The organism is Bacteroides sp. AM32-11AC (genome assembly GCF_003603515.1).
In the GTDB taxonomy this organism is placed as follows: Bacteria; Bacteroidota; Bacteroidia; order Bacteroidales; family Bacteroidaceae; genus Bacteroides; species Bacteroides uniformis.
Genome location: NZ_QTNH01000011.1, coordinates 57,672 through 115,342, shown reverse-complemented (window position 1 = coordinate 115,342; position 57,671 = coordinate 57,672). Strand labels below are relative to the sequence as shown.

The window sequence follows — 57,671 nt, the reverse complement described above, 5'->3', positions numbered from 1 at the left end:
ACAGCAGTCATCAACCCTTCTGCCCGTATAGGTCAGAATGTATTGATTTCCGAATGTGCCATCATCAGCAAGGACTGCATCATCGAGGACAATGTTTCCATTATGCCTGCCGCATTGCTGAGTCATGAGGCGCATATAGGCAAACACTGCTTCATAGCAGGTAGAACGGCCATGGCCGGGAAAGTAACCATTGGAGAAAGAAGTTTCATAGGATTGAACAGCAGTATCCGTGACCATGTTACCATTGGTCATGATGCCACGGTAGGCATGGGAAGTGTCGTCACAAAAGACGTTGCCGACTTTGACACCGTGTTTGGCAATCCTGCAAAATCAAGAAATAAAACTCGTAATGATATGAATAATAATATGTTAAATAATTTAACATTGGGGGGGGGTAAATTCCTAACTGTTAATGCTTTATGCTGCCTATCGTTCTGCGCAGAAAGGAGGGCAGCATGAAAAAGAGAATAATTGTATTGGCTTCTGGCGGTGGGGGAACGATGAAGTTCCTGCATAGATACTCACAGATAGCAGATGCTCCTTATGAAATCAAAAGTATAATAGCTGATAGAGATTGTGGAGCAGTGGACTATGGAAATGCAAACGGTATGATGACAAAAGTTATTAAACCATGGCGTAGCCGTATTCCAGAAGTAGTTGAGGATATTCGTAGTATTAACCCCGACATTGTAATAACCAATATCTCGAAGATTTTACCTGAGGAGGTTTTCACATGTTGCAAGGCTACTTTCATTAACCTTCATTATTCTCTCCTCCCATCTTTCGGGGGGGTGATAGGTTTCAAAACTGTTGAGATGGCGAAGGAGAAACAAAGTAGAATAATCGGAGCTACTTGTCATTTGGTTACAGCAGAACTGGATGGTGGCCCTATCCTTGCGCAAGGAGCAATGCCTGTTGACTGGTCAGAAGAAATTGAATCAATAGAGAAAAACGTATTCAGAATAGCATGTAAGAGTATTCTTGTGGCAATTATGAATCTATGTGATATCAAGAATAGTATGGCTTCTTCTGATGGATTTATGTATTCTCCTTCATTAAATTTTGATGATAAATTATTAAATGAGAGCTTTTGGGCAAGTACTCTTTAGAATTATTTGTAAGTGGTAATAATGCTAAGCAATTTATATATGAATTTAAATAAAATACAAGACAGAACGATTCTTCCGTCGGCGTCTCTTTTGGCGGCGATGACGCAGATGGACAAGGCGCATGTGAAGAATCTCTTCGTGATGGACGGGGAGAGGTTCCTGAGCCTGCTGACAATCGGGGACATCCAGCGTGCCATCATCAAGGGCTATCCCATCACCGACCCCGTGCAGGGCATCTTCAATCCCAACAAGATATATGCCTCGGTCGGTGAATCGCAGGAGAGCATCAAGGGCAAGATGCAGCGTCTCCGTGCGGAGTGCATGCCCGTGGTGGGCGAGGACGGAAGCCTCGTGGACGTGGTGTTCTGGAAGGACATCACCGAGAAGGAGCAGGAGCCAGCACGCGAGAAGATAGATCTCCCCGTGGTCATCATGGCGGGAGGTCTGGGAACACGTCTGCGCCCCATTACCAACGTCATCCCCAAGCCCCTCGTGCCCATAGGCGAGAAGACCATCCTCGAGGAGATTATGGACCAGTTCATGGGCATAGGCTGCCGCAAGTTCTACCTCTCGGTGAACTACAAGTACGACCTCATCAAGTACTACATCGACAACCTGCCCGACCACTACGACATCTCCTACTTCAAGGAAGACAAGCCCCTGGGCACCATCGGCAGCGTGAGCCTCCTCAAGGGTAGCATCGACACTCCCTTCTTCGTGAGCAACTGCGACATCGTCATCGACCAGGACTACCGCGACGTGTACGACTACCACCGTAGCAATCACAACGACATCACCATCGTCACCGCCGTGAAGAGCATCCGCATCCCCTACGGCGTGATAGAGACAGGTGAGGACGGCCTCATGACTGCCCTGAGGGAGAAACCCGAGCAGACGTATATGATCAATACCGGCGTGTATATCCTGAACCCCGACCTCATCGACGAGATCCCTTTCGGCGAGAAGTACCACATCACCGACCTCATGGAGAAAGTCCATGGCCGCGGTGGCCGAGTGGGTTGCTTCCCAGTGAGCGAGAACAGCTGGAAGGACTTGGGGGAGTGGCCGGAATATTTGAAGATGATAAAAGTGTGGTAAGAGATATGGAAAAGAAAACACCAATAGTAGTTCCTGTCCTCGTGATAGGATTCAACCGCCCTGACATACTGAGGCAATGCATTGCGAAGCTACGCGAGTCAAAGCCTCAGAATATGTACTTTGCTTGTGATGGCGCAAGAGCCGACAAGGAGGGCGAAGATGCAGTAATAAGGGAAGTCCGCTCCGTTATGGAGAACGATATAGACTGGCCTTGCGAGAAGCATTACCGCTACAACGAAAGAAATAAAGGCTGTGAAGTCACAGAGAGTGAGGCAATCAGCTGGGTTCTCAGTGAGAATGAATATATCATTGTCGTTGAGGATGATATCATTGCTCCCTATTCGTTCCTGAAGTTCGCTCAGGAAATGCTCTATCTCTACAAAGATGCTGAGAATGTTTATATGATTAGTAGCAACAATCAGACGCCTATGCCGCTCCCTAACAATGAGGATTATTGTTTCTCTAATTATGGTCATATATGGGGGTGGGCTACTTGGCGCAGAGCATGGAATCATTTCAATCTGTATGTCAATGATTTTGATAATACTGTAGCTCGTCTGAATGAAAGGACAGACTTGACAAAACTTGAAAAGAAAAGCCTATGTAGACTATGTAACTATTTGAAACATAATGTTTTAATGGGAGGGGTACATGGGATTACGTTTGGAGTTACATCAAGTCGCGTGATGGTGGCTTGAGTATTGTTCCTCGTGTGCATCTTTCCTCAAATGTTGGCGTGGTAGGTCTTCATGCCAAAGGTCAAAGCAAGTCACATTACAGAAAGTATGATGAGGAATTTGTTGCCAAGGTACATCCAAAGGAAATAAAGAGAAATTTAAAATACGACGAATATCATTACAGGAAACATATAAAAAGTCCAAACATCTTTGTCCGGCAGATACTGCGGGTGCGAAACTTTGTAAAGGGGTATTTCTTGCAGAGTTAGACTGCTGATTTGATATTTGCTGGATTGAGATTCAAAAATAAAATTCTCAAAATGAATTCAGCAAATATCGAAAAAAAAATCCCCAGTTGGGCGACTCGCAAAGAATTAACAACCCCCGTCCTCTATATGGTCTTCAATAGACCGGAAATCACGCAGGAATCATTTAATGCCATACGAGAGGCAAAACCAAAGAAACTCTACGTGGCAGTGGATGCTCCGAGGGTAAACAGAAAAGATGATGAAGAAAATCAGGCAAAAGTTATTCAGATAGTGAAGAACGTGGATTGGGATTGCAATGTAAAGTATCTCATCCATGAGAAGAACTTAGGGTGTTCACGGGCTGGAATAGCCGCTTGGAATTGGTTGTTTTCGCAAGAAGACAGAATGATTTTCGTTGAGGACGATGGTGTTCCTTCCGTTTCGTTCTTTTACTATTGCCAGGAACTGTTAGAGGATTATAAGGATAATGACAAGATAGCTTATATCGGTGGTGTCAATTACGGCATGAAGCGTGGCGAAGCCTCGTACTTCTTTACCCGTCAATGTGCCGCTACATACGCCATGGGAACATGGAAAAGGGTATATGACCTTTACGAGTACGATATGGCTTCCTATCCTAAGTATCGGAATAAGAAATCATTTAAGGAAGCTTTTTCCAACAAAAAGTCGTACTACGGGCATCTTCTGATGTTTGACAGTTATGTAGATAGTCTTAAGAAAGGAATTCAGCAGAACACATACGATGTTCAAATGCTGTATCTGGTACACAAGTACGATAAATACAGCATTTATCCTAACACCAATATGGTCTCGAACATCGGCCTTGCAGGAGGTGCAAACAACAATGTTGATGTTAATTCCGCTTTTTATAAGGCATATCACAACAGACCACGATTTGAGTTGATAGAGCTGAAACATCCTGCAGAGATCTCAATAAATAAGGAATTTGATGCAGAGATGGCAGAGTATAGGCAATCCTTTCTTGGTCGAAGCCGATGGCAAAATAGTTACATATGCTTTGTGCATTATGTAAATGCTTACTTTCATGGGTTGTATAAGTTCATAAGAACGATAAAAAGAAAGTTTTGAAAAAATAATCAATTAATTGATATAAAATGAAGATAGTTAAAGTATGTTTAATAGAGATATTAGCTCTCATAAAAGACCAACTTATTTCTATTGATGGTATTAACGATGATGTTTATATTGACAACTTGGCTGATACCAGACATGTAACTCTTACTACTTTGGATTGGGTAAACCCATCAAAGGAAAATAAGCAAGAAATAGCAGAGAATTCTAGCGCAAGGGTGGTATTAGTTGATAGTGATGTCGAATATAGTGACATTATGTTCAAAGCTTCTAAAGTATTAATTCATGTGCAAAATCCTAAGATAGCATTAGCTCAAATAGGAAATCACTTCTTTTCTAAGCGTCCGAAAGCGGGTATTCATCCTACAGCTATAATAAGTACTTCTGCAAAAATTGGAAAGAATGTTTGTATAGGGCCTTATTGTATTGTAGAAAACTCTGTAATTGGGGATGATAGCATTATAGAAGCTAATGTTCACATTTATGATGATGTTGAAATTGGAAGAGGTTGTGTTATAAAGTCAGGGGCTGTTATTGGTGGTGAGGGTTTTGGATTTGAACGAGATAAAAATGGAAACCGTTTTCGCTTCCCTCAGATAGGAGATGTAAAGATTGGTAATTATGTGGAAGTAGGTGCTAACACTTGCATTGATCGTGGTGCCCTGTCAACTACCATGATAGGTGATTATACAAAAATAAACAATTTATGCCATATTGCTCATAATAATGTGATAGGCAAGAATGTTATTATTGCTGCTGAAGTTAATGTCTCTGGCGGAAATATTATAGAGGATGATGTTTGGGTCGCGCCAAGCTCTTCCCTCCGTGGTTATTTAAAAATAGGCGAGGGTGCCACTGTCGGAATGGGAGCTATAGCAGTGAAAAATATTCCTGCTAATGAAGTTTGGGTGGGCAATCCTGCTAGAAAATTAGAAAAGCATTAGATTATAACAGGATTTAATATGCTTTTTGTTTAATTTGATGAATCAATATATCAAAAGGTTTAGGGCTTATATTCAGAATGCATCTTGGTATATGGGCGCATCTCTGTTCGTAGCATTTATCGGAATTGTTCTTAACCCTTTGTATGCATCAAACCTATCCCATGCTGATTATGCTATAATTGGATACTATTCATCGTTTAATCTTTTTCTCTATCCTATATTACACTTTTGCTTATTTTCATATTATAGCAGACAGTATTATTTTACTCCAGAGGAGAAAAGAGAAAGATTGGGCGATACGGTTCTTTTAGCTTCTATGTTGTTGGGGCTCGGGTCATTAATTCTTTTTACATGTTTTTTTTATGTGTTCCATCAAGTATCTCATGTTGAATTTGATTTTTACCCCTATGCTGTTTTAACGTTTGTAGAAGTTTACGTTTTGAATATTAGTACATTCTATAAGACAAAACTTAAGATACGAAGAAAAGCAAGACCGTTTGCAGTTTTTTCTATCGTAGCATGTCTTATCACTACGATATTAACATTATTGCTGGTGGTTTATTATAAATATGGAGCTGTAGGAAAGTTATGGGCTGCATTGATAGCTTCGAGCATAGTGGCTGTTTATTCGATAGCTCATTCATTAAACAAATGGGAGATAGACAGGCAGATTCTGAAAAAAGGTTTGAAATTTACATGGCCATTAGTCCTCGGTTCTTTTCTATGGTATTTCATTTCCGGTATTGATAAATCATTTCTGGAAAAAATACACGATGTGCATACCTACGGTTTGTATTGTGTGGGATTGTCCATTGCTTCATACATGAGCATCTTCTTTAACACAATTAGTAGCACTTTTCTTCCTGACCTTTATCAGTCGATTGCAGAGAAAAGACATAAGAAGCTATTCGGTATATGTTTTATGATTGTTGGTAGTACAGCGATTTTTAATTTTCTTTTTATAATTTTTGCTCCTTTGTTGATAGATTTGCTCACAGCAGGTAGATATGCCGATGCATATCCATTTGCTAGGATCTTTGCAGTTTATAACATCCTTTTTGCTGTATTCTCTATTATTGAGAATATTGTAATAGGTTATGGATTTACAAAGCAAACTCTTTATGTTAAGGTATTGGGTGCTGGTCTCGCAGTTGGTATATATTACTTAATGATTAAATTTTGGTCATTCTCTGGCGGAGCCTGGGGGCAGTGTGTTGTGATGATATCGCTTTCATTTTTATTGATGTTATCGTTCTTTTATAAAATTAGAGCATCAAGAAATATTAATTTGTAGCGTTTTAAGTCATGAATTGCTACTGTAATAATTGTTACGATAATGGAGAAAATAAAGTTGGCATTTATATGTAAATTCTCAAATGCAGAAATTAGGAGGCATCAAACAATTAAAGATTTCCGTTTTGAGAATTTTTTGCTTGCCCTTCTTAAAAAAGAAAAGAAAAAAGTTATAGACTATGGACCATGGATTCCTCTTTTCTTAAAGGCATTTGAGAATGATAATAACATTGAAGTTCATGTTATAGCTCCATATTCTTATCAAAAAAAGAAGTTATGTGAATTTAGACTTAGAAATATTTATTATCACTGTGTTGGCTATAATCAAAGTTCTTTACTTCATTATTCTAAGTTGCTCTTATCATCGTATAGAAAAGATATGTATGAACATGTGAGAAATAATATTATAAACGTGGTTAATAAGATTAACCCTAATTTTATATGTTTGAGTGGCGCTGAGAATATGGAATATTCTCCTGTCGTGTTGCAGTTTGATAACATTCCGGTATTAGTTTTAATGCAAACATTTTTAAATAGTTCTCTACGTAAGAATGTTAATTTTGCAGGAGGAGAGTTTCGAAAATCCTATGAAAGAACCGTAATTGCGAGGGCTGATTATATTTGCTATGCGGAACATGAATCAGAATTGGTTAAAGCTATCAATAATAAGAATCCACTACTTAAAATTAGTTTTCCTACTCAAGAGCCTGTTTTGAGGAAAGTGGATGTTCTTTATGATTTCGTTTTTTTCTCAGTTCGATTGACTCAAAAAAAAGGTATAGAAGATGCTATAGTAGGTTTGGCTAGTGTTTCTCAAAAATATCCAAATGTTAAAATGTGCGTTATTGGAGGATATGATAAAAAATACAAGGATACTCTTGATGATTTGATCAGAAACAGTCATCTTGAAAATAATATAATATTCTTAGGACTTCAAGAAAGTTCCTATGATGTTTATAATTTGGTCTCTTCTTCTGCTATAGCAGTCTTACCTGGTCTAACATCTGTAAATTCAACAGTAAGAGAATCTCTTTTTCTTAAAAGACCAGTGGTTACTTATAAATTGTCTTCAGATTATGAATTATTCTCAGAAAATGGAAAATATGTTCGTTATGCGGATTTAGGTGATAGAGATCGACTAGGAAAAGAAATGCTTTATTGCTATGAAAACCCTATGGAAATGGAGAAGCAAGTAAAACGCGCTTATGAATACGCTCAAAAGAATCTATCTTCTTCACCAAGGTCTCAACATTTGTTGAGCGTAGTCAAAGCTTCCTTCAGTAATTATTATTATGGTACAAAAATACCTTCTAATCTTATAGTATAAATTAGGATGAAAATATGAAAAGTAGCTTAACATATTATACGAGCTTGGTTTTTTTGATTTGTTGTATGGCTTTGATAATTACTAGTGTAGATATTTTCAAAGCCTATGTACCATTGAAAGGCATTACAATATTGATACCGATGTTAGCATTGGTAGTAATGTGTTTTAAAGTTCTTGCTTCGAAGAGATCTTTTGTTTTTCTTTTGTTTTTTTCATTTTATGTTTCTATAGCTGGAGCTTATGGAGAAAAATCTATTTTTAGTATTTTATATGTATTTCTTTTACCTGTTATCCTGTATTTTGTTATACAAAGTTTTAATGATAATAAGAAATTATATTTTATTCTGATATTTCTTATCCCTTTTAGCATAGCATTCATTCCAACAGGTATTATACTTCAGCAATATCCGCTGGCTTTGAGAAGCCAATCAACAGATTTAAATTTTGATTATACTTTTTTTACTGTAATAATGGCAAGGTATGGTCTGATTAACTACCATATAATTCAAGGTGTCTGTGTCTTGATTCCGATACTTACTTATGCTTTTAAAAATATAAAAGGAAAAGTGCGTTTTTTGCCATTATTGTTAATCTTGTTGATATTTGCTATTCAAATAGAAGGTACTGTGACAACATCATTGGTTTTAGGTCTTGTGATGTTCTTTTTTTGTCTGTTTTCTAAAAGAATAAATTTTAAATGGATAATAGCAGCTCTGTTGATTGTCGCCTTTCTGTTCCAAACGGGGTTAATCAGCGATATGTTGGGCTATAGTAGTAATATGTTAGCCGACAATCAAGATTTACAGCAAAGGGTACTTGAACTCAAGGATGTCATTGATGGTAATGAAGCAGAAGGAGACCTTGGCTCTCGAGTTGATAAATATAATCTAACTATAGATGCAATATTCGATAATCCGATATTTGGAAATTCAAAATCTAATATTGGAGGACACGCATATTTTTTAGATATGTTGGTATATTATGGTATTTGGGGAATGTTATTATTTGTATCATTTATTATTACTTTTTATTTTTATTGTAAAAATTCTATGTCTATTTCAATACGACCGTATTATACGTTGGGTTTTCTCTCTTTTGTAATTTTTGGATCTTTTAAAAATATGGCTGGTATTGATTATTGGATGTTGACTTTTTGTATATTGCCATTACTTTGTGAGGTTTTGGATTCTCGATTAAATAATGCTTAGTATGACTTCATACCATACAAAATCTAAGTTTATTATAAGTTATTGATATAAAGATTTATTGGTGATAGTTGCAAATAATATGAAGTTTTTTTCTGTATTAAATGATTGATTAATTATGAGTGTAAAAAAAAATGTTGCAGTGTTGTGTTCGAATTACTATCCAATCATGGGCGGTCCTGCAACTTGTATTGACAAATATGTGAGTTCTTTGTCTGAGAGCTATAATTTTTATATCATAACGAGAAATGATTCTATTAAAGAACCTAAATCTGATAAATATAACATAATATATTTCAGTAGCCTAAGACATCTTGTAATAACAAGATGTAAGTATAATATAACACATCATAGTTTTACATTTTTTTCAAAATTATTGTTGCTTCTGATAAATGCATTCCGATTGTTTCAAATACAATATGCATTTCCTGATGCTAATAGGTGGGAAATAAATGCAAATTACGAAAAATTGAAAGAACTCAATAAAAACGTAGGCATTGATGTCGTGATTGCTGTGTCAAATACTTTTTATGATCAATTAGCAATGCTGAAGTTTAAAAAGGAATACCCTTCAATAAAATGGATATGTTTCATAACAGATCCTTATGCAGAAAACTATATCTATTATAAATACAAATTGTTTAAGGGACTTTGGAAACGAGCAAATCTCAAAAAAGAACAAGATATTTATAATGTTTGTGATTATGTTATGGTAACGACAGAGATGTTTATTTATATCCCTAAGGCATTTCGAATAAAACGAAATAAACTTTTTCCAATACAATTTACGTTAGATCCTCAGATGGAAGGATTTAGTAATCCTTCTATGAATTCGAAAGTATGCAAGTTGATATTTGCGGGAACTCTGTATATGAAAATAAGAAATCCTGAATTTTTCTTGTCTGTCATTTCTAAGGTTAAAGATGTGAGTTTAGATTTGTTTGTTCGAAAAGGTGAATGTGAGCAAATTATTAATCGATATGCTAAAGATAATATACATAGAGAATATTTTGTGGATAAAGCGAAATATATCGATATGTTAAAATATGGATACGACGTTCTTGTTAATATTGGCAATGTCAGTACTCTTCAAGCTCCAAGCAAAATGCTAGAGTTGTTGTCGACTGGAAAACCAATCATAAATTTTTATTTTACAGAAGATACTCAATTTAATATGATAGAGAAATATCCACTTGGCTTAAATATTAAAAATGGAGATTTAGATGCTGTTAGAAAAATAGAGAATTTTTGTCATGAAATGAAAGGAAAGAGAATGACTTTTAAAGAAGTCGAGGTTTTGTTCCCAGATAATAATATTGATAGTCAAGTAGGATTATTAAAAAGATTAATTGAATTTTAGTGTATAATTATATGATAGCAATTTTATTGTCCGCATATAATGGAGCGGATTATATTGGTAAACAAATAGATTCGTTGCTCTCCCAAACATATCAAGATTTTACTATATATATTAGGGATGATGGATCTAACGACGGAACTATTGGAATCATTGATTCGTTTGTTAATAAATTTCCAGATAAGGTAAAACATGTAGATCGGAATGGTGATAATTTAGGTGTCGGCCAATCTTTTATGTGGCTTTTGGAGCATGCGATGGCAGATTATTATATGTATTGTGATCAAGATGATGTGTGGCTACCAGAAAAGGTGGAGTTAACTCTTAAGAAAATTCAGGAAATAGATAAAACCGGACATGCAGAGATGCCTTGTTGTGCTTTTACTGATGCAATAATCGTTGATGGCCAGTTAAATCATTTGTATGATTCTTTGTGGAAATCAAACTATCGTAATCCTGAAGATGCTAAAGATGTGTATCGCTATGCTGTTTATCGACAGGCAGCCTTAGGATGTACTATGATATTCAATAATGGGGCAAGGCGATATGCTCTTCAAAATAAGCAATTCCCCTTTAGAAGGGGGCAGCATGATAGATTTGTGGTATATCTTTGTGCAGCGTTTGGGAAGGTAACCTATTTGGATAAGCCTTTAATAAAATATAGGCAACACGGTAAGAATGTAACGTCATATATAAATAAAACGCAAACAAGATTTTCTGTAGTGGAAAATATACTGTTATCACCTAAAAAAGTGCATTCACACTTATCAGATAATTTTGGTCGATTAAAAATGCTCCCTATTAATGTGAGCTATGCAAAGATTTTCGTAATGTTAATACAAAAGTGGATATTTACGAGCAAATGGAAGAAATAGTAATTAATGGAAAAATAAAGAAACTGATAATAATTGGTGCCGGCGGTATGGGTCGCACCATATATAGTAATGCGCTGGAGTGCGTTGGCTATGGTGAGGTTTATGAAGTAAAGGGATTCATTGATGATGATCTCAATGCTTTGGATGATTTTGAGAATTATCCCCCAGTGCTGGGAACAATAAAGGATTATCAGCCAAAGGAGGATGATGTGTTTACATTCTCTATAGGAGGCGCATCACGCAGGGCATGTCTTGAGTCTATCATCAATCGTGGTGGTAAGTTTATCAACCTAATTCATAAGTCTGCTAAATTGCTCACGAATGCTAAGATTGGAACAGGCAACTTCATAGGTGCATATACTATTATTGGTAATGATGCCGTGGTGGGCAACTATAATATGATACAGTCCTATTCCATCATTGCACATGATGCTCATATCGGTGATTTCAACAGAATTGATACGCATGTAACGTGCGTGGGTGGAATAGTCGTGAAAGATGATGTTAACATCCATACATCTGCCGTCATCAGTCATCATGTGATTGTTGAATCAGGTGCGCACGTTGGTGCTCTAAGCTTTGTCATTCGTAATGTCGAAGCTGGTACCACTGTCTGTGGCAATCCTGCAAGAAGTATGGTTCCAAGAATTAATAAGGTATGATACTAAAAGGAAAGAATGCAATAATAACTGGAGCAAACCGAGGAATTGGTTTGGCTACAGTTAAGAAATTTGCTCAGGAAGGATGCAATGTTTGGGCATGTGCAAGAACTCAGAATGATGAGTTTGAGAGTGCGTTGCAGGGGCTTGCCTCACAATATGGAGTATATATTAGACCAGTATGTTTCGAATTGACTGATTATGCAGGCGTGAAGGATGCAGTGAAGGCAATTGCGGCAGAGAAGAAAAATGTTGATATTCTTGTTAATTGTGCTGGCATATCATTCTCAGGCAGCATAATGATGACTTCAATGGATAAATTGAAGCAGGTTTTTGAGGTGAATTATTTCTCACAGATTAATCTGATACAGGTTGTATCCAGATTGATGATGCGGCAGAAATCAGGCTCTATTGTAAATATTGCATCCGTAAGGGGCATAAACCCCATTGCCGGTGCTATGGCATACGCCTCAAGTAAGGCCGCATTGATATGCTCAACCAAAACGATGTCGAAAGACCTTTCTCCATTCGGAATTAGAGTGAATGCCGTTGCGCCAAGCCTTACGAATACGGATATGGGCAATAACAGAAAGCAGAAAGACCTTGATAGATTTGTTGCGCATACTGCATTGAAGAGAATGGCCCAGCCGGAAGAGATTGCAACTGCAGTTGCTTTTTTGGCAAGTGATGAAGCTTCGTTTGTTACAGGCGAGGTGCTGACAGTGGATGGTGGTCAAATTTAAATAATCGATAATTATGGCAAAATTGATATTAAGAGACGGTACTGAGCTGTCTGATTATGGTAAACCTTACTTTGTGGCAGAGGTGAACTCCAGCCACAATGGAGATGTGGCAGTTGCCAAGAGGATGATTGATGCTGCCGCAGAAGCTGGATGTCAGTGTGTGAAGTTTCAGTCGTGGTCGGCAGAGTCGCTTTATGCCGCTGAATATTATAAGGCAAATCCTATCTCAAAACGTTTCTTTGTGAAGTTCTCACTGAGCGAGGACCAGCTGATGGATATGGCGAAGTATTGCCGCAGTAAAGGTGTGCAGTATTGTTCAACTCCTTATTCAAAGAAGGAAGTCGATTTCCTGTTGGATGAATGTGAGGCACCTTTTGTGAAGATAGCTTCGATGGAAACAAACAACCATCCTTATCTGAGATATATCGCCAAGAAAGGTGCTCCTATTGTGTTTAGCACGGGTATGAGTACTATTGAGGAAGTGAAGAAGGCCGTTGAGGTGATTGAGGATGCTGGTAATTCTCAGATTTGTCTGCTGCATTGCATCAGCATTTATCCCCCAGAGATGAATACGATACATCTTAATAATATATTAGGACTTCGTGAACTCTTCCCGAATTATCCTATCGGATTCTCAGACCATAGCATTGGGTGTCAGATTGCAAATGCAGCAACAGCTCTTGGTGCGGCATTGATTGAAAAGCATCTTACCCTTGACCACAAGAAGATTGGAATGGACAATCAGATGGCTATGGAGCCTGAGGATTTGAAAAATCTTGTAAATGGATGCAATGATGTCTATGAGGCTATGGGCAGCAAGGAAAGAGTAGTGCTTCAGGCTGAGGTAGAACAGAAGGCAAAAATGCGTAGAAGTGTGATTGCAGCAAGAGATTTGAAGGCTGGTCAGGTATTGACAGCTGATGACCTTGATGCAAAGCGCCCCGGAACAGGTATATCTCCTGATAGAATTGACTCAATGATAGGCATGACCGTTACACGCGACATTACCGCAGATGAGTTGTTGAAAGAAAGTGATATCAAATAATTATAAACGTTTAAAATTAAATTAAAGTCATGACAAATTTAGAGAAGTACACCCAGACATTTTGCGATACACTGGGTATTACAGAAGATCAGACCAAGGGGCTGGAGTATCAGGGGGTTGAAGCATGGGATTCAGTAGGTCACATGACATTGGTGGCTGCTCTTGAAGATGCATTCAACATTTCTCTCGACACAGATGACATCATTGATCTGAGCTCATTTGAGAAAGGTCAGGAAATTCTGGCTAAGTATGATGTTAAGTTTTAATGGACGCATTTAAGCTTAACATTGATGGTAAAGACATATTGCTCTACAGGTGCACCTATGCTCCTGTGAAGAGCAATATGTTTATCATCATTCGTGGTAAAGATGCGATAGTGATTGATCCAAATGATAATCCGGAAGGTCTGAAGCTATTGAAAGATAGAGGGGTAGAAGTAATTCATATTTTATTGACACACGAACATTTTGACCATACGGTGGGTGTTCCTGTGTTGCAACAAGCGTTTCCTCAAAATGATTTGTTCTGTCAGGAAGAGGCAGAGAAATACATATCAAGTAAGAGGGGAAACAATCCAATGCTTATAGCCTTTGTTTTAGCTGAGCAGGATAAAAAAGACGGTGGCGATAGATATAAGCAATTCAAAGCAAATTGCAAAACCTATACTCTTCATGCTGATACAACATACGGAGAGTCTGCTGATAGAGTAGTGTGTGGTGTGAAATTCCATTTCATACATACCCCCGGACATAGTGGAGGGAGTGGATGTATTGAATTAGGGCAATATGTTTTCACGGGAGATAGTCTGTTGAAAGAAGACCAGACGATATTGAGATTCCCGGAAGGCGAAAAAGAAAAATATAAAAGCATAACTCTTCCCTATCTGAAGAGTTTGCCAATGGATACGATAATACTTCCGGGTCATGGAGATCCGTTTATAATAACAGAAAGTAAATTCTTATGGGATTAAACGTAATAACCGATAGGGGAGAACACTTCTCCAAAGAAGAGCTCAGAATAGAGATGGACAAGTTTGGGCAGCAAATGCCTGAACGCAGCTTGATATTTCTGCTATGCTCAAATACAATAGGATCATTGATTGGCTATTTGGGATGCTTGGAGCATCGTATTGTGCCAATTATGCTGGACAGCACAAAGGATTTGGATTCTCTGCACAACTTGCAGAATGTATATCGCCCTAACTATGTGTGGGCTCCTACAGATGCAAAGTTCGTGGAGGGTGATACTCCAATTTATGAGTGCCAAGGATATGGCCTTTATAAGGGCGATAGTGAGGATGCAAATCTTTATAAAGACCTTGGGCTTTTGCTTACTACTTCGGGCAGTACGGGCTCTCCTAAGCTGGTGCGTTTAAGCTATGAGAATGTAAAGGCTAATGCTGAGAGCATTGCTGAATATCTGAGTATTGATGAGAATGAGAGACCAATTACTTCTTTGCCGATGTATTACAGCTATGGTATTTCTGTAATCAACAGTCACTATATCAAGGATGCAACATTGCTACTTACAGACCATCCAGTGATACAGAAGTTATTCTGGATGTTCGCTCAGGATGAGAAGGCTACTTCTATTGCAGGAGTTCCTTTTACATACGAGATGCTTCGTAGGCTCCGTATCTTTAAGATGGATTTGCCATACTTGAAGACTATGACGCAGGCAGGTGGAAAACTCAATGCCAAACTTGCAAAGGAATACATTGAGAATGCCCAAGCAACTGGAAAGAGATTCTTCGTAATGTATGGTCAGACCGAGGCCACGGCTCGTATGAGTTATTTGCCACTCGATAAAGCATTGGAAAAATATGCTTCAATAGGTATTGCTATACCTGGTGGCAGATTTGCCATACTTGATGTGAATGGTAATGAGATTACAGAGTCTGATGTCGACGGAGAACTGGAATATTGGGGCAAGAATGTGTCACTTGGTTATGGCGAATGCCGTGAAGACCTGCAGAAAGGCGATGAGAACCATGGTGTGCTGAAAACTGGTGACGTAGCTCGCAGGGATGCAGACGGTTACTACTATATTACTGGCCGAATGAAGCGATTCTTAAAGATTTATGGAAATCGTGTAAATCTTGATGCAACAGAGCAATTCCTAAAGGCTGTAACATTATCAGTGGCTTGTGTAGGAGTTGATGATAAGATGACTGTATTCATCACCGACGAAAGTAAAAAGGACGCAGTAAAGGATCTACTCATGCAAAAGACTGGTATCAACACACGCGCATTTGATGTACGTGTGATAGATGCAATACCTATTAAATCATCTGGAAAATTAGATTATCGAGTGCTGCAAGCGCAGTTATAGTTCAAAATGGTTTAAAGTGCTACGCACGTTCAAATTAGTTCAAAGTAGCTACTGCAAGAACAATTTTGAACCATCTTGAACAACATAGAACAATTTTAAACAAAGAATTATGACAATAGATGAAATACTGCATATTCCTCCTTATTCATTGGATAGGGATGCGAAGAGAAAGATGCTGAATGAGCGTATCGGTGAACTCACCCGATACCATTACGAGCATTGTGAACTGTACAGGAAGATGATGGATGCGGTGGGGCTGGATATAAACAATCTGCCTGAATATGACGAGCTGCCATTCCTGCCTGTGCGACTGTTCAAGGAGTTTGAACTGCGCTCCGTACCGAAGGAAGAGATTGCGAAGACGATGACTTCGAGCGGTACTACTGGTCAGCAGAAGTCGCAGATTTTCGTGGACAGAACTACTTCGGCCAATCAGACCAAGGCTCTAACAAAGATTGTTTCGGCATTCATCGGAACTCACCGTGTGCCGATGCTGATTCTGGACACTTCGGCTGTGATAAAGAACCGCAATATATTCTCTGCCCGTGGTGCCGGAATCCTTGGTTTCTCGATGTTCGGTAGTAAGCGTATGTATGCGCTGGGCGAGAACATGGAGTTGGACGTGGAGGGAATGAAGAAATTCCTGGAGGAGCATAAAGGCGAGACCGTCTTTATGTTCGGATTTACGTTCATGATTTGGCAGCACTTCTGCAAGAAACTCATTGAGAGCGGCTATAAGCCCGATTTGAGCAAGGGTGTGCTGATTCATGGCGGTGGCTGGAAGAAGCTTGTGAACGAGCAGGTTTTGCCAGAGGAATACAAGAAGACGCTGAACGAGGCATGTGGTATTCTGCCTGAGAACGTGCACGATTACTATGGCATGGTGGAGCAGACGGGAAGCATCTACATGGAGTGTGAATGCGGCCATCTGCATGCGCCTGCATTCAGCGATGTGATTATCCGCAGACCGATTGATTTCTCTATTGCCGACAAGGGCGAGAAGGGCATCATCGAGGTGGTTTCGGCATTGCCCGAGAGCTATCCTGGTCATGTGCTGCTCACGGAGGATGAAGGTGCCGTGCTTGGTGAGGATGACTGCCCATGCGGAAGAAAAGGCAAGTACTTCAAGGTATTCGGAAGAATCAAGAATGCAGAGATAAGAGGTTGTAGTGATACATATACCACGCCTTTAGTTCCTAAAGTTCCAAAGAAATAATTATGAGTTACGATATATCAGATGTTAATGTATTATTTCCTGCGAAGATAGATTGGCAGGAATTTGAGAAATATCAGCCGTGGGAGCCTTTTGCAGATGAAGTGCTGGAGTTCCTTTCGGTGATGTCGGCATCGCTGCTGAAAGACCGCGAAAGCAGGCTTTATCCTGATGTGGTGACGTTCGCTTTCTTCTGCCGCAAGGGCAATTTGAAGAAGCTGAAGGAGCAATACACCGATGATAAACTGAGGCTTGGCCGAGGCATAGTGTTCCATATCGGCCCATCGAATGTGCCCATCAACTTTGCCTATTCGTTGGTGTCGGGAATGCTGGCAGGAAACTACAATGTGGTGCGCTGCTCAAGCAAGGAGTTCCCACAGGTGGACATGGTGGTGAAACATCTCGCTGTGACTGCTGAGGCAGTGCCTGAGGTAGGAAAACGTATCGCCGTGGTGAGATACGGTCATGAGAGTCAGGCCAATGATTACTTCTCTTCCATCTGCCAGGCTCGTGTTATTTGGGGCGGTGATGAGACTATCTATCGCCTAAAACAGAGCAAGGCTCCTGCACGTTCAATCGACGTGACATTTGCTGACAGATACAGTTTTGCAGCCATTAATGCCGACAAGCTCGTGTCTGAGCAGAATATGGAACGACTGGCTGAGAACTTCTACAACGACACTTATCTCTTTGATCAGAATGCCTGCTCCGCTCCGCATCTTGTGGTCTGGCTGGGCTCTAAGGAGAACATGGCCAAGGGCAAGGAACTGTTCTGGAAGGCTGAGTATGACATGGTTCAGAAGAAAAACTACAATTTCCAGAGCGTGATGGCTGTGGATAAGCTCACCGATTTCTATCGCCAGAGCCAGGCCATGGAGATTTGCTATACAGAGACCAAGGATAATGAGCTGGTACGAGTTCAGCTATCTGATGAATTGCCTTCGAACATTGATGATTACCGCAGTAAGTGCGGCTATTTCACGGAGTATGATGCAAAATCGCTTGATGAGATTGCGCATATCGTGAAGTATAAGTATCAGACCATGGCTTGTTACGGAATATCAGCCGAAGATATTCGCGAGTTTGTGCTTAAGAATCATCTGATAGGCATAGATAGATTCGTACCGTTCGGTGACACCACGGCATTCAGCCTGACTTGGGATGGATATAATCTCATTCAGATTCTAAGTAGAGAAGTGACTATTTAACAGTATATAATTATGATAGTATCAAAAATTAGAATAATTCTATGGAAATATGCGGATGCTATTGTTCCAATGATTTATAGAAAAGTGTATGGAGTTGATATTGCCAAAAACGTGCAGATATCACAACATGCATTTATAGATAAGAATATAAATTGACAAGATGTTAATATATAGGTGTTTACGTGCTTTGTGGGGTGAAGGTCATAGCTCACGATGCTAGTAGAAAATTAAAGGCTGCTGTTTGTATAGGTAAGAATTGTTTTATTAGCCTCAATGCTATCTATTATTTTGCCTGGAGTCACTATTGGAGATGAAGTAGTAATAGGTGCTGGTGCTGTAGTGTCGAGAAATATTCCAAGCCACAGTATTGCTGCTGGTAATCCTGCAAGGGTATTGCGAAAGAATGTTCGATGTGATAAGTGGGGCGTAATAATTGATAGAGGAGAACTCGTTAAAGTTAATCAAAATGTATAGATATTTTTTTAAGAGAGTGCTGGATTTTATCATTGCATTAGTAGTTTTGATAATTCTTTTTGTCCCATTGTTGGTAATTACTATCTGGTTGCATTTCGCAAATAAGGGCGCAGGCGCGTTCTTTTTACAAGAAAGGCCTGGAAAAAATGAAAAATTATTTAAGGTAATAAAGTTCAAGACGATGACGGACGAACGAGGTGAGGATGGAAAATTGTTGCCAGACAAAGACAGAATTACAAAAGTTGGTAAGTTCGTTCGATCCACATCTATTGATGAACTGCCTCAGTTTGTCAATGTTCTTAAGGGTGATATGTCATTGATTGGTCCAAGACCGTTGCTGGTGGAATATCTTTCTTTATATAGCCCAGAACAACATCGAAGGCATGAAGTAAGGCCTGGAATAAGCGGATGGGCTCAATGTCATGGTCGTAATGGGATAAGACATACAGAAAAATTCAAACTTGATGTCTGGTATGTAGATCATTGTTCGTTTAAAACAGATTTGCAGGTGATATTCATTACTATAAAGTCATTGATAATGCGAGAAGGAATCTCTCAAGAAGGGCAGGCTACAATTGAGCCTTTTAATGGTCACAACTGATGGATGAAAATAGAAAACTACTGCTATCTTTGTTGCGATAGGACTCGGATGCGATGATGCAATTGAAATGTCTGCAAAACATAGTGTTTCTCCAGAGATAAACCATGCGGAAAAATCCAAGACAAGTGATCAGCCTCAGACAGTATCAAAAATCGATAATGACAATCCTGTCCGTATTTGGATTGACATTCGTATAAGCAATGGATTGCATTTATCCCAAAAGAATTTAAGCTACCAGGATTTAGTCCACGTGTTAGAGAAGCTGGAGGGCTTATGCTGAGTGTTATCGGTCTCAATCATTTTTAATGTCCGTGACTTTACCGACATGCGTTGTAAGCATAGCTGTGTGTTTTCTGTCATTCGCGAGCGGCTTCACCGGGAACCAAGTGATGGAGATGTCTTCATTGCCATGTCGCGCAATCGAAGAATAGTCCGTATGTCTTCATTCGATAACCGTTCATACAGTCTGTTCGAAAGGAAGTTTGTTGCAGGCTATCAGTTCATGAAAGTAGAGCGTAATGGAGCGGATATTGTCTATCGGATTGACAAGAAAGAACGCGATTTGTTCAATCGTCCTGACGGTTATAAAACGATGGGAGTATCCGGAGAAGCGATAGAGCATCCTTCTGACTTGACAAAGGTTCCCGGTCGCATCATTGAAAGAAGAATGGTACGTGTATTCAGTTTCTGTACTTTCCTGTTTTGAGATGGTTCATTATGCAGAGCCTGGCAAAAAGCCCAAGTGGGGTTATTTCCTCTCTGAAGGACATCCGGAGGTGATAACTAAATTTGAGGGGACTAAAGCTACTCTTGAATTCCTGCAGGCCATAGCCTATGAAGTTTATGTAAAGAATGTGACTTTTGGTCTTCTTCACCAATGGCTGACAGATATGGGAATGACCATATCTAAAAACACATTACATAACTGGCTTAAGAAAGGCAAGAAATACCTGGATGAGCTGGTTTGTGTATTGAAGTCTACAGCTTTGGGAAAAGACTCGATTGTGAACTGCGGTGAGACCTGGTGTAAAGTGCATAAATATGATCATTATAAGAAGTGCTACATTTGGGTTCTGGTCAACAAGGCTCAGAAAACAGCCATTTTCTTCTATGAGAATGGCTTTCGCGGTCGTGATGTACTTACAGACTTTTTGGGTGATGCAGAATTGAAGAGTATTATGTCCGACGGCTGCAATGCTTATGTATTTATCGGCAATGAGTTGAAATCAGCCCGGTTTAAAGATACTATACATCAAGTTTGTATGTCTCATGCAAACAATAAGTTCGTTAAAGTAGGTAATCAAGGTGGTGAACCGGTAGCCGTACGCTTTTCGAACTTTCTTAAGAGATTCTTTTCGAAAGAACATGTTTATGATGAAGCCGGGCTTACTCCGGAAGAGAGGTTACGGGAAAGGCAAAGCTTGGAAACGAAGGAGCTCCTGATAGGATTGCGCAGTTTGTTGGACAGTGAACTGTCAAAGGATTCAGAATTTAGGAGTCAGTATTATACAGAAGCTCTCAATTTTCTGAACCGGTTCTGGAAAGAGATATTCGTTTACCTGAATGACGGTGAACTGCCGATAGACGATAATCTTGCTGGGCGGACCATTCGAAAACTGACTACTCAGCGTAACAATTCACATCATTATGGCAGTGATGCTGGTGCTGAGATGGCCACAACTTATCACAGTGTAATAGGAACGGTAAAGCTTCATGGCAGTTCTGTCTGGAACTTCATCGGAATTTTTTTTTAAATATCTTTAACGGGTGCAGGGATTATGTTAATATGGTTCCTGACAAAATCGCTTTGGTTACCAGCCAATGTTAAATTCAAAACTAATTAATTAACAGAATTCGGTTTAGGGCACTGAAAAGTGCTCTTTCAAAGGGGATGCCCTAAATTGAGTGCTTACGTAACGAGTTCGCCTACCGGATAGACTGGAGGAGGGAGATGATCTTCCTGTTAGAGAATCCCGTAATTAAATCGTTAAAAATATCATGATTATGAATATTAGGAGTAAAGTATGGGGGATTTTAGTTGATTTATATCCTCGTTATCTCCGTTGGAGATACGGAATGGATATAGGTAAAAATTGCAGAATTTCATGGAAAGCTCATTTAGATAAGTCAATTAATCCTAAAGGTATCCATATTGGGGACAATACTTGGGTGCTTTCTGGTGCTATGATATTGGCACATGATCATTGTAGAAGTTTGAAAGCTGATACATATATTGGGAAAAATTGTGTGATAGGAGTTAGATCAATAATCATGCCAGGATTATCTATTGGTAATCAGGTAGTTATAGGGGGGGGGTAGCGTGGTTACAAAAAGTATTCATTCGAATTGTATTGCAGCAGGAAATCCTGCAAAGATATTGAAAGAGAATGTAAATGTTCAAAATGGAAAAATATTAATGAATTGATTGACGGATGTTATGCTATATTCTTACTTTTTAAAACGTACGATTGATTTTATTGTTGCTTTCTTTGTTTTGGCAGTTATCTGGCCCATATTACTTCTTCTGATAATTTTCCTCCATTTCACCAATAAGGGTGCCGGTGTCTTTTTCACCCAGGAGCGCCCTGGTAAAAATGCCCGGATATTCAAAGCCATAAAGTTTAAGACAATGACAGATAAGCGGGATTCTGAAGGAAATTTGTTGCCGGATGCTGAACGCCTGACAAAGATTGGGAAAATAGTCCGTTCTCTTTCTATAGATGAATTGCCACAACTAATAAATATGTATTAAAGGGGGATATGGCATTAGTTGGCCCCCGTCCTTTATTGCCGAAGTATCTTCCTTTATATTCAGAGGAACAGTTCCGTCGCCATGAAGTCCGTTCGGGAATTACGGGGTGGGCACAGGTAAGCGGACGGAATGATATCAGTTGGAGACGTAAGTTTGAGCTGGTGTGGTACGTGGATCATATTTCTTTCTGGCTGGACGTGAAGATTATTCTGCTAACCATAAAGAAAGTGTTCGTTAGAGAAGGGATCAATAAGGAAGGTAATGCTACCACTGAGGCTTTCAACGGTCATAACTGAAATGAACATCCATCAGATTGTCAATTCTGTTTTCACCTCCAATGCTTATATACTGTCTGTTGAGGGGAAAGATAGGCATGTATTGATAGATATTGGGGATATTGCTCCTATAAAGCAGTGTGTTCAGGAAAAGTGCGGAACGGTACAAGCCTTGTTTCTGACTCATACTCATTACGACCATATTTATGGTATAAAAGATTTATTACGATAGTATCCTGATTGCATAGTTTACACTTCCTCTTTCGGCAAGGAGGCTTTAGGTTCGGATAAATTTAATTTTTCCCGTTATCACAATGATCCTGTAATATGGATGGGAGATAATGTGACGGTTTTACATGAGAATGATAAAGTGGAAATATTTCCGGGAATTTTCGTGGAAGTGTTTGAAACTCCCGGACATGATAAAAGCTGCCTTACCTATAAAGTCGAGAACAATGTTTTCTCGGGTGATTCATATATCCCGGGTGTTAAAGTCATTGCCTCATTCCCTAATAGCGATAGGGAAGATGCACGGATCTCGAAAGAACGTATCATGGAATTAATAAAGGATTGCAGTCTGTATCCCGGTCATGGAAACATTTATGAGTAAATTATCCCGATATCTGGAAAAGATTTATAAAGCCGTTTCCTTTCTTTTTATTCCCCACTATGTGAGGAATCCGAAGTCTGATCATTAAATAATCATATATATATATTTATGGATAAAAACATTTATCTCTGCCTTGCCCATATGAGCGAGGAGGGTATTGAACAGAAATATGTAAAAGAAGCCTTCGATACGAACTGGGTGGTTCCTCTCGGTCCTAACGTGAATGCTTTTGAAGAGGATTTGAAACGTTTTGTAGGCGAAGGCAAGGAAGTGGTGGCACTTTCGGCCGGTACGGCGGCAGTACATTTGGCTCTGTTGGCTTGCGGAGGGGGGCAGGGGGACGAAGTGATTGTACAAAGCTTCACATTCTGTGCGTCTTCACATCCGGTCACTTATCTGGGGGCTGTTCCGGTATTTGTGGATTCTGAGAAAGAAACTTGGAACATGTCTCCGGAACTGTTGGAAGAAGCCATCAAGGACCGCATTGCCAAGACTGGAAAAAAGCCAAAAGCTATTGTTCCTGTGGCATTGTACGGCATGCCCTATGACTGTACACGTATCATGGAGATAGCCGATAGGTATGCTATTCCAGTGGTGGAAGATGCTGCCGAAGGTTTTGGCTCCCGTTTTAAGGGACAAGTACTAGGGACGTTCGGCAAGTTCGGGGTGCTGAGCTTTAACGGTAACAAGATGATTACTACCAGTGGCGGTGGTGCGTTGATTTGTAAAGATGCCGAAAGCAAGAATCAAATCATGTGGTATGCTACGCAGGCTCGTGAGGCTTATCCTTATTACCAGCACGAGGCGATAGGGTATAACTATCGCATGAGTAATATATGTGCAGGTATTGGTCGTGGTCAAATGACCGTTGCCGATAAGCATATTGCACATCATCGGCATGTGCAGGCTCTCTATAAGGAACTGCTTAAGGATGTGGAGGGGGTATTGCTGCATGAAGCTCCTTCGGCTGATTATGACTCTAATTTCTGGCTTTGTACAATCACTCTGGGTTCTTCACTTCGCATCAAAGGGCAGGAAAATGCTTATAAGGATATTGTCAAGACTGCCGTAGGTGGTGCTGCTGGTGTGATTCATGCCGTAGATTGTGCTACAACAGATTGCCAGCCCAACGAGAATGTGGAGGCTTTGCGTGCTTTTATGCTTGGCAAAAAAATAGAGGCACGCCCGGTTTGGAAACCGATGCACAAGCAGCCGGTCTATAAGGATGCTCCGGCTTATATCAATGGGGTATCCGAAGCTATTTTTAAAATCGGTATGTGCCTTCCTGCCGGGCCGTGGGTGACTGATGAAGATGTATATTATATCGTGGAGTGTATAAAAGAGGCCATAGTAAAATAATAGATGAAAATACAGCTTTTTTAACTACGACCTTGACAACGCTGTCGGTTGCCAATACGTTTGTCAATGCGGATTTCATCTATACCGTTGTCTGTTCCGTTCTAGTCTTCTGCTTCTTCAATTTCTGCAAGCGTGCCAAATATTCACCGCCTGATGCTTCATGAGAATATTGGACTACCGCATCGCAAACATCTTATCAGATTATGGCGAATGAGCTGAAGATTCCTCATGTAATGGTTTCTTCTATTTACATGGCAGTATAGGCAATCATCATCGTAGGATATATAATGTGTTTGGATTCAGGTTACTGGTATCTGCTATGTACCATCCTCTTGTTAAGTCTTATTTATGTCTGTTTCATGAAGAGGTATTTTGGATTACATCAATCAATTTGAAATAAGCTTTCCTTTTCTTGATGATTGTAGGAATTAATATTATCTTTGTCATTGAAAGGAGAAAGTAATATGGATACTTCTATTAATTTGTCAGATAATTATTTGGATAAATTATTGTCACTAAGTGATGAGATGAAATTGCGCATTATAAATAAACTGTCGGAAAGTTTATTAAATAATGGCAGTAGGCGGCATGTACATGTTGGAAAAGTGAAGACTGAGAAAAATGATTTTGTGTTGCCCAAGGATATTCAGGAATTAATAGGTATAGCTTCGGGGATAGAAGATGCAGAAGATGAACGTCTTAATTATCTATTGAACAAATGATAAAAGCTTTTATTGATACAAATGTCTTAATAGACTTGTTATTGGAAAGAGACGGATGTCAAGATGCTGCCACTATTCTGTTGTGTCAAAAAGAGCAGAAATGTTCTTTGTTTTTGTCATCATTGACTATGGCAAATATTGCATATATTCTTAGAAAGAAATTTAAAGGAATAGCACTATATAATGCTTTAAATAAACTGAAGACATTCTTTTCTGTTGTTAGTTTGACAGCTGATAATGTTGAATCGGCTCTAATGTTACAAGCTACTGACTTTGAAGATGCATTGCAATATTTTTCTGCAGCCAATATACAAGCTGATGTTATTGTGACAAGGAATGAAAAGGATTTTTATTTTTCACAAATAAGTATTACGTCTCCTAAATCTTTTCTTGAAAGCATATCTTGATTAAGTTGGCTTACTTGAACTGATAACTTGTAAATCAATACTTTATGAACTTATCTCAGAAAACAGCTTCAGCGAGGCTGTTTTCTTTGTTTGCAGGCATATATATCCTCACCTTTGCATTGTTGATCAACAAAACGAGATTAAAAACCATGTTGAATTAAAAATGTAAAAAGGAGAAAGAAAGTATGCCTTTATTTTATTATGCAAGACAGTCGTCTCTGGCGACGAAAGAGGGTGCCAAACTTTGGCATCTGAGTTTGAAGAAAGTGGGAAGAGCCGTGGATGCACAACAGCTGGCTGAGGTGATTGCCGAGAAGTCTTCCCTGACTCCGGGTGACGTACATAATGTAATCCGTAACCTGATGACGGTAATGAGGAGCCAGTTGCTGAACAGCCGTACGGTGCGTCTGGATGGCTTGGGCACATTCACCATGAAGGCCCGTACGCGAGGTAAGGGAGTGGCCAAATCTGAAGACGTGAATCCCAATCAGGTGACTGCTCTACGCTGCCAGTTTACTCCGGAATACACGCGCCCGGCTGCCATCGGCACTACGCGTGCCCTGCTCCAGGGTGTGGAGTTTGAGAAATGGACGGGAGTGGTTACGGACGGTAAGGATGATGCCGGTGATGGTGGTAATTCCGGTGGCGGTTCCGACGGTGACCAGGGAGAGAACCCGTTAGGATAAGATGTATTTACTAATTTTGAAAGATTAAGACTATGAAAAAGAACGTTTGGGACAAGATTTTGAAGGTAGTGATAGCTGTTGCTTCCGCCATATTGGGAGCTTTAGGCGCCAATGCAATGAATGTATAAATTGTAGATTTATATAGAATAATAGGAGAAAGGAGGTGAAGGAAAAGCACTTCATCGCCTTTTTGTTATTTTCTTCATTTATAATTCCCTGCCAACCAAAAAATCTTATTACCTTTGCAGGTCACTTTTGGAAACAATAAAAATATAATGATATGAATATCTCTTATAATTGGTTGAAAGAGTATGTCGATTTCGATTTGACACCGGATGAAGTTGCTGCGGCACTGACCTCCATCGGACTGGAAACGGGAAGTGTGGAAGAGGTGCAAACCATTAAAGGCGGACTGGAAGGACTGGTCATCGGCGAAGTGCTGACATGCGAAGCTCATCCCAACTCAGACCATATGCACGTCACTACGGTGAACCTGGGACAAGGTGAACCCGTGCAGATTGTATGCGGCGCTCCGAATGTAGCTGCCGGACAGAAAGTGGTAGTAGCCACGTTGGGTACAAAACTGTATGACGGTGACGAATGCTTTACCATCAAGAAATCAAAACTTCGTGGCGTGGAATCTGTCGGCATGATTTGTGCTGAAGATGAAATCGGTATAGGTACGGACCACGCAGGCATCATCGTACTGCCGGAGACAGCTGTTCCGGGTACGCTTGCCAAGGACTACTATAACATCAAGAGCGATTACGTACTGGAAGTGGACATCACTCCCAACCGTGCCGATGCTTGCTCACATTATGGGGTGGCACGCGACTTGTACGCCTACTTGATACAGAACGGTAAGCCGGCTACTTTAAAGAAACCTTCGGTAGACGCTTTTGCGGTAGAAAATCACGATTTGGATATTAAAGTAACTGTAGAGAACAGCGAGGCATGTCCCCGATATGCCGGCGTTACGGTGAAAGGGGTTACAGTGAAAGAAAGCCCCGAATGGTTGCAGAATAAGTTGCGTATTATCGGCCTGCGTCCTATCAATAATGTGGTGGATATTACCAACTATATCGTCCATGCTTTCGGCCAGCCGCTGCACTGCTTCGATGCAGATAAGATTAAAGGCGGTGAGGTGATTGTAAAGACCATGCCGGAAGGTACTCCGTTTGTAACTCTTGATGGCGTGGAACGTAAATTGAACGAACGCGACCTGATGATTTGCAACAAGGAAGAGGCGATGTGTATTGCCGGTGTGTTCGGCGGTCTGGATTCCGGTTCTACGGAAACCACCAAGGATGTGTTCCTTGAAAGTGCCTACTTCCATCCGACATGGGTACGCAAGACAGCCCGTCGTCATGGATTGAACACAGATGCTTCTTTCCGTTTTGAAAGAGGTATTGACCCGAATGCCACTATTTACTGCCTGAAGCTGGCTGCTTTGATGGTAAAGGAACTTGCCGGAGGTACCATTTCTTCTGAAATAAAAGATGTGTGCGCCGCTCCTGCCAAGGATTTCCGTGTGGAACTTGCCTATGAGAAAGTGAACTCACTGATTGGTAAAGTTATTCCGGTGGATACCATCAAGAGCATCGTGACAAGTCTGGAAATGAAGATTGTAGACGAGACAGCCGAAGGGCTTACACTGGATGTTCCTCCTTACCGTGTGGACGTGCAGCGCGATTGCGATGTAATAGAGGATATCCTGCGTGTCTACGGATATAATAATGTGGAGATTCCGACTACCTTGAAGTCTTGTCTGACTACCAAGGGTGAATATGATAAATCCAACAAACTGCAAAACCTGGTTGCCGAGCAGCTGGTGGGCTGTGGTTTCAATGAGATTCTGAACAACTCGTTGACGCGTGCCGCTTACTATGACAACTTGGAGTCTTATCCGTCGAAGAATCTGGTAATGTTGCTGAATCCGTTGAGTGCAGACTTGAATGCCATGCGTCAGACACTGCTTTTCGGTGGATTGGAAAGCATCTCGCACAACGCCAACCGTAAGAATGCAGACCTGAAATTCTTTGAATTCGGTAATTGTTATCACTTCAACGAGGAAAAGAAGAATCAGGAGAAAGTGCTTGCCGCTTATTCCGAAGACTATCATCTTGGTTTGTGGGTGACTGGCAAGAGGGTGGCCAACTCATGGGCTCATCCGGATGAGAACAGCTCGGTATATGAGCTGAAGGCATACGTTGAGAATGTCTTTGCCAGATTGGGGCTGCACATGCATGATTTGGTTGTCGGCAATCTGACTGATGATATCTATGCTGCCGGTTTATCCGTACAGACAAGGGGTGGAAAGCGGTTGGCTACTTTCGGTATTGTAACAAAGAAGCTGCTGAAGGCATTCGATATTGACAACGAGGTTTACTATGCCGATTTCAACTGGAAAGAATTGTTGAAGGCCATCCGCAATGTGAAGGTGAGCTATACGGAAATCTCCAAGTTCCCTGCCGTGAAACGTGACTTGGCACTGCTGCTCGACAAGAAAGTGCAATTTGCGGAAATCGAGAAGATTGCCTACGAGACGGAGAAAAAGCTGCTGAAGGAGGTCTCTCTCTTCGACGTTTACGAGGGTAAGAATCTGGAAGCCGGTAAGAAGAGTTACGCGGTGAGCTTCCTGTTGCAGGATGAGAATGCCACGTTGAACGATAAGCAGATTGACAAGATTATGTCCAAACTGGTGAAGAACCTGGAGGACAAGTTGGGTGCCAAGCTGCGTTGATTCATTATTCAGAATTTATAATTCATAATTTAAAATACAGTTCCAATGGGAAGAGCGTTTGAATATAGAAAAGCTGCCAAATTGAAAAGATGGGGTCACATGGCAAAGACCTTTACAAGACTGGGTAAACAAATTGCTATTGCGGTGAAGGCTGGTGGTCCGGAGCCGGAAAACAACCCGACACTGCGTTCGGTAATCGCTACTTGTAAGCGTGAAAACATGCCGAAGGATAATATTGAACGTGCTATCAAGAATGCGATGGGTAAGGACCAGAGCGACTATAAGGGTATGACTTATGAAGGATACGGTCCTCACGGTGTAGCTGTTTTTGTGGATACGCTGACTGATAATACTACCCGTACAGTAGCCGATGTGCGTTCCGTGTTCAACAAGTTCGGCGGTAACTTGGGAACAATGGGTTCACTGGCTTTCTTGTTTGACCACAAGTGCGTGTTCACTTTCAAGAAGAAAGACGGTATCGATATGGAAGAACTCATTCTTGACTTGATAGACTATGACGTAGAGGAAGACTACGAAGAGGATGAAGAAGAAGGTACTATCACTATTTATGGTGACCCGAAAAGCTATGCAGCTATCCAGAAACATTTGGAAGAGTGCGGTTTTGAAGATGTCGGCGGTGAGTTTACCTATATCCCGAACGATATGAAGGATGTGACTCCCGAGCAACGCGAAACCATCGACAAGATGATAGAGCGTCTCGAAGAGTTTGATGATGTACAGACGGTTTATACTAACATGAAACCGGAAGAAGGCGGAGAATAATGACATATACATACAAGACGCAAGGTACGTGTAGCAGTAACATCGAACTGGATGTGGAAGATGGTATTGTGAAAGAGGTGGCATTTTGGGGTGGATGTAATGGAAACCTGCAAGGACTTTCACGTTTGGTGAAAGGCATGCCGGTAGATGCGGTGATTGCTCGTTTGGAAGGAATTCGCTGCGGAAGACGTTCCACTTCCTGCCCCGACCAATTGTGCAAGGCATTGCACGAGATGGGGTATTGAGCCTCCTGCCTGAAAGAATGGATGAGAGCCCCTGACATTGAAAGATGCCAGGGGCTTTTTTTGAACCTAACATGGAGGTATTTGTTATTATTTGAGTATTTTTACGCTCTTAATTGAACAGACACAATGAAGAATATTTTTAAAGACTTGAAACGGAGAGACCACAAACGCTATCTGGGCGGTCTGGACGTTTTTAAATATATAGGTCCCGGACTGCTGGTGACTGTGGGCTTTATTGACCCGGGGAACTGGGCATCTAATTTTGCGGCAGGGTCTGAATTTGGCTATTCATTGCTGTGGGTCGTGACTTTATCCACTATCATGCTGATTGTATTGCAGCATAATGTGGCGCATCTTGGCATTGTAACCGGCTTGTGCTTGTCCGAAGCCGCTACCAAATATACTCCTTCCTGGGTGTCGCGTCCCATATTGGGTACAGCAGTGCTGGCTTCCATCTCGACTTCGCTGGCAGAGATATTGGGAGGTGCCATCGCTTTGCAGATGCTGTTTGACATTCCCATCATATGGGGCTCTATCTTGACTACCGTATTTGTAGTCGTCATGCTTTTCACTAATTCCTACAAGAAGATAGAACGTTCCATCATTGCTTTTGTTTCGGTCATCGGGCTCTCCTTTATCTATGAGCTGTTTCTGGTGAAGATAGATTGGTCGCTGGCTGCACAAGGGTGGGTGACACCTTCGTTCCCGCATGGGAGCATGCTGATTATCATGAGTGTACTCGGTGCGGTGGTGATGCCGCATAATCTGTTTCTGCACTCGGAAGTGATACAGAGCCATGAATATAATAAGAAAGATGATGCATCCATCCGTAAGGTGTTGAAATATGAATTGTTCGACACGCTGTTCTCTATGATTGTGGGATGGGCCATCAACAGTGCCATGATACTGCTGGCTGCGGCAACTTTCTTTAAAAGCGGTATTCAGGTGGAAGAGTTGCAGCAGGCCAAATCCTTGCTGGAGCCGTTGCTGGGGAGCAGTGCTGCCGTGGTTTTTGCATTGGCATTACTGATGGCGGGTATATCTTCCACGATAACCAGCGGTATGGCGGCAGGTTCTATCTTTGCCGGTATTTTCGGAGAATCCTATCATATCAAAGACAGTCACTCGCAGGTGGGTGTGATTCTGTCGCTGGGCATTGCACTGCTGCTGATTTTCTTTATCGGAGACCCGTTCAAAGGACTGCTGATTTCACAGATGATACTGAGCATCCAGCTGCCGTTCACGGTTTTCCTGCAAGTAGGACTGACTTCTTCGCGCAAAGTGATGGGGCAGTATGTAAACAGCAAATGGAGTACATTTGTACTTTATGCCATTGCTGCGGTGGTCACTGTGCTGAATATCATGCTGCTGGTATCCGAGTTGACATCTTGAATAATTCATTTCTAAGAAATCAAATAAGTATGAAGATTATTACATATAACGTAAATGGGCTACGGGCTGCCGTGACAAAAGGTTTTCCCGAGTGGCTGGCACAAGAGCAGCCGGATGTGCTTTGTTTGCAGGAAACAAAGCTGCAACCGGAACAGTATCCGGCAGAGGCGCTGGATGCTTTGGGGTATAAGCATTACCTGTATTCTGCACAGAAGAAGGGGTATAGCGGAGTCGCTATTTTGAGCAAGCAAGAACCGGACCATGTGGAATATGGTATGGGTATTGAAGAATACGATAACGAAGGGCGCTTTATCCGTGCCGACTTCGGTGATGTGTCCGTTGTGAGTGTTTATCATCCTTCCGGTACCAGCGGTGATGAACGCCAGGCCTTTAAGATGGTCTGGTTGGAGAAATTCCAGGAATATGTATTGGAGCTGGAACGTACGCGTCCTAAACTCATTCTTTGCGGCGATTATAATATCTGCCATGAGGCAATAGACATTCACGACCCTATCAGGAATGCCACTAACAGTGGCTTCCTGCCTGAAGAGCGGGAGTGGATGACGCGCTTTCTCAATGCGGGATTCATAGATTCCTTCCGTTGGCTTCATCCCGACAAGCAGGAATATACGTGGTGGAGCTATCGCTTTAATTCACGTGCCAAGAACAAAGGGTGGCGCATTGATTATTGCATGGTGAGTGAGCCGGTGCGTCCGATGTTGAAGGAGGCGAGAATATTGGGTGACGTTGTCCACTCGGACCATTGCCCGATGTTGTTGGAAATTACAGAATAATGATGATGGAAACAAAAGACAGAATCGAAAAAGCTGTGGAGCTTTTCAAGAGTGGCTATAACTGTTCGCAATCGGTAGTGGGAGCTTTTGCAGATATGTATGGTTTTACAGAAGAGCAGGCTTTCCGGATGTCCGCCTCTTTTGGTGGTGGCATAGGTCGTATGAGGCAGACATGCGGTGCTGCATGCGGCATGTTCCTATTGGCCGGATTGGAAAAAGGAGCTGTGGAAGGCAAGGACCGTGAAGGTAAGGCGGCAAACTATGCGTTGGTGCAGGAGCTGGCTGCTGAATTCAAGAAACGAAATGGCTCTTTGATATGTGCTGAATTGTTGGGGTTGAGAAAACCGGAAGGTTCGTCCGTTCCGGAAGCCCGTACCGAGCAGTATTATGCTAAACGCCCGTGTGCCAGGATGGTAGAGGTAGCTGCCCAAATTTGGACCGAATACCTGGAAAAAACGTCCTCAAAGTAAGAAAAAAGAACTTTTTTACCCCTTAGTAAGAAAAAAAGTGCCTAATAACGTGTTGTATAACATAAATATACCTATCTTTGCAGCGATATAAAAACACCGACATCTCTATCTTTGGAGATGAGGATAACGTTTAACTAAAAGCAAATAGAAATGTTAAAAGAAAAAGCTGGTAATGTTGCAGGACAGATTTGGACTGCACTGAATGGCACAGATGGCTTGACTCACAAGCAAATCAAGAAAGCAACTAAACTGATCGACAAGGACTTCTTCCTGGGATTGGGCTGGTTGTTAAGAGAAGACAAGGTTTCTACTTCTGAAGTGGAAGGTGAATTGTTTGTAAAGCTGAACTAAGCGAGGAATTGATTGGAATGTTATAAAAAGATGCGTTGGTACATGAATATGTTATCAACGCATTTTTTTTATTTGCTCTGTTTTCACTATCTTTGCGCACCCATTAATAGATAGTTATTGACAATGAAGAATATACGAAATTTTTGCATTATTGCCCATATCGACCACGGTAAATCAACCTTGGCAGACCGTCTGCTGGAATTTACCAATACTATACAAGTAACTAACGGACAGATGCTGGATGACATGGACCTTGAGAAGGAAAGAGGTATCACCATCAAGAGCCATGCCATACAAATGGAGTATACCTATAAAGGTGAAAAGTATATTCTGAACTTGATAGACACTCCGGGACACGTGGACTTCTCGTACGAGGTGTCACGTTCCATCGCCGCTTGTGAAGGGGCGTTGCTTATTGTAGATGCTTCGCAGGGAGTGCAGGCACAGACCATTTCAAACCTCTATATGGCGATTGAGCATGATTTGGAGATTATTCCCGTCATCAACAAATGTGACATGGCAAGCGCTATGCCCGAGGAAGTGGAGGACGAAATCGTTGAACTGTTGGGTTGCAAGCGTGATGAGATTATCCGTGCTTCCGGCAAAACGGGCATGGGAGTGGAAGAGATTCTGGCTGCGGTCATTGAGCGTATCCCCCATCCGGAGGGTGACGAGGAAGCTCCGTTGCAGGCGTTGATTTTCGATTCTGTCTTCAATTCTTTCCGTGGTATCATTGCATATTTCAAGATAGTGAACGGTGTGATTCGTAAAGGGGATAAAGTGAAATTCTTCAATACAGGCAAGGAATATGATGCGGATGAAATCGGAGTGCTCAAAATGGAAATGATGCCACGTCCGGAGTTGCGTACGGGGGATGTAGGCTATATCATCTCGGGTATCAAAACCTCTAAGGAAGTGAAAGTAGGTGATACGATTACGCATATTGCCCGTCCTTGCGAAGTGGCCATCGCCGGTTTTGAGGAAGTGAAGCCGATGGTTTTTGCCGGTGTGTACCCCATCGAGGCGGAAGATTTCGAGGACCTGCGTTCTTCTTTGGAGAAGCTGCAGTTGAATGATGCTTCGCTGACTTTCCAGCCTGAGTCCTCATTGGCTTTGGGTTTTGGTTTCCGTTGCGGTTTCCTTGGGTTGCTCCACATGGAGATTGTGCAGGAACGCCTTGACCGCGAATTTGATATGAACGTTATCACCACTGTGCCCAACGTTTCCTACAATATCTATGACAAGCAGGGAAATATGACCGAAGTGCATAACCCCGGCAGCATGCCCGACCCTACCATGATAGACCGTATTGAGGAGCCTTATATCCGCGCCTCGGTGATTACCACTACTGATTACATCGGCCCTATCATGACTCTTTGTCTGGGCAAGCGTGGCGAGCTGGTGAAGCAGGAATATATTTCAGGTAACCGCGTAGAAATATACTATGACATGCCTCTTGGCGAAATAGTCATCGATTTCTATGATAAATTGAAGAGTATCTCCAAGGGATATGCCTCTTTTGACTATCATCCCCACGGTTTCCGCCCTTCCAAACTGGTGAAGCTGGATATTTTGCTGAACGGTGAGCCGGTGGATGCTCTTTCTACCTTGACACACTTTGACAATGCCTACGAGTTGGGACGCCGGATGTGCGAGAAGTTGAAAGACCTGATTCCGAGACAGCAGTTCGATATCGCCATTCAGGCTGCTATCGGTGCCAAGATTATTTCCCGGGAAACGATTAAGGCTGTGCGTAAGGACGTAACGGCCAAATGTTATGGAGGTGACGTGAGCCGTAAACGAAAATTGCTTGAGAAACAGAAGAGAGGTAAGAAGCGTATGAAACAGATTGGTAATGTGGAGGTACCTCAGAAAGCGTTCCTTGCAGTCTTGAAGCTGGATTGATGTCGAAAGGATGAAATCTTAAATCAAATATACTTCTTTATGATTATTTTGCGTACTGTGAAAAACTTCTCGTCGCTGAATATAGCGGCGAGCATCTTGCTGTTTTTGATGGCTATTTTGGCGGCCGTTATTGCTAATTCACCAATGGCTCCGTTGTATCAGGGCTTTCTTTTGCAGGAACTGCATCTGCGCATCGGAGACTTCAACTTGTTCTCCCATGGCGGTCATCCATTGAAAATGATTGAGTTTATAAACGACTGCCTGATGACTGTTTTCTTTCTGGCTGTGGGGTTGGAGATAAAGCGGGAACTGCTGGTGGGTGAACTTTCTTCCTTTCGTAAGGCCTCTTTACCCTTTGTAGCGGCATGTGGCGGTATGCTGGTGCCGGTCATTGTCTATTCACTTCTGGTCGTTCAGGGTACTCCGGAAACGCGCGGTATGGCTATACCGATGGCTACGGATATTGCTTTTTCATTGGGTGTACTCAGTCTGCTGGGTAAACGGGTGCCTTTGAGTCTGAAAATTTTCCTGACGGCATTTGCAGTGGTCGATGATATTGGCGGCATTCTGGTTATTGCCATTTTCTATAGTTCCGAAGTGGCATACGGATATCTTATTGTAGCTGCTGTCCTTTATTTCTTCCTTTACTATATGGGGAAATTCGGTATGACACAGAAGATATTCTTCCTGCTTATCGGGGTAATTATTTGGTATTTGTTCCTTCAGTCGGGCATTCACAGCACTATTTCCGGAGTGATACTGGCCTTTGTAATACCGGCCCGTCCCCGTTTGGATGCCGGGAAATACATTAAACGCATCCGCGACATTATCGGTGATTTTCCGGTTACCAAATCAGATAATATTATATTGACCAATGAGCAGATTGCCACTCTAAAACAAGTGGAGCGCGCTTCTGATCATGTAATTAGTCCTTTGCAATCCCTGGAAGACAATTTGCATGGTGCGGTAAACTTTGTGATACTGCCGCTCTTTGCCTTTGCCAATGCCGGTGTGGTGTTCAGTGGAGGCGGTGGCGTTGTTGGAGCTGTTAGTATAGCGGTGGCTGCAGGATTGCTTCTTGGCAAGTTTATCGGTATTTTTCTGTTTACCTGGCTGGCGGTCAAGAGTGGTTTGTCCTCAATGCCTCCGGGAATGAATTGGAGAAGTGTTGCCGGAGTATCCTTGTTGGGGGGTATTGGCTTTACGGTATCTTTATTTATTGCCAACCTTTCTTTTGCAGGAGAATATCCGGATCTGCTGAACCAGGCGAAGTTTGGTGTATTGCTGGGAACGATTGTTGCCGGTATGTTGGGATATATGGTACTGAATGCGGTGTTGCCGAAGGTTAAGAACAAATAGATCTCCACTTTGGAATACTGGACGAAGAATCGGTTCTTTAGGGATATTCGGTAAATCCTCTGAAAGATAAGTTGGGATGTGTCAATGATTTAAGAAAACGTATTCTTTGTTACAGAAACAGAAGAAATAGTCCATTATTCTTAAAAAACATTCGTATCTTTGCTGATACAAGTCGAAAAGGACCTTCCGGATATGAAGCACATAAAGGCAGTTGCCGGATACATATTGATTCTTTCTCTCTGCCTCGTGTGTGCACACCCTGCCCATGCGGAGACACGGCGTATTGCGCTGATACACTCTTTCGAGCCGGGCTATCCGCCTGCTGCGAAGGCTCTGGAACTGTTGCAAAAAGAGTTCAGCCTTCTCGGCTTGGACTGCGATGTACGCGAATACTATCTGGACTGCGACCGCTACATGGAGGAGGCAGAAAACCTCCGTATGGCCGGTTTCGTGGACGACCTCTCTGCCTGGGGAGCCGAGTTGATAGCCGTGCTCGACGACCAGGCTGCCTATGCGCTGATGGCATGCAGACACCCGTTGGCGCATGAAATACCCGTTGTGTTCAGCGGTGTGAACTATCCCAACATATCTCTGCTCCTGCAATACCCCAACATCACGGGCTATGCCGACACGCCCGATTACTTGCGTACCATACGCATGATAGAGAGTATCATGGGAAAGTCGCGCATCTGCCTGATGAACGGACAAGTGTTTCTGGACCGCAAGATATGGCATGCGTTGAATGAGCAGTGTCGTGGGCAGGGGTTCGCCATCGTGACCTCTACCGAGGGTGCTTACTTTGCCGGTTCCTCCTATCACCGTGTGCGCGAGAGGGAGACTATCAGCCCTATACTGAAACGGCAGAACATAGACGTGTTGCTGGACACCACGAAGATTGTGCGCATGACGAGCGACTCCATAGCGATACGCCATCTGATGTGGCTGGGACGCGGCGACAATACGTTGCTGCTCTACACCAAGCGAGACTATACCACCAAGCGTGTGGGCATGCTCTTCGACAATCCCACGTTTCAGACCATCAACGAGGGCTTCGGCTTTGCCGACTACTTGCTGGGAGGATATTTCACTCCACTGGAAAGCCAGATAAGATACATGGCGACCGGTATCAAGGAACGCCTCGAAGGGCGGATGCCCCGGCAGCAGGTGACGGAATGCGCCAAGCAGTACGTGCTGAACTGGCATGTGCTGCAGAAGTATGGCATCCCGCTCGAGAGCATTCCGGCAGAGTACACTGTGATGTATATCCCTTTTTCGGAGCGTTACCGCTATCCTATACTTATCGGTTCCATCTTGGGCGCAGTCTTCGTGCTGACGGTGATAGTCTTGCTCTCCTTCAGCCTGCTGCGCGAACGCAGGCGCAAGCGTGAGGCATTGCGAAACCTCCTCTACGAGCATGAGACCCTCTGCCTGGCCATCGAAGGAAATTCTACCTACGCCTGGCGACTGGAGGGAGATTCCGTGTCCTGCGACTCGCAGTTTTGCGAGCTTATTCATCATCGCCCCGGCCGTCTTCTGCTCGATGAAATCACTCCCTACATCCATCCCGACGACTTACCCGCCTTCCGCAAGAACATAGCGGCAAGGCATGAACGCACGCACCACAAGGGGCAGTATCGCTGTAACTTCACCGGTGAGTTCCAGTGGTGGGAGTTCAGCTACAATACCATCCACACCCCCGGACACGCACCCATCATAGCCGGATTGCTGCAGAATATCCAGGAACTGAAAGACCACGAGCAGGAGCTGATAGAATCCCGCGAGCTGGCGGAGCAGGCCGAACTGAAACAGTCGTTCCTCAACAACATGAGCCACGAGATCCGCACTCCGCTCAATGCCATTGTCGGCTTCTCGGACATGCTGGCCAATGAGCCGGAGTTTTCAAACGAAGAGCGGCAGGAGTTTGTGGACATTATCAACACCAATACCAAACTGCTGCTGAAGCTGGTGGGCGATGTGCTGGAACTGTCGCGCATCGAGTCGGGTAACCTCTCGTTCACCTTTCAGCGGGAGAGCGTGTGCCGGTTGCTCGATGACGTCTATCAGACGCATAGCCTGCTTATCCGGCCGCCGTTGCAGTTCCTCAAGGATTTCCCTCCCGAAGATGTGCAGGTGAATGTAGACCCCATGCGACTGACACAGGTACTCACCAACTTCCTGAACAATGCCAACAAGTTTACGAAAGGAGGCAGCATCCGGCTGGGGTATTGCTGTCCGTCCGGCATGAGCGAGGTACATCTTTATGTGGAAGATACCGGCATAGGCATTCCGCACAGCGAGCAGAAGATGATTTTTGAGCGTTTCTACAAGCGTAGCGAGTTTTCCCAAGGCGTCGGGCTAGGCTTGTCCATCTGTGTGCTCATCGTCGAAAAGATGGGAGGACGCATCGAACTCCGCTCCGAGGAAGGTCGTGGAAGCCGTTTCACGGTGGTGCTGCCTTGTATTGAATAAATCCTGATAACTCCCTCTGCCTCCCTTCATCTTCCTTCTCCCTCCTTTCAATGAAAAAGACCATGCAAGTTCTTAAAATTTGTAATCGTAATGTAATGGCTTTATATATAATTTTGCGTACTATTGCCTTTATTTTGAGAAATATAACGTTTTAAGGAGCTAATTTAAAAGAGATTGTGTTAAAGAAAGTGGGGGCATACTGACGGTGCTGCTGGTACGGGATTTCCGGGACAACCCTTATTGTTTTTGGCTTTCTTTACTTTATTGTATTTCAACCTCCATAATCACTGGATTGTGGTCGCTGCACAAATCCAGGTCCGGAGAGTAGTATTCGATACCCTTCAGGCTAGGGGAGTGGAAGATGTAATCAATACGCAACATGCGTTTGGCATAGCGGTAGGTGTACATGTATCCGTTTCCGGCAGTGCGGAATCCGTCTTTGAGGGTTTTCCTCAAATGATGGTAGGTGTAGGAGGAAGGTATTGAGTTGAAGTCGCCGCATAGCAGCACGGGATAGGGGCTGGTCTTGGCGTAGTGGCTGATGACGTAAGTCTGCGTGGCCCGCTTCATGAAGTTTTCGTGCAGGGTGCCTGCGGCATCTTTGGCTGCCTGGACTTCGCGGCGGGTGTCGTCGGTGGCCAGCTCGCGTTCCCACTTCCTGCGCTTCTGGCTAACGCTGGTGGTCTGCAGGTGGTTGTTTATCAGACGTATGGTATCCGTACCCATCACTACATCGCACATCATGCTACAGTTGGAGCTGTGCTGGTAAGTGATGAAACGGTGGTTCGCCAATGGATAGCGGCTGAATACGGCGATAGGCAGTACGCCCTTGACGGAGTCTTCAGAAGGGATGAGCGCATGTGACCAATGCGAGAGTACGCGCCGTATGCTGTCTGTGGGGAAGTCGCTGTTGTCTCCGAACTCCTGGAAGCACAGCACATCCACGCCTTCCTGCTGCATGTACCGGGCTATCTCCTTGCAGGAATAACCGGTAATCTCACCTCCGAAGTTGTGTATGTTGTAGGTGGCTATCTTCAGATACTTGCCTGCCGGGGTTTTGTCTTTCGGCAGGTGGAGCTGGAAGACAGACGTCAGATATCCCCAGTTGCAGAAGAATGCCACCAGCGGAACCAGTGCCCAGCGCTTACGGGCCAATGCCCAGCAGAGTGCCGTTATCAGATTGACAATCAGGAGTACGGGCACTGCCAGCCCCAGTAATGGCATGATGACGGAATCGACCGGAGCCATGTTTCCTGAGAAGGCTGCCACTATGGTGATGGCGCCCAAGATAAATGTCGCTGCTATCAGACAGATGTAGAACAGACCTTTTACGGCGGACTTTCCCATGTTGTTTGCTTATTTATTCACTACGTTCACCGGCTTGCCGTCTTGGTAGGCCTTGATGTTCTCGAGCATAATCTGCATGAGGCGTTCGCGCGCGGCGGTGCTTGCCCAGGCAATGTGCGGAGTGATGTAGCAGTTGCGGGCAGAGAGCAACGGATTGTCGGCACGGGGAGGTTCTTGCGAGAGTACGTCTACGCCGGCGGCATAGATGGTACCGTTGTTAAGTGCGTCGGCAAGGTCTTGTTCGTTGATGAGCGGGCCGCGTCCGGTATTGATGAGGATGGCGGTGGGCTTCATCAGTCGGAGCCGTTCTGCATTTACCATCTCGCGGGTGGAGTCGGTGAGGGGACAGTGCAGACTGATGATGTCACATTCGCGGAACAACTCGTCCAGCTCCATCTTGCGGATTTCGGGAGGAAGCTGGAAGTTGGTCTTGGAGGTGTAGGCACATACCTTCATACCGAAGCCGATGGCGATGCGGGCGGTGGTGAAGCCGGTGTGGCCCAGGCCTACGATTCCAAGCTTCTTTTCGCGCAGTTCGATGAGAGGCGTGTCCCAGAAGCAGAAGTCCTTGCTTGCTGTCCAGCGGCCCCGGTGCACCTCTTCGGAGTGGTGTTGCACTTGCTGGGTGATGTTCAGAATATGGGCAAAGACCATCTGGGCAACGGAGTCGGTGCTGTAGGCGGGAATATTGGTGACAATGATGCCGCGTTCTTTGGCAGCGGCGGTGTCTACGATGTTATATCCGGTAGCCAGCACACCGATGTATTTCAGTTCGGGCAGTGCCGCCATGTGCTCGGCGGTGAGTACAGTTTTGTTGGTCAGCAGGATTTCTGCACCAGCGGCGCGTTCCAATACTTCCGCAGGGGCGGTGCGGTCGTAGATGGTGCACTCGCCCAAGGCTTGCAATTCGTCCCAGCAAAGGTCACCGGGGTTGGCGGCATAGCCGTCTAATACTACTATATTCATGGAGTTATGAGTTATGAGTTATTTGTTGTGGGGATTTTCTGTATCCGACTTTTAATCTCTAATTTTCAATTTTTAATTTGAATTGATAGTTTACCATTTCTTTTCCTCTCCCCAGAGTTGCTGCATCCGTTCCTTATGCTTTTGCTCGGCAGGGTTGAGTTGTGGTTCCCAGATGCGGCGGTCTTTCAGTTCGTCGGGCAGGAATTGCTGCTTGACGAAGTTGCCGGGGTAGTCGTGGGCGTACTTATACTTCTCGCCGTAGCCCAACTGCTTCATCAGCTTGGTGGGCGCATTGCGTAGGTGCAGGGGGACGGGGAGGTTGCCCGTTTCGCGTACCAGTTCCAGGGCATTGTTGATGGCCATATAGGCTGAATTGCTCTTAGGACTGGTGGCGAGGTATATGGTGGCTTCTGCCAGGGGGATACGTCCTTCGGGCCATCCCACTTTCATCAGCGTGTCGAAGCAGGCGTTGGCAAGCAGCAGCGCGTTGGGGTTGGCCAGTCCGATGTCTTCGGAGGCAGAGATGACGAGGCGGCGGGCTATGAAGGCAGGGTCTTCACCGCCTTCTACCATGCGTGCCAGCCAGTAGATGGCGCCATCCGGGTCGCTGCCGCGAATGGATTTGATGAAAGCGGAGATGATGTCGTAGTGCATCTCGCCGTCCTTGTCGTAAGCAAGAGGGTTCTGTTGAAGGCGTTCGGTCACCATGTCATCCGTGATGAGGACGGGGTCTGCGGCTTCGGAGTCTACCACCAGTTCGAGGATGTTGAGCAGCTTGCGGGCATCCCCTCCGCTGAAGCGGAGCATGGCGGTGGTTTCTTTCAGTTCTATTTTCCGTTCCTTCAGCACGGTGTCCGTGGTGATGGCGCGTTGCAGCAGTTCCAGCAGGTCGTCCTTCTCCAGTGACTTCAGGGTATAGAGCTGGCAGCGGGATAGTAGCGGGCGGATGACCTCGAACGAAGGGTTCTCCGTGGTGGCGCCTATCAGCGTCACGGTGCCTTGCTCCACGGCTCCCAGCAGTGAGTCTTGCTGCGATTTGCTGAAGCGGTGTATCTCGTCAATGAAGAGGATGGGACTGGCTTGCGAGAAGAAACGGTTGCTCTTGGCGCGCTCTATCACGTCGCGCACGTCCTTCACGCCGCTGGTCACGGCACTGAGCGTATAGAAAGGAGTTTCCAGCTTGTTGGCGATAATCTGCGCCAAGGTTGTCTTTCCCACTCCCGGAGGACCCCATAGGATAAACGAAGAGATACGTCCTGCATCAATCATCTTACGCAGCACTGCACCCGGTCCCACTAAATGTTTCTGACCGATATATTCATCTAATGTTCTTGGTCTAAGCCGTTCTGCTAATGGTTGCATAGTATGTAACTCTTAAAAAATCATTAATATCATGAAGCGTATACCGCCCTTCTTCACTCCCGGTATATCCGTATAGGTCAGTCGGCGTACATATTCTATGTGGAGCAGCTTGAAGATATTGTAGATACCTACACTGGCTTCCACATAGGGAGTCTTGCCCATGACGTGGCTGGTGGGTACACCGTCGCGCATGGGGAAGAGGAACAAGTCGGGATTGTTGCTCTTGTATGGGTTGTTCTTGTCCGTCAGCGTGCCCCACAGACCACGGATGCGGAACATCTCGCGCCACTTCAGCTTCTTGATGAGCGGGATGCGGTTGAAGAGTTTTCCGTTCATGTCGTAGCTTAGGTTGAGGGAGGCGTAACGGTCGTTCAGGAACTCCATGTTGTTGATGAGGTTGAAGGACTCGTTGTTCTGCGTGATGTACGAGAGGTTTGCCATCGGTAGGTTCAGCAGGGGGAAGGGAACGGTGTTCCATTGCGCACCGGCACGTGCCGTTACGTCCAGCTTGCCCCACGAGCCGAGCCAGAAGCGCTTCCGGATGCTGGCTTCCGTCAGGTTGAAGTTGTACTCTCCACCCAGCACGCCCTTGAATCCGGCGGTGTGGGAGAGGGTGAAGGTGGGCGCATCCAACGATACGGGCACGCGGCGCTGTTTGGTGTTGACGAAGGTTTCGCCGGGAGCGTAACGCAGGGTCACACCCAGCTCGGTAGTGGTGATGTCGTGCACCAGCGTATTCTTTTCATCCCACTGTCCGGGTGTTTCTCCGTTGTTCTTCCAGTATTGCAGTTGCCCCGCAGGCTGGTCGTTGCGGTGGCGTGCCATGGCCTGTACGGAGAAGCCGGTATTGGTTTCCAGCTCGTAGGTCAGCGTGGCATCGCGCATGTAGGACATCTGGTCTACCGTGGTCCATTTCCAGCCGACAAATAAGTTGTCCTTGTCCGTGGCGAGGTACTTGTCCATGGGAGACATCACGTCGTAGGTGTACTTGAAGGCGATGTAGTGCTTCGGGAACTCCCACAATACGTATTCGCGTTTGTTGAAGGAGTAGGCCACCTGCCCGGAGTAGAACCATTTCTTGTCCTTGGTTCCGTAGGCGCCGTAACCGCTCAGGCTCCAATGCGGGTCGAGGTTACCGGTTGTCATACCGCTCAGACGGAAACGGGTGCCGTTGACGTAGTTGCTGGTTATCATTGTATTGATAGGACCGAAGTCGAACTTACTGGGATGTTTCTTGCTGCCCGTTTCCACGAAGTTCTCAATCAAGGCTTTCGCTCCGAAGATGACGTACTTGAAGCCGGGAATCTGTTCGATACGGTTCATGAATACGTCCATCGTGCTCTCCTTCTTGGTGAGAGGCACTTGGCGCACTTTCGCCCAATACTCGTCGCTCTTGGCAAGCATGTTCGCCTCCTTGATGACATTTCCTTTCAGGCGGAAGAGGCGGGGTTCTATCTCTGTGAACTGATAGTCGCTGTACTTGGTGGTCCGCTGTACTTCCAGGCCTTGGATGCCTTTCACAAAGTGCAGTTCCACGGTCATGTCGTCATCGGTCAGCACCCAGTTTCCGTCGGGCAGTTGTTCGAACTGCTGCACGATGTCGAGGTTTTCCACGAAGTTGACACCCGTCTTCTTGGGTAGGTTCATGGTACATTTCTTCACGGCATAGGTGGAGTCCTTCACCACGTAGAGGTGCCCCGTGAAACCGAAGTCCTGCGGGTTCTGCGGAACGAAAGTCAGATGCACGCACTCCTGCTTGTCCACCATGAGTGTGTCCATCAGATAGTACTTGTAGAAGCTGATGGCTCCGCGACCGATGGGGCTGACGAAGCGGCGTTGCAGCAGCCGGATGTCGTCGTCGTAGATGTTGATGTCGGAGAATACGTCCGTAAGGATGGTCCCCAGCATGTCTCCGGTGTTGAAGAACTCTTCGATACCAGTGGAGTTCATGCCTTCGATGATGGTCTTTTCGCTCTTGGGGCTTTTACGGAAAATGGTCTTGCTCGCCGTCTCCTTGATGGAGATGGGTAGAATCATCTTGTTGGTCTTGGGCGATACCTCCACCTGGTCTTTGAAGAAGGAGAATTTCTTGTAAATACCTTTCTCCATTTTGTCGGGGGTGACATCGTTGAGCGACATCTTCATCTTTTCATATTTCTGATACTGATAGTAGTCGTTCTCTTCCAGTTTCAGGGCCTTCTTGTTCTCGATGACCTTCTTCATAAACTCCACGGCGGGGTTGTTCTTGCGGGAATATTTCTCCTTCTTGGGCTTCACGACGACCTCGGAGAGCATGATGTCGTCCGGTTGCAACTTGACGTTCAGCACCCGGGTACCGGGATTCAGTTTCACTTTCTTGGTGATATAACCTACAGCGGAGAATGTCAGCTCATCCCAGCCTTTGTGGGTTTCAACCTGGTATTCACCGTTTGCGTTGGAGATGCCGCCTACACCTTTCCCTTCATACTGTACGGTGATATACATCAGCGGTTCGTTCGTGAGGGAGTCTGTGATGACACCCTTTATCTGGGCGGATGCGCTGATGGAGACGAACAGTGACAGCAGGAAAAGGGCGTAAATTGTATATCTTTGCTTCATAAGTTACAGATAATTCGGGCGCAAAGTTAACAAATTAAGGTTAATCAAGAAGCAAATATAGACTAAAGAAACGGGAGATATGGTTAAATGAACGTGAAAGTCGTATGTCTTGTTTGCCGGATACAGATAAAAAACGTACAGAATCCTTATAGAAAAGTTGCCGGATATAAAGGATAAAGTTGCACAACGTATGGAGAAAGTTCTATCCCAAGCCTTGGGATAGAAAGACCCAAGCTTGGGATAAGCGTCCGTAGGTTTGGGATAGACGTTTGCAAGCTTGGGATAGAATTTATGGAGGATTATGAATTGTTGCCGTTCAGTAGTGTCTGTACGATGCGTTCCGCCGTTCGTCCGTCCCAGCGGTCGGGCAGGGTGGTGTGCTTCCATTCTCCGTGCAGCAGCTTGTCGAGCGAGGCGGAGAGAGCGAAGGAATTTTCGCCTACCAGCTCGTTGGTACCGATGCGCCAGGTTTCGGGATGCTCGGCATAGGTATTGAGGGTGATGCAGGGGACGTCGAGGAAGGTAGCTTCTTCGGCGATGTTTCCCGAGTCGGTGACGATGCCCCGTGCCTGGTTGATGAGGAATCCGAAGTGCAGGTAACTCTGCGGAGGCAGGATGTGCAGGTTGGGAGCATTCACTTCCAGCGACTTCACCGCCTTTTGCACGTAGGGGTGTAGCGGGGCGACGATAGGCATGCCGCCGGCCTTCTCGATGACGGTCTGGAGCAGGGAGTGCAGTACGGCTTTCTTCTCCAGCAGGTCGCGGCGGTTGAGGGTGAGCAGCAGGTAGTTCCCTTTCCGCAGGCCGAGGCTGGAGAACCACATGGGCTGCACCAGGCGGTGGCGGTTGAAACGGATGGTGTCAATCAGTATGTTGCCCACGTAGTGGATATATTCGGGTATCATGCCCTCCTGGTTGAGGTTGCGGTTGGCCACCATGCCGGCGGTGAAGAGATAGTCGGAAATGGCGTCCACGATGGTGCGGTTCACCTCGCGGGGCATGTTCATGTCGAAAGAGCGTGTGCCGGCTATGACGTGCGCCACCTTCAGTCCGCGCTTCTTGGCGACGATGGAGCAGCTCATAGTGGCGGTCATGTCATCTACCACCAGTACGACTTGTGCCGGATGCCCGTCCAACTCCCGCTCGAAGGCGAGCATGATGGAGGCTGCCACCTGCGAATGGTTGTGTCCGGTGACACCGAGGTAGGCATCCGGTTTCCTCATGGAAAGGTCGGAGAAGAGCGAGGCATCCAGGCTGGTGTCATCCTGCGGACCGGTGTAGACGATGCGGTAGGAGATGTTCTTTCCTGCCTCTCTGGCGGCGTCGATGGCGCGGCAGATGGGGGCTATTTTCATGAAGTTGGGGCGTGCGCCCGATACGATTGTTATTCTCATTGTCGTAGTTGGTGAAAAATGATACGACAAAAATACGTTTTCTTAGGGAAATTATTTGTTACTTTGCCTATTATTTTCAGAGTGTCTGTTGAAAATACACACTTATTCAATGTTTAATTTATAATTTATAATTTTTAATTCTCAAAGTGATAATGCCAACATTTGTTCAGATACTCGATTTCATTGGCACATTTGCCTTTGCCATCAGTGGCATACGCCTGGCCTCGGCCAAGCGGTTCGACTGGTTTGGAGCGTATGTGGTGGGTTTTGTGACGGCCATTGGTGGCGGTACGATACGCGACCTGTTGCTGGACGTCACCCCGGGCTGGATGACGGATCCCATTTACTTGATTTGTACCGGACTGGCCTTGTTGTGGGTCATCCTCTTCGGTAAACATCTCATCCATCTGCACAATACGTTCTTCATATTCGACAGTATCGGCCTGGCACTGTTCACGGTGGTCGGCGTGGGCAAGAGCATCGCGCTGGGCTATCCCTTCTGGGTGGCCATCATTATGGGCAGCATCACCGGGGCTGCGGGAGGTGTGATACGTGACGTATTCATTAACGAAATTCCGCTGATATTCCGGAAGGAGATTTATGCGATGGCTTGTGTGGTGGGAGGAACCTTCTACTGGATGTGCCATCTTCTGGGGATGGAGTCTTTCGTGTGTCAGATTGTGGGCGGTGTGACGGTGTTCGTTACCCGCATACTGGCGGTGAAGTATAGGATTTGCCTGCCTATCCTTTCGGGCAATGAAGAGGAGCAGGAAGGGTAGTCCGTTATCTGCTGTCTGAGAATCTCAGGGATTTTCCGGTGAAATTCCGGGCAATGTGCAAAAGAACTTCAGGTGTTAAAAATAAGATTCCCCGGCATTTGGAACCGAAATGTCGGGGAATCTTTCATATTCCTCGTTCCCCTGATAAGGGGGAAGGAGGATGGGATTGCTAAAGGGATAAAACAAGGTTAGAACAATGCATCCTTCGTGTTGAAAAGTTTGCGTTCGTTCAGTTTCACTACCTTGCCGAATTTTTCCAGTCGCTTCAGGTCAATGTTCTTTGGGTTGCCCATGATGGAAATGCAGTAAGGTTTGTCTTTGATGTTCTCTTCGTAGAATTTCACGATGTCGTCAAAGGTCAGTGCATCTACTTTCGGCAGGTTTTCCTTTGCTGGGTCGTCTGTGTAGCCTCTGTAGCCCAAGTCTACCAGTTCCATGGCTTTGTTGCGGAAGCTGGGGTGACTGGTCAGCATGGCTTGGCGGAGGTAGCTCTTGATGTTGTCGATACGTTCCGGATTTTTCGGCATGTCGTTGACGAGACCCATCAGTACGTCCAATGCATCGTTTGCCTTGTCGTTCTGGGTACCGATGTAGCCGCGCAGATAGCTTGCTTTTCCGGCTATGCCTTGCGTGCCGACGAATGCGTAGGCTGTATAGGCCATGGAGCGTTTTTCGCGGATTTCGTTCAGAACGATGCCGGTGAAGTCAAGACCGAAGTATTGGTTGAATGCGCTACGCAGCACGTCGTCCTTTTTGTCAGCCTTCTGCATCGGGATGTAGAGGTGGATTTGGGCTTGTTCTGCATCGTTGTTAGGCAGGAAGTAGACGGTGTTTTCGGTCACCGGCATCATGTCCTTTGCCTGTGGGGAGTTGGACGGGCGTTCGTTGGCCACCAATGGGAGGTTCTTGCTCAGGATATCGTATACTTGGTCGAAGGGGAGTGTTCCGGTGAAGAACACCTTTGCCTCGTAGTTGGAGGCGCGGTTGATGTCGCCCGTCAGTTCTGAAATCTGTAATTCGTAAATCTCCTTGTCGGTCAGTTCCTTGATGTAGTCTGATTTCTCTCCGTAGAGCATGTACTGCCGCAGTGCTTCGTTCAGGATGCTGACGTTGTCTTTGCGCTGCTGGCGCATACCCATTGCCGAACCTTTCAGACGTGCCAGTTGCTTTTCGTCCAGTTTTGGCATCAAAATCTGGCGTGAAAGTAGCTGGCAGGCTTGCGGCAGGGTGGCTTCGTAGCCCTCCATGATGATGTAGAGGTTGTCATCATCGGCTGTCACGTGGCAGGTTGCGTTCAGCTTGCTGAGTTCTTCTTTCAACTCTTGCGGTTCGTAGGCCCCCATGATGCCTGCGTTGTTCATCAACTGGGCGGCATAGCCAAGTTTTGGGAATTCGCGTTCACCGGCTCCGTATTGTACAACCAACTGGAATACGTTATTCTCCTTGTTGGGTGTGTAGTACATCTTTGAACGGTCGTTCAGTTGCTTGATTTGCACTTCGCCGTAGTCTGCGAATTTCTCCTCCATCTGTCCGATGGGCAGGTTTTTGAATTGTGTTGCATAGAGCGATTCTTTTCCTATCGGAGGTTCTACGGGTTTGTAACCCGGCTTCTCAATCTTGGCGTTCTTGTCAGGCTTTCCTTTTTCGATATATAGGGCCAGGTAATTGTCTGACAGATATTTCTTGGCTACTCGCTTGATGTCGTCAGTGGTGATGGCCATAATCTTGTCCTTGTAATTGAGTATGTCGCCCAAGTCCTGCTCGTTGTAGAAGGCGTTCATCAGTATCATGGCCTTGTCCTCGTTCGACTCCATTTCCAGGTCGAACTGGCGGCATTTCTCGGCTTTGATGGCATCAATTTTCCAGTCCTCGAATTCTCCGTTGGCGATTTGCTGGATGGCTTTCAAGGCTTTCTTTTCGGCGCTCTTGGTCGACTCGAAACGGCGCTGGTTTTCGTCGTAGAGGGGAATGGCCGCTACGATGGCGCGTCCTTGTTCGCGGAAAGTACGGGTGTAGGCTCCGGCGCTGGTCAGTTCACCGTCCAGTACCAGCTTGTCCATAGTTCCGGTCTGACTGTTGTTGTTCAGCAGTGCCAGGGCGATGTCCAGAGCGTCTTCGTCGGGATGTCCGGCAGGTACTCCATTGAATACCATTGCCACTTGCGGGTAGAATCCTACTTTAGCCGAATACTGTTTGCGGCCCTTTATTTCGAGGTTCTGGTAGACCTTGCGCTCGGGTGAGGGTTTAGCAGCCAGACGTCCAAAGGCGGCATTGATGCGTCCGCTGATTTGTTGGGCTTTGATGTTTCCTACGAGTACCAGTACCATGTTTTCGGGGACATACCATTGTTCGTAAAATTCAATCAGCTTGCTCAGGCGGGGATTCTTCAGATGTTCGGGCAGGCCGATGATGGAACGGGAGTAAGGATGTCCCTCAAAAGCTTTCTCCATCACGAACTGGTTCTGTGCACGTCCCTGGTCATCTTGTGAACGGTTATATTCTTCGTACACGTTTTCCAGCTCCGACTGGAAGGAACGGAATACGGGATGCAGGAAACGTTGTGAGGAGATTTCCAGCCATTTGTTTATCTGATAGGCAGGGAAGGAGCTGTGATAGAAGGTCCAGTCATAGTAGGTGCCTGCATTCACCCCTTTGGCACCCATGCTTTCCATCAGGTTGGAGTATTCGTTGGGAAGTCCCAATTTTCCAGCTTTGACGGTCAGCTCATTGATTTCCTTGCTGATGGCTTCTTTTTTTGCCGGGTCGGCTTCTTCGGCCATCTGGTCGTACTTGGCGATGATTTCCTTGTAGATCGGTTCTTCTTCCGTCCAGTTCAGCGCGCCTATCTTGTCTGTTCCTTTAAACATGACGTGCTCCAGGTAGTGTGCAAGTCCCGTGTACTCTTCGGGGTCGTTGATGGAACCGGCACGTACGCCTACCAGTCCGAACACGTCCGATTTGGATTCATCTTCCCATATATATACGGAAAGACCGTTCTTCAGCTTGAACGCCTTCAGTCCTTGTCCGAAGGAGGGCAGGGAAATGATGAGGGCAGCCAGCAGAAGAAGTGACTTAAATTGAAATGATTTCATAAAATAAAGTGTTTTTATGTAATAAAAGTGTTTTCCTATATGTAGGCAAAGCTATAAAAAAATCACGTAACATTTACGAAATCTTCGGAAAAATGATGGTTTTCAGTATATAATATCACCCGTAAACTATCAGAGAGGGGGTGTAAACTGTCAAATGATAGTTTTCACCCCTAATAAAAACCGTATTCCGTCCCCCGGGGCTTCAAATCTTCCTTATACTTGCAATCGTAAAACCTAAACCATTATTAACTATTTAAAAATTGAGCAAAGTATGAATACTTACAGTTTTAGAAAAGATTTGCTTGCAGTGCAAGAAGAACTGCTTCGCTTTGCATACAAGTTGACAGCCGACCGGGAAGAAGCGAATGATTTGTTGCAAGAGACATCTCTCAAGGCTTTGGATAACGAAGACAAATTTGAACCCGACACCAATTTCAGAGGTTGGATGTATACCATTATGCGCAACATCTTTATCAATAATTACCGGAAAATAGTTCGCGAACAGACTTTTGTGGACCAGACGGACAATCAGTATCACCTCAGCATGCCCCAGGACTCTGGTTTTGCCAGTACCGAGGGTGCCTACGACCTGAAAGAAATGCATCGCATCGTCAATGCCCTTCCACGCGACTATAAAGTCCCTTTCTCCATGCATGTGTCCGGTTTCAAGTACCGCGAGATTGCCGAACGCCTCGGCCTTCCGCTCGGAACGGTGAAAAGCCGCATCTTCTTTACGCGCCAGAAGTTGCAGGATGAATTGAAAGATTTCATCTGATAATAATTTGATAGTAGCAATATGATATATAACATATTGCTTCTGATGAATTTTTAAGGGTTATTCTTGACTATATGTCAGAATAATCCTTTATATTTGTATATGTTAAGTTAACCGAAGGAAAATCTCTTATTATTGACTATGATGAAAAAGGAAATTAAATTCAGTCTTGTTTACCGGGACATGTGGCAGTCGTCCGGTAAGTATCAACCCCGGGTAGACCAGTTGGTACGTATTGCTCCGTTGATAGTTGAAATGGGTTGTTTTGCACGCGTTGAAACAAACGGAGGAGCTTTTGAGCAGGTAAACCTTCTGTATGGTGAAAATCCCAACAAGGCTGTACGCGCCTTTACCGCACCTTTTAGGGAAGCAGGCATACAGACGCATATGCTCGACCGCGGGCTAAATGCACTGCGCATGTATCCCGTTCCGGCAGATGTGCGCCGGCTGATGTACAAGGTGAAGCATGCCCAGGGTGTGGACATTACCCGTATCTTCTGCGGATTGAACGAGACGCGGAATATAATTCCTTCTATCAAATATGCTCTGGAAGCGGGCATGATACCGCAGGCTACGCTCTGCATCACGTATTCTCCCGTCCATACGGTGGAATACTATGCCAGTATTGCCGACCGGTTGATTGAAGCCGGGGCACCTGAAATCTGCTTGAAGGATATGGCGGGCATCGGACGTCCGGGTATGCTGGGACAGCTTGTCAGAACCATTAAGGAGAAGCACCCCGATGTGCTGATACAATACCACGGGCATAGCGGTCCCGGACTTTCCATGGCTTCCATTCTCGAAGTCTGTGAGAACGGTGCCGACATCATCGATGTGGCGATGGAACCCATGTCGTGGGGCAAGGTTCATCCGGACATCATCTCCGTGCAGGCCATGCTGAAAGACCTGGGTTTCCAAGTGCCCGACATAAACATGAAAGCCTACATGAAAGCCCGTGCCATGACGCAGGAGTTCATTGACGAGTTCTTGGGTTATTTCATGGACCCCACCAATAAACATATGTCCTCACTCTTGCTGAAGTGCGGTTTGCCGGGTGGCATGATGGGCTCCATGATGGCCGACTTGAAGGGAGTGCATTCCGGCATCAACATGATACTGCGCGGTAAGAACGAGCCGGAACTCAGTCTGGACGACCTGCTCGTCATGCTGTTCGACGAAGTGGAATATGTATGGCCCAAGCTGGGTTATCCTCCTTTGGTGACTCCTTTCAGCCAGTATGTGAAGAATGTGGCTTTGATGAACCTCATGCAGCAGGTAAAGGGAGAGGAGCGTTGGACGATGATAGACAACCATACGTGGGACATGATTCTGGGCAAGAGTGGACGCCTCCCCGGTACTTTAGCGCCCGAGATAGTGGAACTGGCTAAGTCCAAAGGCTTTGAGTTCGTGGATACGGACCCGCAGCTGAACTACCCGGATGCTCTGGATACATACCGGAAAGAGATGGACGAAAACGGTTGGGAATATGGCGATGATGACGAGGAACTCTTCGAGCTTGCCATGCACGACCGACAGTATCGCGACTATAAATCCGGCGTTGCCAAGAAACGTTTTGAGGATGACCTGCAGCGTGCCAAGGATGCGGCAATGGCCAAAAACGGATACTCGGAAGAAGAAATCAAGAAGCTGAAGCGTGCCAAGGCAGACCCGATAATCGCGCCTTCCAAGGGGCAAGTGCTTTGGGAGGTTTCCGTCGAAGGTCCTTCTTCTGCTCCTTTCATCGGACGCAAGTACCAGCATGATGAGGTGTTCTGCTACATCTCTACGCCGTGGGGCGAATACGAGAAGATATGGACCGGATTTACCGGACGTGTGGTGGAAGTCTGTGCCAAGCAAGGGGATGTGGTCAATAAAGGGGATGTGATTGCTTATATCCAGCGAAGTGATATTTTTGCATAAAGTGGAGGATGACTGTTTTTCAGTCATCCTTTATCATCCAGCCATTTCTTGATGGTTTCCTTCAGCACTTCTTGAGTGAAGGGTTTGGTAAGGAAGTCGTTGCAACCTGCTTCCAGGGCAGCTTGCTTGTCGTGCTCGTAGGCATAGGCTGTAAGGGCGATGATGGGGACGTCCGGTACCAGTTCACGGATGATGCGAGTGGCGTCGATTCCGCCAAGGTTGGGCATTTTCATGTCCATCAAGATGAGGTCGGGGTGGACTTCCTCGAACATCGTTACGGCTTCCATGCCGTCTTTGGCATGTTTCAGCCGATAGAGTCGGCCTAAAATGGCGTTAATTAGGATGAAGTTGCTTTCTGTATCTTCGGCAATCAGGATGGTCTTGGAAGGAGGGGTAGGGAGTGCTCCGACCTCTTCATTCTTCGGGGAATCTCCGGGGGCTGCATTTTTGCCCCTCTGCTCTGTGGAGTGTGTCTCTGCTGTCGTTTCCTGGTTGTCCTCTTCTTTCTTTTCCGCCTCTGTTTTGCTGGTGGATTCCAGCGGGAGAACAAAAGTAAATGTGGTGCCTTTACCCACCTCTGAAGTGACGGATATGTTGCCACCCAGACGTTCGATGATGGTTTTGCAGATAGAAAGTCCCAATCCGGTGCCCTGGGCAAAGTTGTTCACCTTGACGAAACGTTCGAATACCCGGTCCACCTTGTCCGGTGCAATGCCCATACCCGTATCGGTGACGTGGAATGCTACATACTTGCCTTCCCGGCGATACCCGTAACTGATGTGCCCGGTGGTGGTGAACTTGAAGGCATTGCCTATCAGATTGGAAATGACCTGGAAAATCCGGTTCTTGTCTCCGTCAATCACGATATTCTCGTCAGAGGGTTCGTATATCAGTTCCACTCCTTCGGGACAGCGGAAAATATGTGCGTCATGTATCTCCTTGCAGAGTGGATGGAGGCGTACGGGCGTGATGGTGAACTCCACGATGCCCGATTCTATTTTTGATAAGTCGAGGATTTCGTTAATGAGCTGGAGCAGGCGTTCGTTGTTCGATTCCACTATTTCGTAATAGCCTAGCCGTTCTTCCTCGTCGGTACTTTCGGCAATAATTCGTGAGAAGCCTACAATGGCATTGAGCGGTGTGCGTATCTCGTGGCTCATGTTGGCGAGAAAGGCAGATTTGAGCCGGTCGGAGGTCTCGGCTTTCTCCTTGGCTACGAGCAGTTCCCGTTTCATCTGTTCCATTTCCGTGATGTCCCATTCGATGTTCAGCAGGATGGGGGAGAAGTCGTTGCTTTCAATCTTCATCTTCCGTTTGTCCAGATAGATGGGATTTCCGTTTCCGTCGCGTTCTTCCGCAATCCAGTGCATCTCTTTGCCGGTTCTGGCTATTTCGATGTCTTGCGCCCTCTTTTCCTGAGCAGTCTCCAGAGGATAAAAATCGAAGTCGTCCTTTCCCAATGCCTCTTGTATGGGGATTTCGCGGTTATACGATTCGCGGTTGCGGTAGAGGTACTTGAAGTTGTTGTTGATGTCCTTCACAACAATGCCTGCCGGGAGGTTTTCGATGATTTTGTCCAAAATCTGGTTGAACTGTTTGATTTGCTGCTCATGCCGGATGCGTGTCGATACGTCTCTTCCGAATGTCCAGATGGTTCCTTCCCCTTTGTCGCTTGTCACCCAATAAGCGTTTCCTTCAATGGCGAGTACTTCCGGACGCTTGGGCAGCGGATGGTAGACGATGTATCCGTGGTTCGTCTCTCCACGTTTGACACGGTTGGCAAACTCTTTCCAGGATGTTTCATCCCTGCCGTATGAGGGCAGGTCGTATATCTTCATCCGGGTGATGTCTTGGCCATTACCGATGCCATGCCGTTCCTTGAAGCAACGGTTGCAGAATATCAGCGTGCCGTCTTCGTGTGCCGAATAAATGTCCTCGGTGGAGTTGTTGATGGCATGTGTCAGCAGATTGATGTCGTTGCGCCGTTTCTGTATGTCGGTAATGTTCTGTATGTATCCTTCTATAGTGACATTCCCGTCTTTCTGCCGTTCGCGGGCAAACGCCTTGAGGCGGATATAGAAAATGTTTCCTTGGAGGAAGATGCGGTAGTCCACGCTGTTTTCCATCTTGCCTTTCAGATTCTCTTTCATCCAGCCGGTAAAGCTTTTCCGGTCTTCAGGAAGGATGAGTTCCAGATAATTGTCCATATTGATGTGCTGCACCTCTTCCGAACACATGATGCCCGTATGGCCTGCATAACAGAATATGCGGGTCTGGGTATCGTATTGCCAGTTTCCGATGAGGGCGGCCTTTTGTATTTCGTTGAGCTCGTGGTTTTTCTTTTCGAGTTCCAGTTTGCGCTGGCTGCGTTCTGTGATGTCGCGGTACTGGCAGAGGACCATGCCGTCGTACGGGTACATGATGCATTTAAAGTAATAGGTAGTGTGACCCAGTGTCATTTCGTAATTATGGACTGAACGTACCTTTTGCGTCAGTACCTTCTTGAACTCCGGATATACTTGGTAGTAAGTGGACGGCGGTATCAGTTGGAACAGATTCTTGCCCAGCAGCTTTTCTTCCTTCATGAACCAAAGGTTTACATTGTACACTGCGATGTCCATGCAAATGCCGTCCCGGTTCAGAAGGAGCATGGTATCTGACGTCAGCTTCAACAGTCTCTCGGCGTTTTCAGCTTGTTTCAAAATGTTTTTCATTCTTACAGTATTAGTTTCATGCCCTTCTGGCCTTCTCCCATGCGCCGCTTGCATTGCCTTTGCGCTTGTGCAGGTAGTTGAATCCTCGTATGACGTTGACGTTCATGAAGAGGAAATAGTAGGGGATGAAAAGTATCTTGTTTTTTATATGCTTCATTGAAAGGTAGTACCCCCAACTTCCCATGAGGTAGAAAAGAGCTTGTAACAGCCAGATGATGGCATACAGTAATGGCGTGCTTGTCGTAAAGATGAGAATTGTGTTGAGGGGAAGCAATAGGAACAATAGGATAGGAGTGAGCGACCAGCGCAGCACCCGGTGGGAAATATATTGGAAACAGAATGTGCCGTAACGGAATGGGTTGAGCAGCGGACGCAGCCGCCAGATGGACTGCAAGCCCCCGGCAGCGATGCGCACCTTGCGCTTTTCTTCCTCGCGCATGTCTGCCGAGCCGCTTTCTACGGCATAGGCATTGGCACAATAGGCAATGGTGTGTCCCTGCATGACGATGCGCAGGGAGAGTATGAAGTCGTCGAGCAGCGTATCTGTCTGCATTTCCTCGAACAGCTCGCGGCGCACGGCAAACAGTTCACCCGCTGCGCCTACTGCCGAATAGAGGCGTGCGTCGAGCGCTTTGAGGGTGGATTCGTATTTCCAGTATAGCCCTTCTCCCCCCGAGGCAGCATTGTCCTTGCTTTGCACGGCGATACGTTTTTCGCCTGCCACGCATCCCACTTTAGGGTCGGTGAAGGCGTGCACTATCTCCCGCAGGGCTTCGCGGTTGAGGTGAGTATTGGCATCGGTGAACACGACAAGGGGCGTTTCTACGAAATGTATACCGCGGTTCAGGGCGGCTGTCTTGCCTTGGCGTTGGGGTTGGTGGAGGACGATGGCTTGCGGCCAGTGGGAGAGGCGTTCGTTGGTATGGTCGTTGCTGCCGTCGGTCACCCAGAGGATGCGTAGCTTGTCGGCGGGATAATCCAGCTCCAGGCAGTTGCGCATTTTTTCATCCACTACATCTTCTTCGTTGTAGGCGGCGATAAATAGCGTCAATGGGGGTAAAGCATCGTCGGCAGGCATCGGACGGGGCGCAGGCTTACGGAAACATTCTTTTATCTTGACCAGGATATATAATAGTATACCATATCCTATATAAGTATAGAACACTATGAATAAACTTATCCAGAAGAGTACTTCAAGGGCTTTCATGTATCCGCTCGTTTGCTTCCTTTTTTTGATAAAAAGAAATGTGATTGCCAAAAGTATGGATAATCTTTTACCGATGCAAGAAAAAGAAAAGAAAAATAAAATGTTTGTTTCTCAAGGTGTTCCGATGTTATAAGGAAGTGGGCTTCCTATAGAGGTGAGCTTGAATAACCTTGTGAGTGAGAGGCGATTAAAGGCTTTCAATCATCATTCTCCATAGGAAAGGGATGGGCAGGTAGGCAGGGCGTTACTCAAAACGCTTCTGTCATATTGAAGTAAAACAACATCTGGTTGTTTACCGTGTTTTTGCCTAAATCCAGGCGGACGTTCATGCGTGGCTGTACCTCAATGCGCAGACCTACACCATAGTTGGGCAGTACACCCTCTATCTTGCCGGGAGTGGGGCCCATGAAGCCGCAGCCGGTCCAGGCTACAAAACCTATGTGGTTGAGCATCCGCTTCACCCAAGTGCTGCGGTCGGTATTGAGCATCTGTCTGTACTCTGCCATGACCACATGCGAGGACTTGTCGCGATATTGCCCCATGTAGTAGCCGCGCAGGTCGAAAGGCGTTCCGGTGAGGGCATATTGCGTCAGAGGGACGTCACCGAACACGTTCTTGGTCTGTGCCGTCCACGCGAGCACCCTGCGCTTGCCCAGTGACTTGTATTGGCGGTAG

The 57,671-nt window shown here is 45.0% G+C and carries 49 protein-coding genes and 6 pseudogenes (2 of these 55 cut by a window edge); 46 read left to right on the top strand and 9 right to left on the bottom strand.

Annotated elements, in window-relative coordinates:
• The 43 genes and pseudogenes from DW800_RS13310 to DW800_RS13105 form a co-directional block, all read left to right on the top strand.
• A protein-coding gene (locus DW800_RS13310) for a NeuD/PglB/VioB family sugar acetyltransferase (protein ID WP_192916924.1) crosses the window boundary here: on the top strand, positions 1–459 show its 3' portion. Its footprint begins 294 nt before the window's first position; 459 of the gene's 753 nt are visible here — the last part of the coding sequence; the start codon falls outside the window, past its left edge; it ends in the stop codon at positions 457–459.
• A complete protein-coding gene (locus tag DW800_RS13305; RefSeq protein ID WP_057281236.1) occupies positions 456–1,109 on the top strand; it encodes a formyltransferase family protein in 654 nt (217 codons plus the stop codon). Before DW800_RS13310 ends, DW800_RS13305 begins: the two co-directional genes overlap by 4 nt.
• Before the next feature lie 39 nt (positions 1,110–1,148).
• The gene (locus DW800_RS13300; protein WP_057281235.1) at positions 1,149–2,207 is read left to right on the top strand and encodes a nucleotidyltransferase family protein; all 1,059 of its coding nucleotides are present in this window, start codon (positions 1,149–1,151) and stop codon (positions 2,205–2,207) included.
• A 5-nt stretch (positions 2,208–2,212) separates the two neighbouring features.
• A complete protein-coding gene (locus DW800_RS13295) occupies positions 2,213–2,905 on the top strand; it encodes a hypothetical protein (RefSeq protein WP_057281234.1) in 693 nt (230 codons plus the stop codon).
• A 299-nt stretch (positions 2,906–3,204) separates the two neighbouring features.
• Positions 3,205–4,242 (top strand): hypothetical protein, encoded by a 1,038-nt coding sequence (locus tag DW800_RS13290; RefSeq protein ID WP_120046644.1) that lies wholly within the window; start codon positions 3,205–3,207, stop codon positions 4,240–4,242.
• Between the two features lie 26 nt (positions 4,243–4,268).
• Positions 4,269–5,189 (top strand): UDP-3-O-(3-hydroxymyristoyl)glucosamine N-acyltransferase, encoded by a 921-nt coding sequence (locus DW800_RS13285; RefSeq protein ID WP_057281232.1) that lies wholly within the window; start codon positions 4,269–4,271, stop codon positions 5,187–5,189.
• Between the two features lie 37 nt (positions 5,190–5,226).
• Complete coding sequence (locus tag DW800_RS13280) at positions 5,227–6,483, top strand: lipopolysaccharide biosynthesis protein (RefSeq protein ID WP_133303835.1); 1,257 nt, start codon at positions 5,227–5,229, stop codon at positions 6,481–6,483.
• Positions 6,484–6,525: 42 nt separating this feature from the next.
• Positions 6,526–7,809, top strand: coding sequence for a glycosyltransferase (locus DW800_RS13275; protein ID WP_057281230.1), 1,284 nt, complete (start codon positions 6,526–6,528; stop codon positions 7,807–7,809).
• A 65-nt stretch (positions 7,810–7,874) separates the two neighbouring features.
• Positions 7,875–9,017, top strand: a complete 1,143-nt coding sequence (locus DW800_RS13270) for an O-antigen ligase family protein (protein WP_165859899.1) — start codon at positions 7,875–7,877, stop codon at positions 9,015–9,017.
• A 115-nt stretch (positions 9,018–9,132) separates the two neighbouring features.
• Positions 9,133–10,374, top strand: coding sequence for a hypothetical protein (locus tag DW800_RS13265; RefSeq protein WP_133303834.1), 1,242 nt, complete (start codon positions 9,133–9,135; stop codon positions 10,372–10,374).
• 11 nt (positions 10,375–10,385) lie between these two features.
• On the top strand, positions 10,386–11,246 hold the full coding sequence (locus DW800_RS13260) for a glycosyltransferase (protein ID WP_057281227.1): 861 nt from the start codon (positions 10,386–10,388) through the stop codon (positions 11,244–11,246).
• Positions 11,247–11,260: 14 nt separating this feature from the next.
• Positions 11,261–11,908 (top strand): acetyltransferase, encoded by a 648-nt coding sequence (locus DW800_RS13255; RefSeq protein WP_057281306.1) that lies wholly within the window; start codon positions 11,261–11,263, stop codon positions 11,906–11,908.
• Entirely contained in the window at positions 11,905–12,648 is a 744-nt protein-coding gene (locus DW800_RS13250) for an SDR family NAD(P)-dependent oxidoreductase (RefSeq protein ID WP_057281226.1), read from the top strand. The genes DW800_RS13255 and DW800_RS13250 overlap by 4 nt, the downstream gene beginning before the upstream one ends.
• A gap of 13 nt (positions 12,649–12,661) precedes the next feature.
• Positions 12,662–13,693, top strand: coding sequence for an N-acetylneuraminate synthase family protein (locus tag DW800_RS13245; protein ID WP_057281225.1), 1,032 nt, complete (start codon positions 12,662–12,664; stop codon positions 13,691–13,693).
• A 29-nt stretch (positions 13,694–13,722) separates the two neighbouring features.
• Positions 13,723–13,959 carry a phosphopantetheine-binding protein gene (locus DW800_RS13240; protein WP_057281224.1) on the top strand — a complete coding sequence of 79 codons (237 nt, stop codon included), beginning with the start codon at positions 13,723–13,725 and terminating at the stop codon, positions 13,957–13,959.
• Complete coding sequence (locus DW800_RS13235) at positions 13,959–14,663, top strand: MBL fold metallo-hydrolase (RefSeq protein ID WP_057281223.1); 705 nt, start codon at positions 13,959–13,961, stop codon at positions 14,661–14,663. The genes DW800_RS13240 and DW800_RS13235 overlap by 1 nt, the downstream gene beginning before the upstream one ends.
• Positions 14,654–16,024, top strand: coding sequence for an AMP-binding protein (locus DW800_RS13230; protein ID WP_057281222.1), 1,371 nt, complete (start codon positions 14,654–14,656; stop codon positions 16,022–16,024). Before DW800_RS13235 ends, DW800_RS13230 begins: the two co-directional genes overlap by 10 nt.
• A gap of 109 nt (positions 16,025–16,133) precedes the next feature.
• On the top strand, positions 16,134–17,240 hold the full coding sequence (locus DW800_RS13225; protein WP_057281221.1) for an acyl-protein synthetase: 1,107 nt from the start codon (positions 16,134–16,136) through the stop codon (positions 17,238–17,240).
• A 2-nt stretch (positions 17,241–17,242) separates the two neighbouring features.
• On the top strand, positions 17,243–18,445 hold the full coding sequence (locus DW800_RS13220) for an acyl-CoA reductase (protein WP_057281220.1): 1,203 nt from the start codon (positions 17,243–17,245) through the stop codon (positions 18,443–18,445).
• Between the two features lie 279 nt (positions 18,446–18,724).
• Positions 18,725–18,919 (top strand): annotated as a pseudogene (locus DW800_RS20130) (acyltransferase); the annotation flags it as partial.
• Positions 18,912–19,520, top strand: a complete 609-nt coding sequence (locus DW800_RS13210; protein ID WP_057281305.1) for a sugar transferase — start codon at positions 18,912–18,914, stop codon at positions 19,518–19,520. The pseudogene DW800_RS20130 and the gene DW800_RS13210, both read left to right, overlap by 8 nt.
• A gap of 88 nt (positions 19,521–19,608) precedes the next feature.
• A pseudogene (locus tag DW800_RS19960) lies at positions 19,609–19,800 on the top strand (hypothetical protein); the annotation flags it as partial.
• A 45-nt stretch (positions 19,801–19,845) separates the two neighbouring features.
• Positions 19,846–20,013: pseudogene (locus DW800_RS19955) on the top strand (hypothetical protein); the annotation flags it as partial.
• A 57-nt stretch (positions 20,014–20,070) separates the two neighbouring features.
• Positions 20,071–21,348: pseudogene (locus tag DW800_RS13195) on the top strand (IS66 family transposase); the annotation flags it as partial.
• Positions 21,349–21,524: 176 nt separating this feature from the next.
• Complete coding sequence (locus tag DW800_RS13190) at positions 21,525–21,839, top strand: acyltransferase (protein ID WP_227239166.1); 315 nt, start codon at positions 21,525–21,527, stop codon at positions 21,837–21,839.
• Positions 21,840–21,957: 118 nt separating this feature from the next.
• Positions 21,958–22,568: pseudogene (locus DW800_RS13185) on the top strand (sugar transferase).
• An 82-nt stretch (positions 22,569–22,650) separates the two neighbouring features.
• A complete protein-coding gene (locus tag DW800_RS19950; RefSeq protein ID WP_229034786.1) occupies positions 22,651–22,779 on the top strand; it encodes an MBL fold metallo-hydrolase in 129 nt (42 codons plus the stop codon).
• Between the two features lie 486 nt (positions 22,780–23,265).
• A complete protein-coding gene (locus tag DW800_RS13175; RefSeq protein ID WP_119958126.1) occupies positions 23,266–24,516 on the top strand; it encodes a DegT/DnrJ/EryC1/StrS family aminotransferase in 1,251 nt (416 codons plus the stop codon).
• A gap of 56 nt (positions 24,517–24,572) precedes the next feature.
• Positions 24,573–24,911: pseudogene (locus DW800_RS19945) on the top strand (UDP-GlcNAc--UDP-phosphate GlcNAc-1-phosphate transferase); the annotation flags it as partial.
• Between the two features lie 69 nt (positions 24,912–24,980).
• Complete coding sequence (locus DW800_RS13165; RefSeq protein WP_035448265.1) at positions 24,981–25,238, top strand: hypothetical protein; 258 nt, start codon at positions 24,981–24,983, stop codon at positions 25,236–25,238.
• Positions 25,235–25,645, top strand: a complete 411-nt coding sequence (locus DW800_RS13160; RefSeq protein ID WP_035448267.1) for a type II toxin-antitoxin system VapC family toxin — start codon at positions 25,235–25,237, stop codon at positions 25,643–25,645. The genes DW800_RS13165 and DW800_RS13160 overlap by 4 nt, the downstream gene beginning before the upstream one ends.
• A gap of 185 nt (positions 25,646–25,830) precedes the next feature.
• Entirely contained in the window at positions 25,831–26,331 is a 501-nt protein-coding gene (locus tag DW800_RS13155; RefSeq protein ID WP_016273556.1) for an HU family DNA-binding protein, read from the top strand.
• A 32-nt stretch (positions 26,332–26,363) separates the two neighbouring features.
• Positions 26,364–26,459, top strand: a complete 96-nt coding sequence (locus DW800_RS19665) for a smalltalk protein (protein WP_005828262.1) — start codon at positions 26,364–26,366, stop codon at positions 26,457–26,459.
• A gap of 152 nt (positions 26,460–26,611) precedes the next feature.
• Positions 26,612–29,074: a phenylalanine--tRNA ligase subunit beta gene (pheT, locus tag DW800_RS13150; RefSeq protein WP_117703964.1), complete on the top strand. Its 2,463-nt coding sequence runs from the start codon at positions 26,612–26,614 to the stop codon at positions 29,072–29,074.
• 45 nt (positions 29,075–29,119) lie between these two features.
• A complete protein-coding gene (locus tag DW800_RS13145) occupies positions 29,120–29,857 on the top strand; it encodes a YebC/PmpR family DNA-binding transcriptional regulator (RefSeq protein WP_005828265.1) in 738 nt (245 codons plus the stop codon).
• A complete protein-coding gene (locus DW800_RS13140) occupies positions 29,857–30,102 on the top strand; it encodes a TIGR03905 family TSCPD domain-containing protein (protein ID WP_005828266.1) in 246 nt (81 codons plus the stop codon). Before DW800_RS13145 ends, DW800_RS13140 begins: the two co-directional genes overlap by 1 nt.
• 126 nt (positions 30,103–30,228) lie before the next feature.
• Positions 30,229–31,494 (top strand): Nramp family divalent metal transporter, encoded by a 1,266-nt coding sequence (locus DW800_RS13135; RefSeq protein WP_117703963.1) that lies wholly within the window; start codon positions 30,229–30,231, stop codon positions 31,492–31,494.
• 29 nt (positions 31,495–31,523) lie between these two features.
• A complete protein-coding gene (locus tag DW800_RS13130) occupies positions 31,524–32,288 on the top strand; it encodes an exodeoxyribonuclease III (RefSeq protein WP_005828268.1) in 765 nt (254 codons plus the stop codon).
• A complete protein-coding gene (locus DW800_RS13125) occupies positions 32,288–32,758 on the top strand; it encodes a C-GCAxxG-C-C family protein (protein ID WP_034532774.1) in 471 nt (156 codons plus the stop codon). Before DW800_RS13130 ends, DW800_RS13125 begins: the two co-directional genes overlap by 1 nt.
• Before the next feature lie 150 nt (positions 32,759–32,908).
• Positions 32,909–33,109: a winged helix-turn-helix domain-containing protein gene (locus tag DW800_RS13120; RefSeq protein ID WP_005828272.1), complete on the top strand. Its 201-nt coding sequence runs from the start codon at positions 32,909–32,911 to the stop codon at positions 33,107–33,109.
• 123 nt (positions 33,110–33,232) lie between these two features.
• The gene (lepA, locus tag DW800_RS13115; protein ID WP_117703962.1) at positions 33,233–35,014 is read left to right on the top strand and encodes a translation elongation factor 4; all 1,782 of its coding nucleotides are present in this window, start codon (positions 33,233–33,235) and stop codon (positions 35,012–35,014) included.
• A gap of 39 nt (positions 35,015–35,053) precedes the next feature.
• Positions 35,054–36,373: a Na+/H+ antiporter NhaA gene (gene nhaA / locus DW800_RS13110; RefSeq protein WP_005828276.1), complete on the top strand. Its 1,320-nt coding sequence runs from the start codon at positions 35,054–35,056 to the stop codon at positions 36,371–36,373.
• A gap of 192 nt (positions 36,374–36,565) precedes the next feature.
• Entirely contained in the window at positions 36,566–38,842 is a 2,277-nt protein-coding gene (locus DW800_RS13105) for a PAS domain-containing sensor histidine kinase (protein WP_117703968.1), read from the top strand.
• Between the two features lie 261 nt (positions 38,843–39,103).
• On the opposite strand, the gene DW800_RS13100 is transcribed toward DW800_RS13105, so the two are convergent.
• The 5 genes from DW800_RS13100 to DW800_RS13080 form a co-directional block, all read right to left on the bottom strand.
• A complete protein-coding gene (locus tag DW800_RS13100) occupies positions 39,104–40,189 on the bottom strand; it encodes an endonuclease/exonuclease/phosphatase family protein (RefSeq protein WP_117703961.1) in 1,086 nt (361 codons plus the stop codon).
• Positions 40,190–40,198: 9 nt separating this feature from the next.
• The gene (locus DW800_RS13095) at positions 40,199–41,155 is read right to left on the bottom strand and encodes a D-2-hydroxyacid dehydrogenase (RefSeq protein ID WP_035448286.1); all 957 of its coding nucleotides are present in this window, start codon (positions 41,153–41,155) and stop codon (positions 40,199–40,201) included.
• A 90-nt stretch (positions 41,156–41,245) separates the two neighbouring features.
• On the bottom strand, positions 41,246–42,517 hold the full coding sequence (locus tag DW800_RS13090; RefSeq protein WP_009036942.1) for a replication-associated recombination protein A: 1,272 nt from the start codon (positions 42,515–42,517) through the stop codon (positions 41,246–41,248).
• A 12-nt stretch (positions 42,518–42,529) separates the two neighbouring features.
• Positions 42,530–45,115, bottom strand: coding sequence for a DUF5686 and carboxypeptidase-like regulatory domain-containing protein (locus DW800_RS13085; RefSeq protein WP_044467291.1), 2,586 nt, complete (start codon positions 45,113–45,115; stop codon positions 42,530–42,532).
• A gap of 299 nt (positions 45,116–45,414) precedes the next feature.
• Complete coding sequence (locus DW800_RS13080; protein ID WP_022401058.1) at positions 45,415–46,509, bottom strand: UDP-N-acetyl glucosamine 2-epimerase; 1,095 nt, start codon at positions 46,507–46,509, stop codon at positions 45,415–45,417.
• Between the two features lie 152 nt (positions 46,510–46,661).
• On the opposite strand from DW800_RS13080, the gene DW800_RS13075 reads away from it, so the two are divergent.
• Positions 46,662–47,288: a trimeric intracellular cation channel family protein gene (locus DW800_RS13075; protein ID WP_005836440.1), complete on the top strand. Its 627-nt coding sequence runs from the start codon at positions 46,662–46,664 to the stop codon at positions 47,286–47,288.
• A gap of 188 nt (positions 47,289–47,476) precedes the next feature.
• Here DW800_RS13075 and DW800_RS13070 read toward each other — a convergent pair whose 3' ends face one another.
• Complete coding sequence (locus tag DW800_RS13070) at positions 47,477–50,380, bottom strand: M16 family metallopeptidase (RefSeq protein ID WP_119958125.1); 2,904 nt, start codon at positions 50,378–50,380, stop codon at positions 47,477–47,479.
• A 271-nt stretch (positions 50,381–50,651) separates the two neighbouring features.
• Between DW800_RS13070 and DW800_RS13065 the strand changes: the two genes are divergently transcribed.
• A complete protein-coding gene (locus DW800_RS13065) occupies positions 50,652–51,155 on the top strand; it encodes an RNA polymerase sigma factor (protein ID WP_005828302.1) in 504 nt (167 codons plus the stop codon).
• A gap of 144 nt (positions 51,156–51,299) precedes the next feature.
• Positions 51,300–53,075, top strand: coding sequence for a biotin/lipoyl-binding protein (locus DW800_RS13060; RefSeq protein WP_025835515.1), 1,776 nt, complete (start codon positions 51,300–51,302; stop codon positions 53,073–53,075).
• 23 nt (positions 53,076–53,098) lie between these two features.
• Here the strand turns inward: DW800_RS13060 and DW800_RS13055 are convergent, their stop codons facing one another.
• The 3 genes from DW800_RS13055 to DW800_RS13045 form a co-directional block, all read right to left on the bottom strand.
• The gene (locus DW800_RS13055; RefSeq protein ID WP_117703958.1) at positions 53,099–55,789 is read right to left on the bottom strand and encodes an ATP-binding protein; all 2,691 of its coding nucleotides are present in this window, start codon (positions 55,787–55,789) and stop codon (positions 53,099–53,101) included.
• A 16-nt stretch (positions 55,790–55,805) separates the two neighbouring features.
• Entirely contained in the window at positions 55,806–56,996 is a 1,191-nt protein-coding gene (locus DW800_RS13050) for a glycosyltransferase family 2 protein (RefSeq protein ID WP_035448293.1), read from the bottom strand.
• A gap of 248 nt (positions 56,997–57,244) precedes the next feature.
• Positions 57,245–57,671 carry the 3' end of a BamA/TamA family outer membrane protein gene (locus DW800_RS13045; protein WP_117703957.1) on the bottom strand. It continues 776 nt past the right edge of the window, so 427 of the gene's 1,203 nt are visible here — the last part of the coding sequence; the start codon falls outside the window, past its right edge — the gene reads right to left on this strand; its stop codon occupies positions 57,245–57,247.

Coding starts and splice junctions, on each gene's coding strand:
- DW800_RS13230 (WP_057281222.1), top strand. CDS start 14,654: ATGGGATTAAACGTAATAACCGATAGGGGAGAACACTTCTCCAAAGAA.
- DW800_RS13300 (WP_057281235.1), top strand. CDS start 1,149: ATGAATTTAAATAAAATACAAGACAGAACGATTCTTCCGTCGGCGTCT.
- DW800_RS13145 (WP_005828265.1), top strand. CDS start 29,120: ATGGGAAGAGCGTTTGAATATAGAAAAGCTGCCAAATTGAAAAGATGG.
- DW800_RS13075 (WP_005836440.1), top strand. CDS start 46,662: ATGCCAACATTTGTTCAGATACTCGATTTCATTGGCACATTTGCCTTT.
- DW800_RS13270 (WP_165859899.1), top strand. CDS start 7,875: ATGGCTTTGATAATTACTAGTGTAGATATTTTCAAAGCCTATGTACCA.
- DW800_RS13260 (WP_057281227.1), top strand. CDS start 10,386: ATGATAGCAATTTTATTGTCCGCATATAATGGAGCGGATTATATTGGT.
- DW800_RS13140 (WP_005828266.1), top strand. CDS start 29,857: ATGACATATACATACAAGACGCAAGGTACGTGTAGCAGTAACATCGAA.
- DW800_RS13225 (WP_057281221.1), top strand. CDS start 16,134: ATGACAATAGATGAAATACTGCATATTCCTCCTTATTCATTGGATAGG.
- DW800_RS13135 (WP_117703963.1), top strand. CDS start 30,229: ATGAAGAATATTTTTAAAGACTTGAAACGGAGAGACCACAAACGCTAT.
- DW800_RS13055 (WP_117703958.1), bottom strand. CDS start 55,789: ATGAAAAACATTTTGAAACAAGCTGAAAACGCCGAGAGACTGTTGAAG.
- DW800_RS13245 (WP_057281225.1), top strand. CDS start 12,662: ATGGCAAAATTGATATTAAGAGACGGTACTGAGCTGTCTGATTATGGT.
- DW800_RS13155 (WP_016273556.1), top strand. CDS start 25,831: ATGCCTTTATTTTATTATGCAAGACAGTCGTCTCTGGCGACGAAAGAG.
- DW800_RS13095 (WP_035448286.1), bottom strand. CDS start 41,155: ATGAATATAGTAGTATTAGACGGCTATGCCGCCAACCCCGGTGACCTT.
- DW800_RS13105 (WP_117703968.1), top strand. CDS start 36,566: ATGAAGCACATAAAGGCAGTTGCCGGATACATATTGATTCTTTCTCTC.
- DW800_RS13060 (WP_025835515.1), top strand. CDS start 51,300: ATGAAAAAGGAAATTAAATTCAGTCTTGTTTACCGGGACATGTGGCAG.
- DW800_RS13080 (WP_022401058.1), bottom strand. CDS start 46,509: ATGAGAATAACAATCGTATCGGGCGCACGCCCCAACTTCATGAAAATA.
- DW800_RS13160 (WP_035448267.1), top strand. CDS start 25,235: ATGATAAAAGCTTTTATTGATACAAATGTCTTAATAGACTTGTTATTG.
- DW800_RS13175 (WP_119958126.1), top strand. CDS start 23,266: ATGGATAAAAACATTTATCTCTGCCTTGCCCATATGAGCGAGGAGGGT.
- nhaA (WP_005828276.1), top strand. CDS start 35,054: ATGATTATTTTGCGTACTGTGAAAAACTTCTCGTCGCTGAATATAGCG.
- DW800_RS13275 (WP_057281230.1), top strand. CDS start 6,526: ATGGAGAAAATAAAGTTGGCATTTATATGTAAATTCTCAAATGCAGAA.
- DW800_RS13220 (WP_057281220.1), top strand. CDS start 17,243: ATGAGTTACGATATATCAGATGTTAATGTATTATTTCCTGCGAAGATA.
- DW800_RS13235 (WP_057281223.1), top strand. CDS start 13,959: ATGGACGCATTTAAGCTTAACATTGATGGTAAAGACATATTGCTCTAC.
- DW800_RS13210 (WP_057281305.1), top strand. CDS start 18,912: ATGTATAGATATTTTTTTAAGAGAGTGCTGGATTTTATCATTGCATTA.
- DW800_RS13240 (WP_057281224.1), top strand. CDS start 13,723: ATGACAAATTTAGAGAAGTACACCCAGACATTTTGCGATACACTGGGT.
- DW800_RS13120 (WP_005828272.1), top strand. CDS start 32,909: ATGTTAAAAGAAAAAGCTGGTAATGTTGCAGGACAGATTTGGACTGCA.
- DW800_RS19665 (WP_005828262.1), top strand. CDS start 26,364: ATGAAAAAGAACGTTTGGGACAAGATTTTGAAGGTAGTGATAGCTGTT.
- DW800_RS13090 (WP_009036942.1), bottom strand. CDS start 42,517: ATGCAACCATTAGCAGAACGGCTTAGACCAAGAACATTAGATGAATAT.
- DW800_RS13285 (WP_057281232.1), top strand. CDS start 4,269: ATGAAGATAGTTAAAGTATGTTTAATAGAGATATTAGCTCTCATAAAA.
- DW800_RS13065 (WP_005828302.1), top strand. CDS start 50,652: ATGAATACTTACAGTTTTAGAAAAGATTTGCTTGCAGTGCAAGAAGAA.
- DW800_RS13050 (WP_035448293.1), bottom strand. CDS start 56,996: ATGAAAGCCCTTGAAGTACTCTTCTGGATAAGTTTATTCATAGTGTTC.
- DW800_RS13280 (WP_133303835.1), top strand. CDS start 5,227: ATGAATCAATATATCAAAAGGTTTAGGGCTTATATTCAGAATGCATCT.
- DW800_RS13250 (WP_057281226.1), top strand. CDS start 11,905: ATGATACTAAAAGGAAAGAATGCAATAATAACTGGAGCAAACCGAGGA.
- lepA (WP_117703962.1), top strand. CDS start 33,233: ATGAAGAATATACGAAATTTTTGCATTATTGCCCATATCGACCACGGT.
- DW800_RS13100 (WP_117703961.1), bottom strand. CDS start 40,189: ATGGGAAAGTCCGCCGTAAAAGGTCTGTTCTACATCTGTCTGATAGCA.
- DW800_RS13290 (WP_120046644.1), top strand. CDS start 3,205: ATGAATTCAGCAAATATCGAAAAAAAAATCCCCAGTTGGGCGACTCGC.
- DW800_RS13295 (WP_057281234.1), top strand. CDS start 2,213: ATGGAAAAGAAAACACCAATAGTAGTTCCTGTCCTCGTGATAGGATTC.
- DW800_RS13165 (WP_035448265.1), top strand. CDS start 24,981: ATGGATACTTCTATTAATTTGTCAGATAATTATTTGGATAAATTATTG.
- DW800_RS13190 (WP_227239166.1), top strand. CDS start 21,525: ATGAATATTAGGAGTAAAGTATGGGGGATTTTAGTTGATTTATATCCT.
- DW800_RS13085 (WP_044467291.1), bottom strand. CDS start 45,115: ATGAAGCAAAGATATACAATTTACGCCCTTTTCCTGCTGTCACTGTTC.
- pheT (WP_117703964.1), top strand. CDS start 26,612: ATGAATATCTCTTATAATTGGTTGAAAGAGTATGTCGATTTCGATTTG.
- DW800_RS13070 (WP_119958125.1), bottom strand. CDS start 50,380: ATGAAATCATTTCAATTTAAGTCACTTCTTCTGCTGGCTGCCCTCATC.
- DW800_RS13265 (WP_133303834.1), top strand. CDS start 9,133: ATGAGTGTAAAAAAAAATGTTGCAGTGTTGTGTTCGAATTACTATCCA.
- DW800_RS13305 (WP_057281236.1), top strand. CDS start 456: ATGAAAAAGAGAATAATTGTATTGGCTTCTGGCGGTGGGGGAACGATG.
- DW800_RS13125 (WP_034532774.1), top strand. CDS start 32,288: ATGATGATGGAAACAAAAGACAGAATCGAAAAAGCTGTGGAGCTTTTC.
- DW800_RS13130 (WP_005828268.1), top strand. CDS start 31,524: ATGAAGATTATTACATATAACGTAAATGGGCTACGGGCTGCCGTGACA.